Annotated in this window: 44 protein-coding genes; 2 read left to right on the forward strand and 42 right to left on the reverse strand. The window is 41.9% G+C overall.

Annotated elements, in window-relative coordinates; genetic code table 11:
* Positions 1 to 178: 178 nt before the first annotated feature.
* From ACGTNI_RS16805 to ACGTNI_RS16900, 20 genes are all read right to left on the reverse strand, one after another.
* Complete coding sequence (locus tag ACGTNI_RS16805; RefSeq protein WP_394463838.1) at positions 179 to 1,237, reverse strand: NUDIX hydrolase; 1,059 nt, start codon at positions 1,235 to 1,237, stop codon at positions 179 to 181.
* Positions 1,238 to 1,319: 82 nt separating this feature from the next.
* A complete protein-coding gene (locus tag ACGTNI_RS16810) occupies positions 1,320 to 3,833 on the reverse strand; it encodes a YheC/YheD family protein (RefSeq protein ID WP_394463839.1) in 2,514 nt (837 codons plus the stop codon).
* A 193-nt stretch (positions 3,834 to 4,026) separates the two neighbouring features.
* Positions 4,027 to 4,860, reverse strand: a complete 834-nt coding sequence (hag, locus tag ACGTNI_RS16815) for a flagellin Hag (RefSeq protein ID WP_394463840.1) — start codon at positions 4,858 to 4,860, stop codon at positions 4,027 to 4,029.
* A gap of 78 nt (positions 4,861 to 4,938) precedes the next feature.
* A complete protein-coding gene (locus ACGTNI_RS16820) occupies positions 4,939 to 5,109 on the reverse strand; it encodes a carbon storage regulator (protein ID WP_394463841.1) in 171 nt (56 codons plus the stop codon).
* 147 nt (positions 5,110 to 5,256) lie between these two features.
* On the reverse strand, positions 5,257 to 6,330 hold the full coding sequence (mtnA, locus tag ACGTNI_RS16825) for an S-methyl-5-thioribose-1-phosphate isomerase (protein WP_394463842.1): 1,074 nt from the start codon (positions 6,328 to 6,330) through the stop codon (positions 5,257 to 5,259).
* Between the two features lie 56 nt (positions 6,331 to 6,386).
* A complete protein-coding gene (locus ACGTNI_RS16830; RefSeq protein ID WP_394463843.1) occupies positions 6,387 to 6,953 on the reverse strand; it encodes a class II aldolase/adducin family protein in 567 nt (188 codons plus the stop codon).
* A gap of 35 nt (positions 6,954 to 6,988) precedes the next feature.
* Positions 6,989 to 7,750 carry an MTAP family purine nucleoside phosphorylase gene (locus ACGTNI_RS16835; protein ID WP_394463844.1) on the reverse strand — a complete coding sequence of 254 codons (762 nt, stop codon included), beginning with the start codon at positions 7,748 to 7,750 and terminating at the stop codon, positions 6,989 to 6,991.
* Positions 7,751 to 7,774: 24 nt separating this feature from the next.
* Positions 7,775 to 8,536 (reverse strand): MTAP family purine nucleoside phosphorylase, encoded by a 762-nt coding sequence (locus tag ACGTNI_RS16840; protein ID WP_394463845.1) that lies wholly within the window; start codon positions 8,534 to 8,536, stop codon positions 7,775 to 7,777.
* Positions 8,537 to 8,574: 38 nt separating this feature from the next.
* Positions 8,575 to 10,311: a dihydroxy-acid dehydratase gene (locus ACGTNI_RS16845; protein ID WP_394463846.1), complete on the reverse strand. Its 1,737-nt coding sequence runs from the start codon at positions 10,309 to 10,311 to the stop codon at positions 8,575 to 8,577.
* Between the two features lie 24 nt (positions 10,312 to 10,335).
* Complete coding sequence (locus ACGTNI_RS16850; RefSeq protein ID WP_394463847.1) at positions 10,336 to 11,571, reverse strand: nickel pincer cofactor-dependent isomerase, group 22; 1,236 nt, start codon at positions 11,569 to 11,571, stop codon at positions 10,336 to 10,338.
* 14 nt (positions 11,572 to 11,585) lie between these two features.
* Positions 11,586 to 13,037, reverse strand: coding sequence for an NAD-dependent succinate-semialdehyde dehydrogenase (locus tag ACGTNI_RS16855; protein ID WP_394463848.1), 1,452 nt, complete (start codon positions 13,035 to 13,037; stop codon positions 11,586 to 11,588).
* Between the two features lie 11 nt (positions 13,038 to 13,048).
* Positions 13,049 to 13,900, reverse strand: a complete 852-nt coding sequence (locus ACGTNI_RS16860) for a nucleoside phosphorylase (RefSeq protein WP_394463849.1) — start codon at positions 13,898 to 13,900, stop codon at positions 13,049 to 13,051.
* On the reverse strand, positions 13,897 to 14,688 hold the full coding sequence (locus tag ACGTNI_RS16865) for a 2-phosphosulfolactate phosphatase (protein ID WP_394463850.1): 792 nt from the start codon (positions 14,686 to 14,688) through the stop codon (positions 13,897 to 13,899). The genes ACGTNI_RS16860 and ACGTNI_RS16865 overlap by 4 nt, the downstream gene beginning before the upstream one ends.
* A gap of 17 nt (positions 14,689 to 14,705) precedes the next feature.
* A complete protein-coding gene (locus ACGTNI_RS16870; RefSeq protein WP_394463851.1) occupies positions 14,706 to 15,476 on the reverse strand; it encodes an energy-coupling factor transporter transmembrane component T family protein in 771 nt (256 codons plus the stop codon).
* Entirely contained in the window at positions 15,473 to 17,209 is a 1,737-nt protein-coding gene (locus tag ACGTNI_RS16875) for an ABC transporter ATP-binding protein (RefSeq protein ID WP_394463852.1), read from the reverse strand. The genes ACGTNI_RS16870 and ACGTNI_RS16875 overlap by 4 nt, the downstream gene beginning before the upstream one ends.
* A complete protein-coding gene (locus tag ACGTNI_RS16880) occupies positions 17,187 to 17,825 on the reverse strand; it encodes an ECF transporter S component (protein ID WP_394463853.1) in 639 nt (212 codons plus the stop codon). The genes ACGTNI_RS16875 and ACGTNI_RS16880 overlap by 23 nt, the downstream gene beginning before the upstream one ends.
* Positions 17,826 to 17,894: 69 nt before the next feature.
* The gene (locus ACGTNI_RS16885) at positions 17,895 to 18,620 is read right to left on the reverse strand and encodes a GntR family transcriptional regulator (protein ID WP_394463854.1); all 726 of its coding nucleotides are present in this window, start codon (positions 18,618 to 18,620) and stop codon (positions 17,895 to 17,897) included.
* Between the two features lie 364 nt (positions 18,621 to 18,984).
* On the reverse strand, positions 18,985 to 20,754 hold the full coding sequence (locus tag ACGTNI_RS16890; protein ID WP_394463855.1) for a glycoside hydrolase family 3 protein: 1,770 nt from the start codon (positions 20,752 to 20,754) through the stop codon (positions 18,985 to 18,987).
* A gap of 2 nt (positions 20,755 to 20,756) precedes the next feature.
* A complete protein-coding gene (locus ACGTNI_RS16895) occupies positions 20,757 to 21,653 on the reverse strand; it encodes an endonuclease/exonuclease/phosphatase family protein (protein ID WP_394463856.1) in 897 nt (298 codons plus the stop codon).
* 21 nt (positions 21,654 to 21,674) lie between these two features.
* Positions 21,675 to 22,592, reverse strand: a complete 918-nt coding sequence (locus tag ACGTNI_RS16900) for an endonuclease/exonuclease/phosphatase family protein (protein WP_394463857.1) — start codon at positions 22,590 to 22,592, stop codon at positions 21,675 to 21,677.
* Positions 22,593 to 22,764: 172 nt separating this feature from the next.
* Between ACGTNI_RS16900 and ACGTNI_RS16905 the strand changes: the two genes are divergently transcribed.
* Positions 22,765 to 23,217, forward strand: a complete 453-nt coding sequence (locus tag ACGTNI_RS16905; RefSeq protein WP_394463858.1) for a GNAT family N-acetyltransferase — start codon at positions 22,765 to 22,767, stop codon at positions 23,215 to 23,217.
* Positions 23,218 to 23,283: 66 nt separating this feature from the next.
* On the opposite strand, the gene ACGTNI_RS16910 is transcribed toward ACGTNI_RS16905, so the two are convergent.
* From ACGTNI_RS16910 to ACGTNI_RS17015, 22 genes are all read right to left on the reverse strand, one after another.
* Positions 23,284 to 24,267 (reverse strand): ROK family protein, encoded by a 984-nt coding sequence (locus tag ACGTNI_RS16910; RefSeq protein WP_394463859.1) that lies wholly within the window; start codon positions 24,265 to 24,267, stop codon positions 23,284 to 23,286.
* 21 nt (positions 24,268 to 24,288) lie between these two features.
* Positions 24,289 to 25,113 carry a sugar phosphate isomerase/epimerase family protein gene (locus tag ACGTNI_RS16915; RefSeq protein WP_394463860.1) on the reverse strand — a complete coding sequence of 275 codons (825 nt, stop codon included), beginning with the start codon at positions 25,111 to 25,113 and terminating at the stop codon, positions 24,289 to 24,291.
* Positions 25,110 to 26,081 (reverse strand): Gfo/Idh/MocA family protein, encoded by a 972-nt coding sequence (locus ACGTNI_RS16920; protein ID WP_394463862.1) that lies wholly within the window; start codon positions 26,079 to 26,081, stop codon positions 25,110 to 25,112. The genes ACGTNI_RS16915 and ACGTNI_RS16920 overlap by 4 nt, the downstream gene beginning before the upstream one ends.
* A 12-nt stretch (positions 26,082 to 26,093) precedes the next feature.
* Entirely contained in the window at positions 26,094 to 27,068 is a 975-nt protein-coding gene (locus ACGTNI_RS16925; RefSeq protein WP_394463863.1) for a Gfo/Idh/MocA family protein, read from the reverse strand.
* The gene (locus ACGTNI_RS16930; protein ID WP_394463864.1) at positions 27,065 to 28,084 is read right to left on the reverse strand and encodes a Gfo/Idh/MocA family protein; all 1,020 of its coding nucleotides are present in this window, start codon (positions 28,082 to 28,084) and stop codon (positions 27,065 to 27,067) included. Before ACGTNI_RS16930 ends, ACGTNI_RS16925 begins: the two co-directional genes overlap by 4 nt.
* Positions 28,085 to 28,100: 16 nt before the next feature.
* The gene (locus ACGTNI_RS16935; protein ID WP_394463865.1) at positions 28,101 to 28,931 is read right to left on the reverse strand and encodes a carbohydrate ABC transporter permease; all 831 of its coding nucleotides are present in this window, start codon (positions 28,929 to 28,931) and stop codon (positions 28,101 to 28,103) included.
* Positions 28,932 to 28,954: 23 nt separating this feature from the next.
* Positions 28,955 to 29,842, reverse strand: a complete 888-nt coding sequence (locus tag ACGTNI_RS16940; protein ID WP_394463866.1) for a carbohydrate ABC transporter permease — start codon at positions 29,840 to 29,842, stop codon at positions 28,955 to 28,957.
* 107 nt (positions 29,843 to 29,949) lie between these two features.
* On the reverse strand, positions 29,950 to 31,197 hold the full coding sequence (locus ACGTNI_RS16945) for an ABC transporter substrate-binding protein (RefSeq protein ID WP_394463867.1): 1,248 nt from the start codon (positions 31,195 to 31,197) through the stop codon (positions 29,950 to 29,952).
* A 52-nt stretch (positions 31,198 to 31,249) separates the two neighbouring features.
* Positions 31,250 to 32,449, reverse strand: coding sequence for an ROK family transcriptional regulator (locus tag ACGTNI_RS16950; protein WP_394463868.1), 1,200 nt, complete (start codon positions 32,447 to 32,449; stop codon positions 31,250 to 31,252).
* A gap of 250 nt (positions 32,450 to 32,699) precedes the next feature.
* Complete coding sequence (locus tag ACGTNI_RS16955) at positions 32,700 to 33,557, reverse strand: alpha/beta fold hydrolase (protein ID WP_394463869.1); 858 nt, start codon at positions 33,555 to 33,557, stop codon at positions 32,700 to 32,702.
* A 173-nt stretch (positions 33,558 to 33,730) separates the two neighbouring features.
* Complete coding sequence (locus ACGTNI_RS16960) at positions 33,731 to 35,191, reverse strand: CoA-acylating methylmalonate-semialdehyde dehydrogenase (protein ID WP_394463870.1); 1,461 nt, start codon at positions 35,189 to 35,191, stop codon at positions 33,731 to 33,733.
* 24 nt (positions 35,192 to 35,215) lie between these two features.
* A complete protein-coding gene (locus ACGTNI_RS16965) occupies positions 35,216 to 36,577 on the reverse strand; it encodes a GntP family permease (RefSeq protein ID WP_394463871.1) in 1,362 nt (453 codons plus the stop codon).
* 21 nt (positions 36,578 to 36,598) lie between these two features.
* On the reverse strand, positions 36,599 to 37,795 hold the full coding sequence (locus tag ACGTNI_RS16970) for an iron-containing alcohol dehydrogenase (protein WP_394463873.1): 1,197 nt from the start codon (positions 37,793 to 37,795) through the stop codon (positions 36,599 to 36,601).
* Between the two features lie 134 nt (positions 37,796 to 37,929).
* Positions 37,930 to 39,738 (reverse strand): sigma 54-interacting transcriptional regulator, encoded by a 1,809-nt coding sequence (locus ACGTNI_RS16975; protein ID WP_394463874.1) that lies wholly within the window; start codon positions 39,736 to 39,738, stop codon positions 37,930 to 37,932.
* A 293-nt stretch (positions 39,739 to 40,031) separates the two neighbouring features.
* Positions 40,032 to 41,978: a fructose-specific PTS transporter subunit EIIC gene (locus tag ACGTNI_RS16980; RefSeq protein ID WP_394463875.1), complete on the reverse strand. Its 1,947-nt coding sequence runs from the start codon at positions 41,976 to 41,978 to the stop codon at positions 40,032 to 40,034.
* 96 nt (positions 41,979 to 42,074) lie between these two features.
* Positions 42,075 to 43,997: a BglG family transcription antiterminator gene (locus ACGTNI_RS16985; protein ID WP_394463876.1), complete on the reverse strand. Its 1,923-nt coding sequence runs from the start codon at positions 43,995 to 43,997 to the stop codon at positions 42,075 to 42,077.
* 269 nt (positions 43,998 to 44,266) lie between these two features.
* Positions 44,267 to 44,674 carry a hypothetical protein gene (locus ACGTNI_RS16990; RefSeq protein ID WP_394463877.1) on the reverse strand — a complete coding sequence of 136 codons (408 nt, stop codon included), beginning with the start codon at positions 44,672 to 44,674 and terminating at the stop codon, positions 44,267 to 44,269.
* Between the two features lie 162 nt (positions 44,675 to 44,836).
* Positions 44,837 to 45,208 (reverse strand): dihydroxyacetone kinase phosphoryl donor subunit DhaM, encoded by a 372-nt coding sequence (gene dhaM / locus ACGTNI_RS16995; RefSeq protein ID WP_394463878.1) that lies wholly within the window; start codon positions 45,206 to 45,208, stop codon positions 44,837 to 44,839.
* 3 nt (positions 45,209 to 45,211) lie between these two features.
* Positions 45,212 to 45,832 (reverse strand): dihydroxyacetone kinase subunit DhaL, encoded by a 621-nt coding sequence (gene dhaL / locus ACGTNI_RS17000; RefSeq protein WP_394463879.1) that lies wholly within the window; start codon positions 45,830 to 45,832, stop codon positions 45,212 to 45,214.
* A gap of 18 nt (positions 45,833 to 45,850) precedes the next feature.
* Complete coding sequence (gene dhaK, locus ACGTNI_RS17005) at positions 45,851 to 46,831, reverse strand: dihydroxyacetone kinase subunit DhaK (RefSeq protein ID WP_394463880.1); 981 nt, start codon at positions 46,829 to 46,831, stop codon at positions 45,851 to 45,853.
* A gap of 63 nt (positions 46,832 to 46,894) precedes the next feature.
* Positions 46,895 to 48,388 carry a glycerol kinase GlpK gene (glpK, locus tag ACGTNI_RS17010; protein WP_394463881.1) on the reverse strand — a complete coding sequence of 498 codons (1,494 nt, stop codon included), beginning with the start codon at positions 48,386 to 48,388 and terminating at the stop codon, positions 46,895 to 46,897.
* 18 nt (positions 48,389 to 48,406) lie between these two features.
* Positions 48,407 to 49,246, reverse strand: coding sequence for an MIP/aquaporin family protein (locus ACGTNI_RS17015; RefSeq protein ID WP_394463882.1), 840 nt, complete (start codon positions 49,244 to 49,246; stop codon positions 48,407 to 48,409).
* A 486-nt stretch (positions 49,247 to 49,732) separates the two neighbouring features.
* Between ACGTNI_RS17015 and ACGTNI_RS17020 the strand changes: the two genes are divergently transcribed.
* Positions 49,733 to 49,953, forward strand: a 221-nt coding sequence (locus ACGTNI_RS17020) for a helix-turn-helix domain-containing protein (protein ID WP_394463883.1), incomplete at its 3' end; no start/stop codon positions are given.

The following is a 49,953-nucleotide window of genomic DNA, read 5'->3' on the forward strand; positions in this document are numbered from 1 at the left end:
GAAAAGGTAAAAACAATAAAATTACAAAAAAAGGGAACGGGGTCTGTTTGTTATCCTCTTCCCTTTTTTGAATTTGAATACCAAAAACAACAGGTAATTTTTACCTTTTATGTCATTATTAAACTATAGCGCAAGGCCAGTGGGACAGGCCCCAAAATTAAAAACTCTACTACAAAATTCATTTAAATGCCTTACTTATTCTCTTATCAACATTTCTGTTAGGAAATTCATAAATTAATGCCCAGTATAAAGCTATTTTCGCAGTTGACCACATTTTCTCGTTCTTAATTACATTAACTATAGAATCAATTGTAAAAGGTTTAAAGATCAACGATGTGATTTCCCATTTTCCTGAAATACCTCTAGTTCTACGCTTAATAATTTCTTCAGAGCTCTCGTTAATATGTATCACACCTAAAATAATCCACTGATAATATTCTTTATCTAATCCAAACCCGAGATATTTTATATTAGATGATTTAATAGTAAGTCCTAATTCTTCTTTTGCTCCTCTAATGGCGGTATTAAATAAATCAGGGCCTTGGCTATAATTATCTTTATCTTGAAAAGGATGCACACCTTCAATAATACTAATGTCCATTTCACCAGGTCGTACCCCACTATCTGGGGAACGTTTAGTTAGTATTACTTGTTTGTCTTTGGTAATAACTACAAGCCCCACCCCAAAAGCATTTGAAAGATATGGAATAGGCTCATTATCTTGATGTGATAATATATATTTTTCTCGTACTGTCTTACCATCTGGAAGTACTGTATCAAGTTGTGAATTTAGTGCTTTAAATGTGTAATAATCGGAGGGTAAAAAAGTAAACATAACCTTCATATCTTCATTTAATTTACTTCTGGTTATTTGAAACCTTTCTAACCCTAACACCGGTCCATTCCAACTAAACTTTTCACCGCGTTTTTCTTTTTCATCTTCCTTGCGGGCAAAATTTTCTTTTAATTTTTTCAAGTCTGGAGGAAGTTTTATCATAGAATTGTTTAATCTAGTTTCTAAATTCTGCTGAGAATATGTCATCTCTCCATCTCCATCATAAACAAGGAATTTGGTTATAAGATTACCTAATGAAAAATAATAAGGATCAATAATCTCTTTACGTTTAACGAATAAGAGTTTAAAACGACGGGTTATTTTTTTCCAAACCTTCTTCAGCGGGTCTTCTAATATCACACCCATCAACAATCCTACTATTCCCCCGATTAATACACTCATTAAATATTGTTCCCTCCTTTTGATAAATTAAAATAAACTCTGGTATTACTAGAATCTAACTCAAAAGTCATGTTAATAGATTTCAAGATTTTAATTTGTCCATCTTCACATTATTTTCAGCTAAATAAACAGCATATGGAATAGCGTGTTTTGCTATTTCAAACTCGCAATTTATGAATCCTGGTTTATTAACATTTACTTCAATCAAGCTCAAATTCAATTCTTGATCAATTGCTAAATCTAAACCAATTTCGCTAAGATGATGATCATAAAAATTTTCAAATTCACACGCAATTTTATGGGATAACTCTTTTATATTATTTCCTAAATCATTAGAGTTATTTCTCCCAAAGTTTCTAGATAAAAACCCTGATATTTCTCCAATATATCCCCCCTTTCGCATTGCTAATATAACTGCATGATAAACTCCCACTCTAGGATAAATATCAACAAAAGACCATTTTCCGCTACCATCTTTCATCATGTGAACTCTTATATCAAAAGGTTGATTATCAATTGTACGGGATTCAATATATTTTTGAGTTAAAAATTCTTCTCTATTTATTATCCCTCCAAGATAATTCATGAGTTTGCTCTCATTTAAATGAAACTCTTTCTCTCCAATGGCTACAAAGTATTCATCTGTCTTAACCTTTTCTACAAAGTGTACACCGTTTGCGAATGAGCCTATTCGAGGCTTTAAAATCACTTTATTATAACGTTCTAAAAAAATAAAAATATCCCTCATTCGAGTAACTTTTTGGTATGGAATTATTGCTTTTTTAAGTCCACTTATAGAACTTAAATTATCATATACTTCTAATTTACTTATCGAATTGCCATAGAAATTATTGGTGAAAGGTATTCCTTCTAAGTCTTCATAAATTCTTTTATACCCATTTATACCTCTTAACCTTAATCTGTCATAAATTACATCTGGGTAATTAACTACCTTTGAATTCCATTTTTTATTTTCGTAGAAGTGTCCTCTTATTAACATTTCATTAAAATCAATATCTTTCGGAGTAAAATAAAAGAAGTTTACGTCCTCAAAATTTGCAACATAAGAACAAGCAATTGTTAGGTTATTGACTTCCTTTTCATCCACTAACATACCAATACTACAACTTTCTCTTAGATTTGCTACAGGTACCCTCGTTTGTCGCGCATTAAATTGCCCTTTAATAAAATCTACTTTATCAAATTCATTTGTAAGGAATAAGCCATTTCTTGCAATATAAACAGCATAAGCTATAGTATTAACAGCTCGTTCATTTTCATGGTACGTTGACTGGGGCCCGTTATTAACTTCATAAAGCCAAAATCGCCCATTACTATCAATAGCTAAATCCAACCCTAACTCACTAAGTGCGAATCCATGTATTTTATCCAGACCCATTGTAAGATCTAGCGCTAGCTTTTGGATATCCTTCTCATATTGCCTGCCTATCCCCCCAAATTCCCTTGCAAATAATGATCCCAGTTCTTCCGTTCTACCCCCTCTGCTAATATTACTAAGTATACTTTTTTTATTACCTATGCGAGCGTATATTTTTGTTAATTTCCACTTACCTTCTCCATCTTTTTGCACATGGGCACGAATATCAAAAGGTTCCTTATCCTTAGTACGAGAGTGTATGTATTGTTGTACCATATAACTATGCTTTTTCTTCAATATTACTTCATATAACCATGAAATGAAATTTTCGTAACTCATAACACTCTTCTTTTTATGCTCAGTAACAGTATAATTGGACTCCTTTTTTTCTACAAAAAATATATTCTGGCCTCGTTTTCCTAAAATAGGTTTAAAAACAGCATGTTTATAGTGATTTAAAAAGTTATGTATAACTGATTCCTCTGTGGCAATTTTAAATGGAACTAATAAATTTACATGTATTCTTGAATCAATTAACTTTTTATACAGGTGGAATTTGTCCCCCACTCCAAATCCAGTAAATGGAACTTCTTTTCTTAATTTCCTTTCAATTTGAGACTGGTAGGCGAGTGGTTTAACGGCGATATTACTTATTACATCAGGGAAAGAGTTTGTTGTTCGGTGCCACTTCCCTAGTTTAAAAACAGAAGCGTTTACTGATTTTTTTTCGAAATCCACATCAGACGAAGAAAAAAACAGCAAATTAACACCTTGTTTCTCTCCCGCTTTTACTAATGCTTTTATTCTTTCTTCTGAATAAACTTCTATAGGATTGCTTTCACAATAATAAATCCCAACTGTCACTTTCTGTCTATGATCAAAATTAGTACTCTCTTTTATTTTCTTTTTTAACGTCATGAAGTGTGGTTTAAGTGAGAATTGTAACACCTCAGAAATTTTAGGAAAGTTTCCTTTTTCCATTAAGCGTGCGATTTTAGTTAATGATTGTTCTATTTTTTCTTTTTCCTTTTTGATTTCTATTAAAGTACTAATTGTTTTATCTATCGTCTCAAACCCCTCAACGATAGAACTAAACATAAAGATACTTTGATTTATTTTTCTTTCTCTAACTAATAAAGAGAAATGATCAATAGCTTCTATAATGGTATTAGTTAATTTGAATCCTTGTGAAAGCTGCTTTTCTTGAGTTGTATGCACTTAAAAGACACCCCTTATCCAGATCCCTTTATTAAATTTAACTGATATTAATACTTAAATAATTATATTGGACTCTAAAGCATGCTAAATATAAACGATTGTTCTCATTTATAATTCCCTACAAAAATTTAATATTTTAAAGAATAAAAGAGGTATCCAAAAGTTGAATACCTCTTTTATTCTTTATTGTATATTAACGTAGTAATTGGAGTACCCCTTGTGGCTGTTGATTAGCTTGAGCAAGCATTGCTTGTGATGCTTGAGAAAGAATAGAGTTTTTGGTTTGTTCCATCATTTCTTTGGCCATGTCGACATCTCGGATGCGAGATTCTGCGGCTGTCAGGTTCTCAGCTTGGTTATCAAGATTTTTAATTGTATGATCTAAACGGTTTTGATTTGCTCCAAGATTAGAACGAGCTGAAGAAACTTCTTTAATAGCACTATCAATAGCTTTTAAATTATCATCTACCTTTGTACTGTCACTGAAGTCTAAAGCCTCACTATCTACTCCTAAACCTTCGGCATCAAAAGCTTCACTCCCAGAAGTCGCAATAGTTATGCTATGATTTTGACTTTCATTTGCTCCTATTTGCAATTGAGCATCGAAATCTCCATCTAGTAACTTCTTCCCGTTAAATTCTGTACGATCCGCTATTCCATCTAATTCAGATTGTAATTCAGTAATCTCATCGTTAATTGCATCCATATCATCGCTCTCAAGAGTTCCCTCATTCCCTGCTTGAACTGCAAGCTCTCGCATTCTTTGAAGAATAGAATGAGTTTCACTTAAAGCACCTTCAGCTGTCTGGATTAGTGATATTCCATCTTGCGCATTTTTAGATGATTGCTCTAACCCACGAATTTGACCACGCATTTTCTCAGAAATTGAAAGCCCTGCTGCATCATCTCCAGCACGATTAATACGCAGACCAGAAGACAACTTTTCCATTGAACTTTGCTGAGCATTGTTCGCTTGACCTAATTGACGTTGCGTGTTTAATGCTGAAATGTTGTGATTAATTCTCATTTCTTATTACCTCCATGTGATTAAAATATTACGAGACACGTCCATTTGCCTCGATCTATAATAACTCTTAGTGAGTTACTACCTAATTTCTCCACGGATAATTTTGTACTCCTTAGGTGCATTAACCCGAAGGCGCAGGTAATTATCCAGCTTTGCATCTGTTTTGACTATTTCAATCTCGATTTCTTTACCGTCTTCGTCGACGATATAAAGTTTTTCGCCTGGTTTTCTTCCTAACGTCAGCGCCATGGCTAATCATCCTCCCTGATGATTCACTCCTTATATCGGACTTGCTTCCTAGTTTGTTAACATATCAATAGAGATTTTTTCTTCATTAAAAAAGCAAGCTTCTTTCCATGGGCTACCCGGAAAGAAGCTTGCCTATAACTGTTTGAATTAAACCAGTGAGTCTTCCTCAGCCATCACTTTTCTCAGATTAGTAGCATAAGGAGCTTGGATGACCCCTCGTTCAGTGATGATACCTTCAATCAATTCATGGGGAGTAATATCAAAAGATGGATATAATGCCTGGGTATCTTCAGGAGCTATTCTAAACTCCTGAATAGAAGTAACTTCCGATGGATTACGATACTCTATCTCTACTTCCGATCCATTCGAAATAGTGTCATCCATTGTATGGCTGGATGTTGCTGTATAAAAAGGAACATCATTGGCTTTAGCTGCCAGAGCATGCATATAAGTTCCAACTTTATTGACTAGGTCACCATTCCTAACAACACGATCTGATCCGACGATCACTTTATCTATCAACCCTTGCTTCATGCAGTGGCCAGACATGTTATCAGATAAGAGGGTGTGAGGAATGCCAAATTCCTTTAATTCATATGCGGTAATTCTAGCACCTTGCAGGTAAGGTCGTGTCTCGGATACATAAACGTGAATATTTTTCCCTTGTTCATGTGCTTTTCTAATCACTGATAAAGCGCGTCCTCCATATCCCGATCCTGCTAAAGCTCCCGAATGACAATGAGTTAAAATGGAATCTCCATCTCCAATCAATTCCGCACCATACTCTCCCAGTCGGTGTTCAAACGATAACTGTCGCTTTAGAATTTCGATCGTTTTCATTTCTACCTCTTGGATAAGGTCTATTCCATGCCCATTCATCTGCTCTAAGATCTCATCGATGGTATGCACAAGATTAACTGCAGTAGGACGCGTTTGTTTCAGTAATTCTCCAGCTCTCGTTACAAACTTCTTATCACCACCTGAATGGATGGCAGCTAAATACAGTCCCCAAGCCCCACACGTACCTAAAGCTCCCGATCCTCTAATCACCATATCTTTGATAGCACTAGCCAGTTCCTCCACATTTTGAATGGCTATCGCTACTTTGGTATTAGGAAGTTTCTTTTGATTGACAACGTAAAGTTTCTCTTCTTGGAGCCAAATAGGCAAGAGAAGATTTTGTTCCTGAAATTCATTTACTAACTCGTGTAACTTTTCCATCCTTTCCTCTCCTTCTCAGGGGCTGGTAGTTAAAGACTTCGTTGATTTCAATTGATTCAAAATGAAACCTGCTTGGCAGTATCCTCCACGAGAGTAGCGATATTATAGGCCGCTTCTAAACTTTCCCCTACTGTACAAATCCCATGTTCAGCCATCAGACAGCTGTTAATATCCAAATAATTACGAAAGACTCCAGTGACATTGTCAGCTAATTCCTGTGATCCAGAAGCAGCAACTCCAGCCACCGGCACTTGCCCTAATATCTTACGCGCAGTAACCGTCGGTAAAGGAAGCTCTTCGCCGAGACTGGCATAAGCGATAGAATAATTTGGGTGACAATGTACAACTGCCTGTATATCCGGTCTAATATGATAAATACCTAAATGAAACCGATATTCTTTGGAAGGTTTACCGTTCCCTTCAAGCAGGTTTCCATCCATCGATAATAGAATCATATCTTCTGGGGTTACTTCCCCCAGGCTAATTCCGGAGCGTTTGATCAAGATAGCATTCCTATCGGGCACACGAACACTAATATTTCCTCCTGTCGCCTGGGTTAGTCCGCGATCGTATACTTTATGAGAAATATAAGAAAGTTCCTTTTTCAGCAGCCTCTCACTCATTGGAAAACACCCCCTCCTAAATTGACGTAAGCTTGTTATTTAGCAACAACGGCACGTTCGTAAGCATCCCTGCAAGAACAACTTTTTCTATCATGGGCATGAGTAATTGCCTCAAGCATTAATTCTTTGACTACCTCACTTTTACTTTGACTGACTTCCTTGTGTGCTTTTAAGGAAGGCTTTTTCTCGGTCACTCCTGGTGCCATATTTGTCGCAAGTGTCACTACTGCATAACAAATCCCCAATTCTCTTGCCAGGGAAGCTTCCGTTGCATTAGTCATACCAACAACGTCCATGCCCCACTTTGCAAACAGCTCCACTTCGGCTTTTGTTTCATAGCGTGGTCCATCAACACACATCAGCTTGGTTCCTTCTCGTAGAGGTTCTTGAATGGATTCGGCCGCCTTGATGTAAGTGTCTTGTAATTCTGGGCAAAATGGTTCGGTAATGTCTACAGAATACTTCCCATACGTTTTTATACGGGTCGTAAAGTCAAAAAACTGATCTAATAGCGACAGACTTCCTTCATGAATTTCCGGATTAATGGCACCAACTGCAGAGAAAGCTAATACTCGCTCTATACCTAATTCTTTCAAAGCCAGCATGTTCGCACGGTAATTGACAAAAGGCGCCAAAGTATCATGATGTTTGCCATGTCGCGGCAGGAAAAATACCTCTTTTTCTTCATATGTCGTTTGGAATAAAGTAACATTTCCAAATTCCGTATGGACGTTTTGTTCTTTCATATCATTAAATAAATGATAAAAACCTGTCCCGCCAATAATTCCGATTTTCATCTTATCTTCCTCCCTTTGGATTCCCTACGCCTCTACGAAAGACTTATAAGAGTTATCACAGCGACATGCTTTTCGTTCATCAATTTTGGTTAAAGTCTGCAAGATTAAGCGTTTCATTTTTTCCTTATTCTGCTCAGCTACTTTTTTGTGGGTGGCCAGATCCGGAGGAGTCTCCGCCGTACCTGTAGCCAAATCTGTAGATAGCGTCACTACTGAAAAACACAATCCCAATTCTCTCGCCAGTACAGCTTCCGTTGTGTTGGTCATACCAACCACATCCATTCCCCACTGGGCAAATAGCTGCAACTCACTCCTGGTCTCATATATCGGTCCATCAACCCCGACGAGCTTAACGTCTTTATGCATTGGCAAATCAAGGTCATTGGCAGCCTCTAAAAAGCTGTCTTGCAGATCAGGACAAAATGGTTCTGTCATATCAGCTGAAAACTCTCCGTACGTTTTATCCCTCCTTCTTGTCATGTCCACAAACTGGTCTAATAAAGATACCCCGCCTACGGGTATAGCTGGATTAAGAGACCCGACTGCAGATACTGCAATCACACGTTCTACTTTGATTTGTTGGAGGGCTTTCATGTTCGCTTTGTAACTCACGTGAGGTGCTAACACTCCGTGTTTAGTACCGTGCCTTGGCAAAAAGAATACTTCTTGTCCTTCATAACCTCCCCGAAATAAAACGACATCACCGAACTCCGTCTTTACTGTTTGTTCTTCCAACGTATCAAAAAGATCATAAAAACCAGTACCTCCAATTAAGCCGACTTTCATGTGCTTTTTTCCTCCCCTCCTGTATTCTTTTTGTAAATTTACCTATTCGACTGTTTTGCAGCCAAAGTTGGCTCTTTTTGATCCAGTTCATCACTTTCTGGTAACAAGAAATCAAAATCACAGCCTTCATTTGCCTGCAGTACATGTTGGCGATAAAGGCTTGGGTATCCACGTTTGTAATCCGTGAATACAGGTGGAGTCCACTCCTTTTGTCTTTGTATTAACTCTTCCTCTGAAACGAGTAATTCCAGCTTCCGCTCAGAAACATCGAGCTCAATCCAGTCTCCATTTTTTATTAAACCAATAGGACCACCCACAGCAGCTTCAGGAGCTACGTGCAATAAGACGGTCCCGAATGCTGTTCCACTCATTCTACAATCGGATAATCTCACCATATCGCGCACACCTTGCTTCAGTAACTTGTCAGGTATAGGTATCATACCTGCTTCCGGCATACCAGGCGCTCCCACAGGACCGGCGTTTTGCAGTACAAGTACACTGTCGGCACTTACCTCCAAGTCAGGATCGTTCAACCGTTCTTCCATATCCCTCAAAGAAGTGAATACCACCGCTTTCCCTTTATGTTTCAATAAATGTTCAGATGCTGCTTTAGGTTTTATAATAGCTCCGTCTGGTGCCAAGTTACCTTTAACGACGGCTATTCCGCCCTCCTTATGTAGGGGCGATGATAAGGGGCGGATGACATCCCGATATTCTTCCTCTATTTGGATATCAAATAAATTTTCTTTCATTGACTTACCTGTAACTGTCAAATTATTCAGGTGTAATAATGAAGAAAGTTCCTTTAATACCGCTGGCATGCCACCTGCATAATAAAGGTCTTGCATTTGGTATTTTCCAGCTGGTCTAAGATTTGCCAAAAAAGGAGTGGTACGACTATGTTCCTCAAAATCTTGCATACCAATAGTTATCCCTAGCCTTCTGGCTATAGCTATCAAATGAATGACAGCATTTGTCGAACCCCCTATTGCCATTAAAGTTTTAATTGCATTTTCAAATGCTTCCCTGTTCATAATGTCAGAGGGGCGGATATTTTTTTCTACAAGGCTGACGATTGCTTTTCCAGTCTCCTGGGCTTGATGCAAGCGTGCATTCTCTGTTGCTGGAGTAGCTGCTCCGCCGGGAAGCATCATACCGAGAGCTTCCGAACAGGCTGCAATCGTACTTGCCGATCCCATCACCATACAATGGCCTGCTGTAGGTGCCAAACGTTCATTGATTTGATCGATTTCTTCTTCATCAACAGTACCTGCCTTGTATTCCTGCCAGTAAAAACGACAGTCGGAACAGGCCCCAAGTGTCTTCCCTTTATACTCACCATTATTCATCGGTCCTCCTGTAAAAAGGATCGCCGGCTTGTCCGCACTGGCTGCCCCCATCAATTGCGCAGGCGCCATCTTGTCACAGCCCCCGATAAGAACCACTCCGTCAATAGGTTGCGCATTAATCATTTCCTCCGTATCAATGGCTACTAAATTTCGATATAGCATGGTGGTTGGGCTTGTAAACATCTCTCCAACAGAAATTGTTGGGAATTCAAGCGGTGTGCCTCCTGCCATAATGACTCCCCGCTTGATCGCTTCAATAATCGGCTTGATATGACTATGACAACGGTTAATTTCACTATAAGTATTACAAATTCCAATAACCGGCTTTTCAAAATCTTCTAAACTATGACCTAAATGACGCTTAAAAGCTCGTTGGATAAAATCACTAAATCCTGCGTCACCATATGATGTTTGGGATTTGTTCATCCGTGATCACCTTCCTGTATTAAGTTAGAGATTTATTTCCCCTTTATCGCTAAACGTAAGGGCTTTAGGTGGAGAAATTATCTCTACTTGGCCTGTTGCCTCTTGTAAGAGGTTTTCAGTAAGATAGAGTTCTTCAAGATTTAAAGTATTCTCTATAAGTGCTATGCGTATTTGTGATGAATCATCGACAGCTAAACTTTCAATAGCTGTATATATGACATCTTTTTCTGTTTCCATTACCATCGGTATCATTGCCCGTTGCACGTAAGTACTAGTGAGACAATTTAAATATGTTTTTTTCTTATCTATTTTCAGGTACAGTCGTTCTGTAGTGAAATCTGCCAAACCGATTCCTGTAGCATTACCATGAGAAGCTTCATGTAAATCCAATACTGCAACCCTACGATAAGAAGGAGTTTCCGGTTCAGGAACACCAAATATCTTTGTACGGCCTAAAACGTTCGTATCCATCCCTGTGCCGCTATAATTTTTACCCATTACTTTGACTACTAATAGATCCAATTCTTCCATTGGTACTTGAGGGAAATATTCTTTAGCTTTAAGCAGCATCTCCCTTTCCCTAAGCATAATGTCCTCTGGCTTAAGTACTTCAAGCAAAGCAGTATCATCGAAACTATTTTCCACTATAGCGATGCCAGCAAGTACTTTACCAGTGTTCAGGAAACTTGTTCCGACTTCCTGTACGGTTTGTGACATGTTAGGGGGGCCTTGCCTATGTAACTGGTTAGCTCCTTTAGATTTCCCGAGACCCACTGTTATCATTTTCAATAAGCCACTTTCATTCATCCCTCGGAAAGCGGTGTGTAATTTCACCCGGTTAATCACAATAATCCCATCTGAATGCCAAGCGTATTCGTCACAGTAAAGTTTAAACCCATTTCGGGTTTCCCCTACTTCAATGGCTTTAGAAGAAGTGCGGATTGGACAGCCAATCGTTTTCTCATTAAAACCCAGGCTATGAAGGACGTCCAATTGACCTTCTTCTGTACCTCCTCCATGACTGCCCATGGCCCCAATGATGAATGGTTTTGCCCCAAGTTCTTTTAAGTATTCTACTAACGTCTTTACAATTAATACACGGTTAGTAATTCCCCTGCTTCCTACGGTGATAGCAATGGAAGCAGAGGGTTTTATTTCAGGTAAGCGTTGCTTTAATTCTTGTGTCAAGTGCGACTTAATATCTTCGATTTTTTCATTCTTAAAGCGTTGCTTGACTTTGACCATTCTAGGTAGTTCCATGTTCAAACTCCTTATTATTTCTTGTCAGCTACAGCAACGGATACATATTTCATTTCCAAGAATTCTCTTATACCTTCATGTCCGCCTTCCTTGCCTAAACCTGACTGCTTGATTCCCCCAAATGGTGCTTCAGCCGTGCCAGGAAAGACGTCGTTAATGCCAATAATGCCATATTCCAGTTTTTCCATAACCGTAATCGCTTTGTCCAGGTCTTTCGTAAATAGGAAAGCCGCCAATCCGTAATCTGTATTATTAGCAGCTGCAACAGCTTCCTCTTCATGATTAAACACTTGGACAGGTACTACTGGACCAAATGTTTCTTGAGACATAATTTTCATCTCATCTGTAACATTTGCCAGAATAGTAGGTTCATAGAAATAGCCACCAGGACCTTCCCACTGTTTTCCTCCTGTTTTCACTTCGGCCCCTTTAGAGGTAGCATCCTGTACTTGATCTTTGACTTTTGCCAGTCCTTCTTCATTGATTAAAGGCCCGACATCAACAGTTTCTTCTGATCCTGCACCAATTTGAAGCGCTTTCACCTTTTGTTCTAACTTGTTTACAAACTGTTCTTTCACATTGGAATGTACATAAATTCGGTTCGTGCAGATACAAGTTTGTCCACAGTTTCTGTATTTACTCGCAATCGCCTGGTCCACGGCTAAATCCAGATCGGCATCTTCAAACACAAGTAATGGAGCGTGACCTCCTAATTCTAAAGACAATTTTTTAACGGTCTTTGCTGCTCCTTCCATCAATAGCTTCCCTACTCTTGTAGACCCGGTAAAAGTAACTAGACGAACGGTAGAACTTTCCATAATCTCATTACCAATTTTCTCCGGGTCACCTGCTACGAGGTTTAACACTCCCTTAGGAAGACCAACTTCTTCAAAAATTTTAACAATTTCAATGGCACTAAGCGGTGTTTGTTCCGCGGGTTTTAATACCACCGTACACCCTGCTGCAAGTGCTGGGGCTACCTTTCTTGTAACCATTGCTGCAGGGAAATTCCAAGGAGTAATGGCCGCAACTACACCCACAGGTTTTGGCACCACCCAGAGACGTTTATTCTTTTTAGAAGCTGGTATCATTTCACCATAAACCCGATTTGCTTCTTCTGCGTACCAAAGCAGGAAGCTGGCAGCAAACTCTATTTCACCACGAGCCTCATTCAATGGCTTACCCTGCTCCTCCGTCAATAGAGAAGCAAGTTTTTCCTTACGCTCCAGCATAAGATTGTAAGCTTTATATAAATAAGTGGAACGTTCTCTTGCTGTTTTTTCCGCCCATTCCGTGAATGCCTGATCCGCTGCTTGAATAGCTTTCTTTGTTTCTATGTCACTTCCTGAAGGAATTTCCGTAATTTTTTCTCTAGTGGCCGGGTTCAAAACTTCGATCCACGAATCACTTTCTGAACCCACCCAATCTCCGTTGATAAACATTCCTTTTGTCGTATCGACAATCATGCTATCCACTCCTATTGATTGATTTCTTCTTTACTTGCAATTGATGGGAACCAATAATCTTTTTTCCTATCTTTTTTAAGCTGATCCCATTCAGCTAATATTTGCACTGCCAGATTAGCTACCCTAATACTTTTCTCGACACCACCATAGGTAAATTCATCTCTAATTCTATTAGCAACTACTGTACAAACCGAACCAGCCCGCAGACCATACAAACCTGCAAGTGTGAAGATTGTAGCTGCTTCCATTTCAAAATTCATAACACCTGCTTTATTCAAATCTTCTACCTTATCTTTGAAAAAAGATTGCTCATACCCTCTTAACCCTGTTCTCCCTTGTCCGCAATACCAGGATGCTGTGGAACAGGAAACTCCTACATGGTAGGTGTAGCCTAAGCGTTCGGCGGCTTCTACTAGTGCTGCTGTGGCTTCATAATGAGCACTCGCCGGATAACGATCATCAACATAATACTGACTGGTCCCGTCATGTCTTACAGCTCCTGATGAAATGATAATATCTCCAGGGGAAATATGCTCCTGAATAGCAGCTGTCGTACCTACTCGAAGAAATGTATCTCCACCTAAAGCTGCAAGTTCTTCGAACGCGCTAGCTGTTGAGCCACCACCTGCTCCGGTAGAACAAGCTGAAATTCCTACATCGCCTACTTTTCCACTGAACGTACGATGCTCACGATAGTTAGCAATCTTTACAGGCTCATTCCATTCTTCTGCAATCATATCTACACGGTCAGGATCTCCAGGGAGCAATACGTACTTTTCAATGTCTCCTTCTTTACAACGGATATGATATTGTAGTCCTTCATCCATTACAGGTTTTGATGCATTCGATTTCCAATTTGTCATTTTACAATCACCTCATTAATATTTTTAACTACCAGATTCCCTTCTACTGTAAAGCTAAGTAAAGGGGCTAGTGTGGAAGAATTTTGTGCAGCACACAGATTGATATCTTCCTGACACTTAATATTACGCATTGTTTCTCCACTCCCTGAGTCTTCGAATGCTGCGATTGTGTTGGGATAAGTGGTTAATAAGTGCTTGCTGATTTTAGCTGAGTCTTTCAGATTTGGTACAAGATTGATAGATTCTGCTGCTTTCTTTCCATATTCTAGCAAAACTCCGGCAGTATAAGTATCATCTAATGCAGCTATTTGACCATTTTCTCTTCCTGCACACACGATGGTGACACTGCTATCTAGTTCCGCGGCCATTTTCACGGCCTTGTCCATTACAGCTTCAGCATTTCTCAAGGAACCTACCAGGACTTGCTGGATGCCTGAATTCCAAAGTTTGATTCCTGCCAACGTACCATTGGTAGTCTTAAGTAATACTCTTTTACCTTTCACATCTGTCTCATTTATTGAAATTAAGGAGGGGCTGAAGTGAGCGTGCTTAGAGACATTTCCATAACTATCTTCTGCACAAACCAATGTTTGATCGGCTTCCGATTTACTCAGGGACTCCCTTGCTCTGGTTTCATCATCCGTCAGCATAATTTCTGAACAGCCCTTATCTAACATAGTGACCATCGCTGTTGTTGCTCTCAATACATCAACAAGCACACATATCTGTGAAGTGTTTGCTTTAATGTCTTTAGGCATAAACGCTACTTCAAACTTCAATTCACCCATCGCATTAACTCCCCCTTTCAAATTATTTTTTCAACAATTAGATAAACCGTTGTTAAACACCATACCACTCCGAACATGACTCCTTTAGACGTATATGAGACTCTCCGGATATAAGTTCGGTCACGGTATGCTCCATATCCTTTTGCTTCCATAGTATTAGCGGTGACACGGACTCTTCTCACCGCGCCCATCAATAGAGGAAGGGTAAACCTTTTCATATTTTCAGCCTTGTTTTTCAAGCCTTTCTGTTTCCCGACCCCACGGATGGTCTGGGCTGCCTCTATGACTCTAGCTTCTTGCTCTAATGTGGGAACAAAACGAAGGGCAACAAATATGGAATACGCATAGCGATAGGGTACTCTAAGTTTTTGTGTTAAAGAGTTGACGATATCTCTTGGGTCGCTGGTCGCAACGAAAATGAGGGAAGTTGTAAATATGGTGAGTATTCTTAAGGTGATAGCTAACGCAAAATCCACTGATTCGGAGTATATATTTATCGGGCCAATAGTAAAAAGAACAGTCTCCCCTGGTACCAGTAGAACCTGGAGAATGAAAAAGCCGATACTGAACAACAACATGATCCATATTCCACGTATGACAAAGCGGATACTCAACCTGGCAAGAATCAAAGCTGTACTGAACACGATAGTGAACAGAACTAACTGGGGAATTGCTGTTTCATATAAAAACACGAGAATAGAGATACAAACCATCCAAATAAGCTTTGTGACCGGGTCGAGAGAATGCATGAATGATTTTTTTTCATGGAATTGAAAGGCTAAGCTCATAAGACTTGTTTCATCCTCCCTTCGGTTTGCAGAAACTGATCAATAGTGATAACAGCTTCTTCATGAGAATTAACAGAAAGCTGTTTAGCTAATTGAGAGATAGGGGGCTCAATCAGGGAAGCTTTTCTAAGAACGTCCTCGTTCATAAACAACTTCTTAACATCCCCCTCATAGATCAGTTCACCTTGGTGCATGACAAGCGCTGAATCCGCCCACTTACAAACCAACCGGATATCATGAGTAATCATGATTACGGTTTTCCCCTGTTTTTGCAAATCCTTACACAACTCCAGAAGTCGAGTAGCACTTGCATAGTCTTGGCCTGTTGTAGGCTCATCCAAAATCACTACATCTTGACCAAGTATGAGAGAAGCAACAACACTTAATCGACGCTTTTCGCCTCCACTTAGCATAAATGGGTGTTTATCCTTCTGATCAATTAGATTGATTTGCTTTAAAGCCTGTATTCCTTGTTCGACTATTTCGTTAGGTAATTCTTCATCATTCCCGACCCCATGCTTTACTCGCAGGCTGTAGATAGTCTCTTCAAAGACATTATCTGAAACAAATTGATGCTCAGGGTTTTGAAATACATAAGCAATATCATCCGTCATAGATAGCAGCTCTCGCTGGTATGTATCCTCCCCCTTAAGAAAAACCTTTCCCTTCGGCGGCTTGATAATTCCCATTAAATGCTTGACAAGCGTGGTTTTTCCGGACCCATTCGTCCCTAAAATGGTAACGAAATCGCCCTTTTTGATAGAAAAACTTACATCCTTTAATGCATGTGTACCGTTAGGATAATAATAGCTTAAGTCTTTTACTGATATAGCATCTGGTTGTCTTTCGGTTAAATTATTGACGGAGAATGGTGGTTTTTTTATCTCCCACTTGCCTTGTAGTTCCTTTACGGCCTCTGCTACTGAAATGGGGAAGCGGTTTAATTTCATTCCGTTGTTTTTTAATTCAACCGCTAGCTCTGATATTTCAGGGACCCACACTCCCATTTCTGCCAGGACATCAATGGAGGTTTCTAAAATTTCCTGGGGGGTTCCTTGTTTCACAATTTTCCCTTCATCCATGACTAGCACCCGATCAACAAGATGCATGATATCGTCAATTTTGTTTTCTACAACCACAATCGTATGACCATATTCCTTATGGAGCACCTGCATGAGATCAAATATATCCTTGGTTGCCTGAGGATCTAAATTCGCTGTGGCATTATCTAAAACCAATGTGCTTGGTTCCATAGACAATACAGAAGCAATCCCAACTTTTTGTTTCTGTCCTCCAGATAATTCAAAAACCTTTCTGTTCTCAAATCCTTGCATGCCTACTTTTTCAAGACAATCGGCGATACGTTTACGAATTTCATCGGGCTCAACCTTCAAATTTTCAGGGGCGAATGCCACTTCATCTTCAACATAAATGTTGCAAAGCTGAGCATCTGGGTCTTGAAAAACAAGCCCCATGCTTGTAGATAAATCTTTTAAATCAAGTTGAAGCACATCCTTGTCTTCGACTATGATTTCTCCTCCAATACGACCTTCCATGACATTCGGAATAATGCCATTGAATGTTTGACATAAAGTGCTCTTTCCACAACCACTCGGCCCAACTATCAGCACGAATTCACCCTCATATATTTCTAAGGATAAATCTTCTAAAACCGGTTCTGTTTCATCTTCATAAATATAAGTTACATTTTTAAGCTGAATGGTCGGCTTCATCCTTATTCACCTCTTTCTGCCGCTGTTTATGAATATTGAAGCCTTTTAATATGTTTGTACGGACTAACACATCACCTATTATCTTGCTTAACCAGCCAGACAGGACAACACCACTTAGACAACGGACTGCAAATGCAATCAGAAGAATGGTGATTCCCCATTTGTAATAACCGAACCAAAATGCTGCAATAATAAACCATAAAGGGACAGCAAGAAAACCGGCTACTGCTGTACTCAACCAATCCCAACGCTTATAACGGAATAACGCGTAACCTAGTTCAACTCCTAATCCATCAGTGGTTGCCGCTACTATTGCAACTAGCCCATTAGGGTTTCCAGAGATGATCTGAACAACTCCAGCTAATGTCAAGGTGAAAAATGCGACTCCCGGCTTTCGAATTATATAAGCAGCTAACACCCCTGAAATACTGTAAAGACCTAAAGTGATGGAAGTCAGGATTGGTCCGCCTATAGCTGTAAGCAGTTGATTCAGCATAGCTATATAGGTTAGCGCGACCCCATTAACGATAGCTAAAATGGCAATAAGTACAATGTCCACTGTTGTAAGCCCTTTCATTTTTCTGCTGTTAGAAACTGCTTTTACTACTGTGCTCATTCATTTTCCTCCTTTTTTTAAAGTTTATTAAACGCAGGAACACTAAGGTAGTAATAGAACAGAAAACTTTCACCCCCTTTTCCTGATAACATTGAATTCAAACTTATCGCTTAAATAAAAACTGTCCGAGTATAGGACAGGAACCCCATTATTTGAATAGTGCGTCTGTTTAAGTAGTAATAATGCACTTTGTTCTTTAAGCTGCAATTTTGATGCTATCTTGTCATCACTGATCACTGCTTTTATAGAACAAACAGAGAATGAAATTTCCATTCCAAACTTGTCGAGAAACTTCAATAAAGATTCATAATACTGCTCCTCGTATTCGTGTTCCATACCATTTACATATGGGATATAGTCTTCTACATATACAACCGGTGTTGTATCAGCAGTACGGACCCTTTCAATATAGAAGACTTCTCCCCCTTTTTCCTCTAATGAAAGCTGTTTACCAACTCTATGTGGAGCAGTTTGCACTTCAGAAAAAACATTCATCGTTCCTGGAATATATCCTTGTGCTTTAATGATGTTGGTAGAACTCTCTAATGTAGTAATATTAGTCTTCAGACTATTTTTTGATCCAATCACAAAAGTTCCTACACCTTGTTTACTGAACAAGAAACCTTCCTGCTCTAATGTTCTAATTGCCTCCCGAATGGTATTTCTGCTTACTCCCAGTTTTTCTGAAAGTTTTTGTTCAGATGGTATTTTTTCCATGGGCTCCAAATTGTCATTAATCAAATCGAAAATCATATCTCTTGCTTGCAGATATAGACTTCTGTTGGCTAACTTCATCATCAACCGCTCCTTTTTCTATCTTGTAGGACGTACCATGATGGTCGTCCTACAAGTTATGTTTGTAATTTTCGCACAATTCTATCAATTGTGTCAATAGTTTTTAGAAAATTACTTAATAAATACATGAGTAACTAAAGATTGCATTAACTTTTAAAGTGATTCAGTTAATATTTGGAATAGGCAGCATGGGAAATAGCGCTTAGTTTAAGCTCATTTTAGTCAACAATTTTTGTGTGAAGGCCGAGGTTTTTTAATATAGCATTGACTATCTGAGCAAATTCCCAATAAGTACGTTAAGTTTATCTGTATTTTTAATAATAAAAAATGCTGTTCCCTTTTAGGAACAGCATTTCACCTCAAATTAATAAGATAGTCCGTAACCGTATTCGTAGAGTTTTGGAATAGTAACTGGAAGTTTACCTGTGGGGTTGACTTCACCGGTCAACACTTTCGCAAGCGCCTCAACTGAGATATCGCGGAATCCGTATGTTAACACGTTCGCATCAACTTCAGGGAAAGCCATGATGTCATATGGGTTTCGCATCGAAGCAACAACAACTTCTTTCTCTGCTGCTTTCAACTCACCCACCAATTGTTGCTGAGTTGAGTTAGTATTAGCGGTATAAGCCGTAACAATTACTGTGTCCGCATCAGCAGCCTGCTCGACTGCATTAGCTATTTGGCTGGCAGTAGGACTTGTCCCAGTGGCATAGGAACCAGCAATTATGCCCCGCTCACCTAACAGATCAGCAAGCAAACCAGGGTTTCCTATGGATGGCCCTGTCACGAACACTTCACTTTCTGAATCAAGTGGTAGTACGGCATCATTCTTCACAAGTGTAATGCTCTCCTCTGTCATTTGCTCAGCAAGCTCTAAGTTCTCTTCTAATCCGATATTTTCAATTGCCTCCGGAGATACTTCTGCTTCATGGAAAAGTCCTCGCTTGAACTTTGTCTCCAAAATTCGAAAAACTGATTCATCTACGCGTTTTTCAGAAATTTCTCCGCTCTTGACCGCTTCTATCATCGCGTCATAGGCGAGCGGAACATTCGGTGGGTTCAGCAAAATGTCTGCCCCTGCTTTGAATGCTTCAACTGGAACGCGATCGGCTGGTACGACATTCGCTCCTGACATACCAAGACTATCCGTAATGATGACGCCATCAAATCCTATTTCTCCTCTAAGCAAATCAGTCAATATTGGCTTCGATAAGGTAGCAGGTAATCCTGAATCATCTAAAGCTGGAACAACAATATGCGCAGGCATGATGGCGTCAATTCCGGCATCAATCGCAGCTTTAAATGGCTTTAGGTCTACTTCATGTAAAGTCTCTAAATCATGATTGATGATCGGCAGTCCATAGTGAGAGTCAACATTGGTATCGCCGTGACCTGGGAAATGTTTGGCTGTCGCCATTACGTTCTCGTTTTGGTAACCTTCGACTTGGGCAGCTCCCATGTCAGCAACCAGATCAGGATTTTCCGAATAAGAACGGACACCGATGACCGGGTTCTCCGGATTCACATTAACATCGAGTACAGGAGCAAGGTCCATATTGATCCCCAGGCTTATCAGTTCCATGCCCATGATTTCTGACGATTGACGGGCATAATCCGTCGACCTCGTTGCACCGAGAGCCATGTTTCCAGGAAAAACGGTAGCCGGTTCCGTCACCCGAGCGACAACACCGCCTTCCTGGTCCGTTGCAATCATCAGTGGGATTGGCATCCGCTGATCCATTGCGATTTCCTGTAACCCATTCGATAAGGCATTGACTTGCTCAAAATCAATTGGTGTGCCGATATTGGCGGTCCAGTTAAAATAGATAACACCACCGATATGGTATTGCTCAATCATTTCTTTGAAGTTTTTCACGCCGCGGTTTTGCTTTAAATTCGTATCTTCATAGTTTGGGTCCGTCGGCGTTTCACCATATACATGGACCATGAACAGCTGACCGATTTTTTCTTCCATCGTCATATGCTGTATTTTACTTTGAATCCAGCCTTTTCTCGCTTCCTCATCATCCCAGCCCGGCTTTGTTGAGTCATCCCAAGATGCGTGGGCGTAACTTGGAAGCATCATAGCAAATGCTAACAGGACCATAAAAATTTTATGAAGTTTTCTCACGATTAATCATTCCCTTCGATAATATGGCCGTTCTCTCCGCGATTCAGAGCCAAGTCTGCTACCACCGGCAAATGATCAGAGGCTAACGTATCGATAACTTCTGCATCCTGTACTTCAATCGATTCGGAAGCAAAAATGTAATCAATACGTTTACTAGGTGCCAACGCTGAAAACGTGTAACCAAGTTCATCACTTACTGCGCTCCACGCATCGGTGAAGCGGTCAAACAGTGGCGACAGTTCCGGTGCTTCCGGCGTAGCGTTCATATCGCCAAGCAATACCTTTTCGCCAGCCTGTTCATCAAAAATATTCAGCATGTCATCGACTTGCATGATTCTTACTGTCGGGTCTCCTCGGTAGTCCAGGTGGGTGGAATAAAAAGGAACAAGGGCACCTTTTACATTGATGATGGCTTCTGCAAATCCTGGGGCCAGGGCAGGTTCTGGGGTGGTATTTTGTGTGGAAAGTCTGGTGATGTCGTGGTTGGTGGCTTTTATAATCGGATACTTGCTTAATATGGCTACGCCGAATTGTCTGCGCGGCTCGCCTTCAACAAGCGGATCCATATCGTAGATCGGTGCGAAAAATGAATGCATGTCCAACCGGTCAGCTAAATCAGCAAGGATGTCATCATTATTGCTCCTCGCTCCCCAATGGACATCGACTTCCTGAAGGGCAATGACTTCAGCACCGGAATCCTTGATTACTTGGGCAATCCTTTCGGTGTCATAGACTCCATCCGAGCCTGCGCCGGCTGCAATATTGTAGCTCATGACTCGTACATCCACTTTTTCGCCTGATCCTTCTTCAGCTGATGCAAAGGTATCCGGGAAAACCGTCATTCCGATCATTAATACTGATGCGAGTGCAACGAAAACCATTTTAGATAGCAACTTCAAAACACCTTCTCCCTCCATTATTTAATTGCCGTTATCATATGGCACTTCTCTATCAAGCATGAAACGAGCCATAATCGGCATGTGATCGGATGCACTAGTTTCTATTAAACCAGCATTCTCCACCTTCAAATCTTTATCGGAAAAAATGTAATCGATACGCTTCGTCGGCTCCGTCTCTTCTCCTGTTATAGGGTCAACATAGCGGGTTGGGTAGGTATAGGTGTCATCCATACCTAATTCTGCAAATACATCAGCGAAAACGTCTGTTATTTGCTGGATTTCTTCATCCCATGGGTTTGCATTGAAATCACCGACGATTACACTTTTCTTATCACTTTTTGCTATGATAGATTTGATTTCTTCTATATTTAACAACCTCTCTTCCTTTTTAAGTCCTAAGTGGGTATTGAAAAAATGCAGCTGACTTCCCTTCACATTGATGACTGTTTCTAGTAAACCGCGCTGCTCATTATGCCCACCAGGTTCAATGATTTGGGTAAGCAAATGATTCTCCGAGTCGAGGATCGGATACTTACTCAAAACGGCTGTGCCATATTGACGACGTGGATTTCCTTCTTCCGCAGGATCCAGATCCAAATTAGCGCCATAGACATAATGCATGTCCAGATATTCAGCAAGCCACTTAGCCTGGTCCTCCAGATTGCTTCGCTCCGACCAATGCCGATCCACTTCCTGTAACCCGATAATGTCAGCTCCTGAATCTTTGATTACATCCCCTACTCGCTGCAAATCCAGGACATCATCCATCCCTTCGCCGTGGGCAATATTATAAGACATGATATCCACTTGGATTTGTTCTCCCTTACCAGAGTTATTCTCATCCGCTACAACCCCTGCAGGGTTATAGAACCATACGGAAACCGTAACGAATACCAGCAACAGAAAAGCCGGGACTTTAAATCTACTTATAGATAACATTCTTCCTCTCCTTTCTATATTTTTCTAATATTCTAACAATAAAAAGTATAGAGGTTTATACAACTATATACCTCAATCTATCCTTCAAAACTACTAAAACCATTCTTTTAACAAACGAGGTATATTCTGGTTAAATAGAGAATATAGAATAACCGAAGAGGGAAGGGTTTTGATGGATAGAATTACGGAGGCAAGTGTTGCCGATGCACCTGAAATATTAGCCATACAAAAAGCTGCGTATCTAAGCGAAGCAGAGCTCTATAACGACTACGATATCCAGCCGCTTAAACAAACAGTAACGGAAGTAGAAGAAGATTTTGGAGACAATCTCATTTTAAAGTATACGCTTGATGGAACAATCGTCGGTTCCGTAAGAGCTCATGAAATAGATGGAACCTGCCATATAGAGAAATTGATGGTAGATCCTGAGTTTCAAAATAGAGGGATTGCTAAAAAATTGATGAAGGAGATTGAAAGCCGCTTCTCTGACTGCCGTTTCGAACTGTTTACTGGAGGTAAAAGTACAAAGAACATTTCCTTTTATGAGAAATTAGGGTACAAGGGCTTTAAGACCGAGAAGCTAGAGAGAGAAGAGACTGTTTTTATTTTTATGGAAAAAAGCTAATCATACGTAAAGCAGCCCTCTCAAATGGGAGGGCTGCTTTACGTGAAAGGTTCTACTATTTTCTCTTTATTTTTCAGAAACAGCTAATGCCTCGCCGCTTGATTCAAAGTAAAATCCAACTGCTCCCAATACCCCGGCATTCACTCCAAGTATCGATTTTACTATTTTCACATTTTGCGTCATGCTCGGTAGTCCGCGCTGGTCTACTGTCTTTTTGATTTCTGGCAGCATGATCTCTGATAAATTCATGACCCCGCCTCCAAATACGATGACTTCCGTATTCAGCAGGTGAACCAGGCTGGTTACACCGACACCGATGGACACGGCTGCTTCTTTCAATATTTCAAAGGAAAATGAGTCACCTGCTTGAGCAGCTTTTCCCAACTTTTCAGCAGAAACTTTCTCCGGCGAAGTAAAAAAATCACTTTTTGCCCCCATTTTAAGTCTATGTTGAGCGGTTTTCGCTATAGCACTACCTGATGCCAGATTTTCCAGGCATCCGATATTGCCGCACCCGCACGCTTCCCCATTTGCATCGATCGAAATGTGCCCGAACTCTCCTGCACTTCCTCCTTCACCGGTAATCAGGCGCCCGTCACTTATAATGCCCGCTCCAATCCCTGTACTTACTGTGATATAAACGAGATTCTCTGAACCTTTTCCGGCTCCCCATATACTTTCGGCAATAGCAGCTGCATTAGCATCATTGACAATATGGACAGGCAGGGAGAATTCCTTTTCCAGCAGGCTTCCTACCGGCATGTTTTTCCACCCTAGATTGTTGGCAAACACCACTTCTTTGTTAAGCGCATCTATTACCCCGGCGGTCGCGATGCCGATTCCCAGGATTCTGCTTTCATCCAAGTTACTTTCATCTATAAGACGATAGATCGAGGACACCACTTGGTCATAAACTGCCTCTGGTCCCTCAGGTGCTAATGTTTCCAGTTCACCCTCAGTTAAAATACTTCCTTTTTCATCAATAAAAGCTGTAAGGATTTTCGTGCCGCCTAAATCGATTCCAATTGCTACATCTCTGCTAACTGCCATCATTTTCTCTCCTTATTTTAACTAATCGAATGGAAAAAAATGATCCATAATCTCTGAAGTTGCTTTCAATAGTACTTCGGGATGATGGGGATGAGGTGGTATTTCCGGAGCAATATATCCGCTATAACCATTTGTCTTAAGGGTCTCAGCCACGTTCATCCAATCAATATCTCCAGCTAATAATGGAACAAAACCATCGATATTTCCGACGGTTCCTTTAAAATCCTTAATATGGACACTCGCTAATTGATCAGAAAGCAGGTGAATCCACTGTTCTGGATACCCGGAATGAACCAGGTTCCCGATATCGAGATAAACTCCGACCAAAGGTGAGTCGATAGCTTCTATAAATCCCCTCATTTCCATTGGACTTAACAAAAACTTATTCCATACATTTTCTATACCAATGGTAACCTTCTTTTCCTCTGCTGATTCAGTTAATCTCTTTATCGCTTCTATTGCCCGCTTATAGGCTGTGTCATAAGATACATCTTCTGTCACTAACCCAGGTACCACAAGGACTGTTTCTGCTAGACACTGACTGGCAATCTCCAGCATCTTTTCAACGATATCTATCCCTTCTTGCCTCGTGTCTCTGTTTTCAGATGTCAACGGGAATTTCCAGAGCATAGCTGTAGAGATACTAAATATTTCAATCCCGTATTTGCTTGCTGTTTCTATTACCCGCCTTACTTCTTCTTCAGTAGTATCAAGCGTAAATATGGAGCCTTCTTTTTCTTCGACATTCAACTCCATGCCACGAAAACCCAGTTCTTTTGCGGTTCTGAATAGCTTATCAGCGTCCCACTCTTCTGGAAAACACCAGGCATTTATTCCTTTTTTCATTCATTCAGCCCCTTTTCCCGTGCTATCTCCCTTGCTTCGATAGCTGTCTCCAGTGTTTGGATCACTTCCTTATCAGTGATGAGTGGCTGCTCTGTTCCACGAAAACAATTAATGATATGCCTGAGCTCACGATAGAAAGGATCATTACACAAAGTTTCTTTGGACAGCATTCTTGATTTCCCTGAAGTATTCTTAAAGACAAAAGGAATTTCATTTCTATTATCATAATGTAAAAAGCCATTGGTTCCGTCTATTTCCACCCGCTGATGCAACCCGCCTTGATCGACACTTGTCCAGACCCCATTCACGGTTATCATTGGACCACCGTCCACTTTTAGATTAATTATGATGCCTTTTAACTTCTCTTCAGAAATAAGCTGACTGGAAATGATTTCAGGCTTTCCGAAATTCCAGACAATAAAATCCAAATCATGAATGACAAAATCGAGAAAAAGGCCGCCGCTTTTTCTTTCATCTTTATACCAGTCTTGACCGACTAGTATCGGGTAATGAACCGACCTTGATAACCGCACTAATTTAGGATCAACAATCTCTTTGTTAGCCAGGAGTTGATGAATTTCCTGGTAAGCAGTCATGAAACGGCAAACCTGGGCTATATAAAGTGCGACATAATTTTTTTGGCAAATCTCAAACATTCTCTCAGCATCTTCTACCGTTAAAGCAATCGGTTTTTCGCAAATGATGTTCTTTCCTGCTTCCGCTGCTTTTATAACCGTTTCTAAATGTAGAAAATTAGGGAGACAGATATCAACAGCTTCAATATCCGGATCGTGTAAAACCTCATCAATATCAGACGAGGCTTTACAATCAACGTTTTCCGCCATTATTTTTGCCCGCTCCACATCGACATCCACGATGGTCTTGATCCTGACGTCTTTCATCTTTTGATAAGCTGCTACGTGCATAGTTGCTATGTTGCCAGCTCCAATGATTGCTATGTTAAACATATCAACACAACCTTACCCATTAGTTACCGTCTGCTTTTGCTCTCCGGATAGATAGGCAGAGAGTGCCACTTCTAATGCTTTCAGGCCATCAGTTCCAGTGATAGAGGGTTTTCTGCCTGCTTTAATGGATTCTGTAAAATCGCGAATCAAGCTTTCGTCCATATCATCGCCCCAAAAATCCCAATTGACGCCTTCCTTATCACTATAGACATTGACTTTTTGATCGAAGGCATCGACGGTCAACGTACCTTCTGTACCAATGACTTCAAGCGTCACATCGCCCCATGTGGGGTAAGCATCGTTTCTGGACCAGCTGCAATCAAGCGTTGCAAACACCCCGTTTTCCAACGTCATCGTCAGGATGCCGCTATCATCAATCTTGCCACCTGAAACGAGATTGTCATATTCGGCGTACACATCTGTCACTTCCGTGTCCATAAACCAGCGAAGCAAGTCGACAACATGGACGGTATGATCCATGACCGCTCCCCCGCCAGACATTTCCTTATCGATAAACCATCCACCGGGGTTCGTCCCACGATTCGTTCCTTTCACAGCCAATATCCTGCCTAGTTTACCAGTTTCAATCAGCTCTTTCGCTCGTTTGACAGGCGTATTGTACCGGACAGGAAAAGCGATTTGGAAGAAAACATCGTTCTTCTTACAGCTTTCAACCATCTCCTCAGCATCCTCTACCGTAGTGGCAATCGGCTTTTCGCATAGTATATTCTTTTTGGCTTCTGCTGCTGCAACGACATGCTCCTTATGCTTTACATTCTCAGATGTCACGATGACTGAATCGATATCCGATGCCAGAAGATCGTCATAACTTTCATAAAAAGTAGTTTGATTAGCCTCTGCTGCCTTCCTTCCGCGCACCGCGTCTTCATCAAAGACCCCAGCAAGCTCTATATCACTATGTTTATTGATTGCATTAGCGTAACTGTAGGCATGACCATGTGCAAAGCTGATGATTCCGATTTTCATCGTGCATCCACCTCCATCAATTCCTTCATCGTTACCGGCTTCCCTGTATCACAGGACTGCTGGGCAGCCTTTGCAATTTGAATCGCCTGATAACCATCTTCTGCTGTGACTAGCGGTTCGCTTCCATCACTGATACAAGCGATGAAATGCTTCAATTCTTCACGATAAGGGTTCGAAGCGAGAGGGCTTTCAGGGACTTCCACACCTGCACTTCCTGCTTCTTTTTCTCTGGAAACATGCTTCAAAGGGCTGTTTTTGGCACTGTTATAATCGATAATGCCTTCTGTTCCGGCCACTTCAATTCCGGAAGAAAAGCCTTGATGTGCCCAAGTTCCTTCCAGGTGTGCCAGAACCCCGCTTTTAAAACGTAACGTGACAAGTGCATAGTCGATGCTCAGCTCATCAGCATCTTTTCTTGCAATTTTTTTAGCAAACACCCGCTCTACTTCTCCAAAACAAGAACGCAGATAGTCAAAGTCGTGCAAGAGCAAGTCCAAAATCAGACCGCCGCTTTTTTCAAAGTCTCCATACCAGTTTTGCCAGGCTTTCGGAAATGTGCCGCCCCTGGTTGTACGCACCACTGCAGGTTTTCCTATCTTTCCTGCTTCTATAGTAGCTTTTATACTGTTGTACTCCTGGAAAAAGCGGACAACGTGACCGACAAACAACCTTACTTCATGTTTTTTGCAGTAATCGATCATTTCCCGCGCTTCCTCTGAACTTCTGGCCAGCGGTTTTTCACAGATGACATTCTTCGCTTGGTCAGCAGCTTTCATGGCATACTCTTTATGCAAATAGGTTGGCAGACAAATATCAATAACATCAACATCTTCAAGCTGTTCCAGCGCTTCCTCGTAAGAATAGAATGGGCTTGTACCGACTTTTGCAGCCAATTGATCAGCATGTTCCTTCCTGATATCCACAATTCCTGCGATTTCAACGTTATCCAGGCTGCTATAAGCCTCTGCATGTACGGTTCCCATCGTTCCGGCACCAAGTAATAATACCCTTATCATTCCTTACCTCTCCTCTCTATTCTTTAATGGCTCCCGACATGAAGCCTTTAATGAAATACTTCTGGACGAAACTGAACATTACCGCAATCGGGAATGTCGAAATTACACTGGCCGCCATCATCTGATGCCAGTAGACAATGTTTTGTCCAGCAAAATCAGTCAAAGCAAGACTGATCGGTCTTAAGTGGGAATCAGAGATGAAAATCAACGGAATCAACAAATCATTCCAGGCCATAATGAAGGCGTAGATTCCAGCCATTGCAATTCCGGAAGCTGACAGGGGCATGACGATTTTGATGATCCCTTTCATTCGCGAACAGCCATCCATCGCCGCTGCCTGCTCCAATGTTTCTGGAACACTTTTCAAGTACCCATGAAGCAGCCAAACTGCCATTGGCAGCGTTAAAGCACAGTTCGTGATAATTACCCCAAATAAGGAGTTTAATAAGTTATAATTCTGTGCTAATTGATACAATCCAACGATTAACACAATTGGGGAAAACATTTGTGTAACGAGCACAATAAAAAGCATGCTGTTCCTGCCGAAAAAGGAAAAACGGGAAATGCCATAAGCAGCTGGAAAAGCCAGCAAAATAGTGATTATGGCAGTAGAAGAAGCAATAATTAAACTATTGAAAAAGGGAGCACTGAACTGATAGTCCCCTCCCCACACATTAAGATAATTGCTCCATTGAGGAATCTCCGGAAACCATTCCGGCGGCCAGTTAAAAATACCCTCATAGGTCTGTAAAGAGGTGGTCAACATGATCCAAATCGGAAATAACATGATAATGAATATTCCCCATAACCCAATGTGGGTAGGGAGGTTTCTCCATTTTTTACTCAATTGGCTTCACCTCTCCTTTCCATTTAAAGTTCTTCCTGTCTCATCAAAAGTCGCTTGTAAAGAACCGTACAGATAGTCAGAATAATGAAGATGACCACAGCAATTGCAGCACCCATTCCTAAATCAAAAGCACCGAATGATAATTTATAGGCCTGTACGATCAATGTCTGGGTAGCATCAACCGGACCACCGTGAGTCATTGGCCAGATGACACCGAATGAGTTGAATGTCCAAATCCCTGACATCGTAGTAGCAACCAGAATAATCGGCTTCATCATCGGCAGCGTGACGTGTATGAACTTTTGCAGTTTACTGGCACCATCCATACTGGCCGATTCATGGAGTTCCACTGGAATCGACTGGAGTCCAGCGAGGAACATCATCGCTAAAAACGGGATCCCCAGCCACATATCCGTGATGGCCGTAGCGATGAACGCGGACATTTTATGACCTAGGAAAACATAAGGCTCCTGAAGGATGTTAACCTGCATCAGGATATAGTTCAGCATCCCGAACTGCCCGTCGAATATCCAGCGCCAGGTTACAGCAGCTACTACCATTGGCGTAACCCAGGGAATCATCAGCAGAATCAAATAAAAGCGTTTAAAAGCAATATCTCTGGCAAGCAATAACGCTATTCCTAAAGCGATAGCTGTCTTACCCCCAACCGATAAAGCCGTCCACGCCCCCGTCCTGCCCACGGTTTCCCAAAATGCCATGGAAGTGAACAAGTTGGCGTAATTCTCTAACCCAATAAATTGAACACCAAGATCAGGTCGGGTCATTATATTACTGGTCAATGATATATACAATATTCTTCCGATTGGATAAGCAACCATGATAAGCATGAACAAGATTAATGGAAGTAAATAAAAGAAAGGTGATTTTTCCGGCGATAAGTTGAATCGCATGCTTCTTTTCTTTACGCCCGCACTTGCTTTGGTATAAGAAGTAATCTTGAACACTCCTTTCCTGGCGTAAATCGAGGAGGCAGGTACTCTACCTCCTCATTCACCAATTATTTAGGTTCGAGCTCTTGTTCTTTGATTTCTTTTGCTGCATCATCCAGCACTTTTTGTGGGTCTTCCCCATCTAAAGCCCGTTGGACAGCAGTGGTGATTACATCCTGGAACGGCTCCCACACGGCAGGCATCGGCTGAGGCTCTCCATGTTCAATCATGTCAACAAAAGTCGAGAAGTAAGGATCCTCTTTAAAGAAGGGATCTTTCGCTTCCTCTGTTAACAGCGGTAGGGAACCATTACTTTTATCAAACTCTTTCTGTTCTTCAAGAGAAGTAAGAAACTCAATAAATTTCCATGATTCTTCCGGATGTTCCGTCTTAGCCGATACATAAATGGAATCGGACACCAGGATATTGGCCATCTTTTTGCCTTTAGGTAATGGCGCGGATGCGTATGGGGTATCTTCATTGTCAGGATCAACGCCCATCAACGCTTTTCCCCATGGTCCAATTACATACATAGCAATCTTTCCTTCTTTGAAAAGCACAGGTAAAAGTTCACGGTTATACTCCACCGGATTAGGAACTACTTTATGTTCTGTATAAAAATCAGTATAGTATTTCAAAGCTTCTACGGCTTCTGGTGAATTAATCATTACATTTCCTTCTTCATCGAAGACTTGTCCACCATTCTGCAAGAGATAATTGAAATATTGAGTAGTCGTGGACACATGGGCTGCTCCTGAAATTGCAAAACCATACATGCCTTCATTTTCTTCCTGCACCGTTTTTGCAGTCTCAACGAGCTCTTCCCATGTAGTCGGCGGCTCTTCAATTAAATCGGTACGATAAATCAAGGAACGTGCAGAAAAGGCACGAGGGATTGCATAAATTTCATCTTTATACTGAGAAGATTGTTGCAGTGCTTCCGGATATTCTTTGATTTTCTCAGAAGCCATATCTGTTAAAGGAAGCAAGGCATCCATATCCGCAAATGCTGTCATCCAGCGGCTTCCGCCAGCAAAAACATCTGGTGAAGATCCACCATTAAATCCTGTAACAAGTTTCTGGTAGGCATTGTCCCAGCCTACAGCTTCGAGTTTCACTTTGATATCCGGGTTCTCTTCTTCGAACCTGTCAATGATATCTTGCACTCTTTCCCTAGTGTCAGGATCATCGGCACCTGGTTTTAAATAAGTGATTTCAACAGGACCATCTCCCCCAGACTCCCCTTCTGTCTGACCGGAACATGCTGCCAATATCAGCGCGATACTAAGCAATAACATCGTCAGTGATTTTTTCACCTTTTGCCATCTCCTTTATAATTTAATCATTAACTCCTTGGAATGTATGCGCTTACAATGGGACTTCAAAAATCTCTTCTAAAGCGACAGAAGCTGCACCTTTCAACTGGAAATCACCCCCTAAAGTGGTCGCTTGTATTTCTAAACCATCGGTGAAGATGTCAAAAGCAAGCGTGTTCACTTTTTCTCGAAGTCTATTGATAAAATAAGAATCATTAGTGATAGGACCCCAGCCAATTAAAATCACTTCTGGGTTGAATAAATTGACCAAGGTTACCAGTCCATTTGCCATATACTCGATAGTTTCTTCAATAACACTCAAAGCAAGTTCATCCTTATATTGAAGCGCTTTCAAAAAATCGCCTTGTGAAACTTCCTCAAGTTTTTGATAACTATCCATCATTCTGGTGGGTGTACCTTTCTCTAGATGCTCCTTAATACTTTCTTGAATGGCAGGCCAGTTCACATAATTCTCTAAACAGCCTCTGTTTCCGCATTCGCAAAGAATGCCATTATTATTAATCGTAATGTGACCAAACTCCCCAGCTCCCCCGTGTGACCCACGGAAGATCTGATCCTCTATCACAATTCCAGAACCTATCCCATCACCCATCTGGATATAAATCAAATTTCTTTTCGCACCATAATGGCCGTATTTGTTTTCTGCAAGCGCTATGGCATTGGCATCATTATCAATCCATGCCCTTAATCCAAACCGCTCTTCCACCATTTCTTTTAACGGAATATTTTCCAAATGCATTTTAGCATTGTTACGGATGATTCCTTTTTTAGCGTCTATGATTCCTGGAGTGATAATCGATACACCAAGGCACAAGGACAAATCTTCACATGCATCAAGATGATTACCGATTCTGTCCAGCGTATAACCGATGACATCAGGGTGTGACTGAAAATCATCAGTATAAATCTCTTTATCTTTCACATCTGCTTCCATGTTCAATTTTCCAATAATAATAGAAGAATTAGTAATAGACACGCCAAGGACAAATTTACTATCGGGAGCAAATTGAAGATACACCGGCTTTCTTCCACCACTCGATTCTCCTACCCCCCCTACTGTTACCATCCCCTCTTCAAGCAGTTCATTTACTGCGGAGGTTACCGTCGTAGGACTTAACTTGTTCTGTTTCGCTATTTCACTTCTCGATATAGGACCATGCTCACGAATAGTTTTCAGAATGATATATTGATTGATTTCCTGCATCAACTTCAATCCGCCAGTTTTTTTCATTGTCCCCTCCTGTCCTCCCTTTTTTGCTTTAATACATTCGAACTTACTTTTTCCAGTGACTTTATTAAGTTACAGTTTAACTATAACATGACTTATTTGAAAAATAAATTAAATATTTAGAATTTTTAAATAGTAAATATTAGCAAACTGTTTGCTCCCCAGGATAATCAGATATAGAGTTTTTTAGAAATGATGAAGACTTCGTGACTACAAACAAAAAGCCCCCATTAATGTGAGGGCTTTTCCTATCTTAATAAGAACTTCTTACGGCCCGCTCCGGATCGGCCGGTCCCTCATGATCAAGGGCATCAAACATAAACTTGTAGGATAATGGCTCATAGACAATAGTTTGGTGATCCGCGAGGTTTAACGGGTAGTAATCCTGGATGGTTATGTTCGAGACTTGTGTAGCAGGGCCGTCAAGAAATGCGGAGCTATAGGGGGTGACCACCTGATCGGTTTTTGTCGTAATCACGGTATACGACACATTGCCCGGAGTCTCATCTCCCTGGTTCAGGTTTTCCAGAAATTCCGAGCCAACTAATTGCTGCTGGCAAGCTGTGCAGGAAGTGATATCAGATACATCAGAATTCAGTCGCGTGAAGCCCAAAATGCCATCAGTTCCGTGGTTGGAGGGAACAAAAGCTATCAGATTATCAACATTTTCCGCGCCTCTTAAGTTTTTAATATAATAACGAGGCATCATACCGCCCTGACTATGCCCAATGATATCCACCCGCTCAGCGCCGGTCAAATTTAATACATTATCTACAAACTCTTTCAACTCTTGAGCAGAATCTTCAATCGGGCCTGTAGAAGCTCCTGCATGAGTCAATCCATAATTCAAGGCATAGACGCAATTCCCTTTGCTTGCAAGCACGGGAGAAAGCTCTGCCCAGTTTTGCGCACTCCTTTCGAAAGTACCTGGTACAAGGATAATCGGTTTGGGCTTGTCTTCAGAAGGCTCGCATGTGGGATCATTCGCTCTAGGTGGAGGCGTACCCTGTTCTAGTAAAAAATCTGAGTCACTTTGAGCATTTACTAGATTTGGCAAGGATAACAAGACAGTAAAGACAAATGCGAAAACATAGATAATAGGTTTAAACATTCATATTCTCCTTTCCTTTCACTCATCGTATAAAAACGCTTACAAAAGGTCAAAAAAACAACACGAAAAGAGCCTACTCTTGTCTTCACATAGCTTATATTACAACGAAAAAAAACACCTACACCCCAGGGCCTCCAATTTCTGGAGGACCTGGGGTGTTGTGTTAAATCCATTTATACCCAGCGGGTGGTCAGGACTTTTTTGCGTGTATAGAACTCGAGACCATCTTTTCCGTTAGCATGAAGATCTCCATAGAAAGAATCTTTCCAGCCAGAGAATGGGAAGAAGGCCATAGGAGCTGGTACACCGATGTTGACACCTAGCATACCTGCATCAATGGTTTCGCGGAATTGACGTACACTTCCTCCGTCTCTCGTAAAGATACAAGCTCCATTAGCAAAACGTGATTGATTAGTCAGGGCAACTGCTTCATTAAGATCTTTCACACGTGCAATAGACAGAACCGGAGCAAATATTTCATCTTGCCAGATTTTCATCTCTGTCGTTACGCCGTCAAAAATAGTAGGTCCTACAAAATAGCCTTCTCTTTTGGCATCTTCATCATTACGACCATCGCGAACAAGTTTTGCTCCTTCTTTCTCACCAGTTTCAATATAATTCAATGTACGTTCCTTATGGTTTTCCCGGATAACTGGTCCGAGGAACACTCCTTCATCCATGCCGTTTCCGATGGTGATTTCATTAGCTTTGTCCGTTAGCAGTTCAATGAATTCATCGGCAACAGAATCTTCGACAGCTACAACTGAAGCTGCCATGCAGCGTTCACCGGCAGATCCAAATGCCGCGTTCAGGATTTGAGTAGTAGCATTATCGATATTGGCATCTTTCAGGACGATGGAGTGGTTTTTAGCTCCTGCAAGGGCCTGCACGCGCTTCAAGTTCTCCGTACCACGCTTGTACACATATTCAGCAACAGGCTGGGAACCGACAAAAGAAATAGCTGCGATGTCTTTATGATCCAGCAACCCATTTACAACATCATGAGCTCCATGTACGATGTTGAATACACCTTTTGGCAGTCCTGCTTCTTCTAAGAGTTCTGCCAGGCGATTAGCAAGCAATGGGGTACGTTCAGAAGGCTTCAATACGAACGTATTACCAGTAACAATTGCCATTGGGAACATCCAGGCAGGTACCATCATTGGGAAGTTGAATGGTGTGATTCCACCGATTACTCCGATTGGATAGCGGTATACTCCTGATTCAAGGCCTGCTGCAATGGAAGGAAGCTGTTCTCCCATCATTAAAGAAGGAGCGCCTGAAGCGAATTCAACGTTTTCAATGCCTCGCTGAACTTCTCCATATGCTTCTTTAAAGCTTTTACCATTTTCAATTGTTACGATTTTCGCCAGCTCATCCCAATTATCAACAAGCAATTGCTGATATTTAAACAGGATACGTGCCCGTTTAGGAACAGGTACTTCCTTCCATTCTTGAAAAGCTTCGTCAGCGATTTTCACTGCATCCTCCACGTCTTTTACAGAAGAAATGGGAACATGGGCAATGACCTCTCCTGTTGCTGGATTATATACAGGTTCTGTTTGATCAGATTGAGCGTCTACCCATTCTCCGCCAATATAGTTTTGAAGTGTTTTTACTTGTGTTTGAGTCATAACAAAATTCCTCCTAAATTGTTTTTAAAAAATAGAATACAAGAATACGGCAAAGAACATGACAATCAATGGAACAACCACACTTAACATAAAGATAGGTTTATAGGCTCTTTTATGAGTTTCTCCACAAATCGCCCGTACAGTAGTTACTACATAACCGTTATGAGGTAATGAATCAATACCACCTGACGCCAGTGCAGATACTCGGTGCATGGCACCCGGATCCAACCCCTGACTCATATAGATGGGAGCAAGAATAGGCAAAGCGATTCCTAATCCGCCAGAGGCTGAGCCAGTTATCCCACAAACCACAGTTACCCCAACAGCGAGTCCGAGTAATGGCGGTCCAGGCAAGTTGACCAGCCCATCTACTACACTATCAAAAGCTGATACCTGGGCAGCGACACTTCCAAAACCGACAACAGCACAAGTATTAGCTAGTGCCACCAATGCATTTTGGGTTCCGATTGCAAGTGATCCCCAAAACTCGGTCAAAAAGCTATACATCGATACACACGCCAGGGCAATCCCGGTAGTCAAGGCGATTAACAAGGCTGTAGTAGGATTCATGAATTGTCCGAGTACATTTAAAAGCACGATGACTAATACAAGTGGTAAAACAGCAATGATCACATTCGGTAACGCATTAATTTTTTCTGGTTCTGATTGATAGTTACTTTCCAGTTCTCCCGCCTCAACGGCAGAAGCCGTTTCACTCATTGCTGCTGAAGATGCAGAAGGAAGCATGAAAGATTCCCCATTAGCTGAAGCTTTTCTTACCATCCTTCCAAGCCACAAACCTCCAGCTACCATGACAAGCAATGCACTTAAAACACCGATAAAGCCACCAGCAGTTGGAGTCGTTTCAAAAAACTCGGTTGGAATGATATTTTGAATTTCCGGCGACCCTGGTGCGGTCATCGTAAATGAAATCGAACCAAATACTAACGCAGCAGGAATGAATCGGTGCGGCAGGTTAGCTGCACGGAATAAAGAAACGGCAATCGGGTAGACGGCAAAACCTACAACAAACAAACTGACACCGCCATAAGTCATAATCGCCGCTGCTGCCACCACAGCGAAAACTGCACGTTTAGCACCGAAAGTATTTTTAATCCATTGAGCAATACTTTCAGCAGACTTTGTTTCCTGCATGATTTTTCCGAAGATAGCTCCCAGTAAAAAAACTAAAAACCAGGATGCAAAATAACCGGTAAATCCGTTCATGTAATCTTCTTTAAGTGCGGTTTCTAAATTTAATCCGCCGGTAACAGCTACCAAAATCGAACTGATTAATGCGGCAATGATGATATTGACGCCTTTCATAGTCAGGTAGATCAATAAACCAAGTGATGCAATTAGCCCAAGTAAACCGATTACGTCCATGTCTCCCACCTCTAAATCCGTTTAACCTACGTTGCTTTCTGCTGAGAAATTATACTCATAGCAAACGTTATAAAGTTCTTCGATTTCTGATTGGGATGGTACTCTTGGGTTATTGGCTGGGCTTCCACTAGCTAATGCATCAGAAGCCATCTTGTTGATAGCGGTTTCAAATTGTTCCTTATCAATACCCCATCCACTTAGATTAGGAATATTTAAATCCAGGCATAATTTTTTCACGGAGTTAACGGCTAAATCTGCAGCTTCCTCGTCCGACAGGTTTTCTGATTCCGGAGAGAAAATCCTTCCCAAATCAGCCAGACGTTTGACAGCATATTCTCTGCTGAACTCCAGTACAGCCGGCAGCAGCATCGCGTTTGAATACCCATGAGGAACATGGAACAAAGCGCCAATCGGGCGTGACATGCCGTGCACTAAACAAACAGATGAGTTGGAAAAAGCAATGCCTGCCTGCAAAGAACCTAACGCCATACATTCTCTTGCCTCCAGGTTTTCTCCGTTTTGATAAGCAGCTTTAATGTTTTCTACAATTAACTTCATTGCAGAAAGTGCCATAGAATCAGTCATCGGATGGGACCGTTTAGAAATATAAGCCTCAACCGCATGACTAAGAGCATCGACCCCAGTCGCTGCTGTCACGTGCTGTGGCGAAGAGAGCGTCAATAACGGATCCACAATAGCGGCATCCGGCATAAACGCCGGCTGCTTTATCATCATTTTCACATCATTGCTCGTGTTGGTAATGATAGTAACATCGGTCGCTTCCGACCCGGTACCTGCCGTTGTCGGGACGGCAATATGAGGAACCGGCTTTTTATCCGCTATTTTATTTCCGCCCATATAATCCCCGATATAGTCTCCGTTAGTTGCTAATATAGCAATTGCTTTAGCAGTATCAATACAGCTTCCGCCACCAATTGAAATGACTACATCACATTTTTCATTTTCAAACAATTCAAGCGCCTCTTGAACATAAGTATCTGTCGGCTCTGATTCAATCCCTAAATAGACAGCGCTTTCAATTCCTGCCTGAGTTAAGTAATCACGTCCTTCGCTAATGTAACCTAGCTTTTCCATGATTTTATCACTAACTATAAGTGCCTTTTTTCCTCTTTCAGCTGCTTCTTTCCCCAGTGTTTCAAACGAATTGCGCCCATAATTAATAGTACTTGGCATTCGAAAGACAGCATAATTCTCCATTTAACTCACACCCTTTTTTTAGTCTTCATCTTAACTAATGCAAAAAGCGTGCCAAGTTTAAAAATGCCGCTATACTGACAATTCCGAATTTTAAATGTAGCTAACCAACTACATTTTGTCGTATTTCACCTACACTACAGTTTGTTGATTTGATATTTTTTCATCTTTTGGTACAACGTAGTTCGGTGAATTCCTAAAAGTTTTGCTGCCTTTGATTTATTTCCACCTGTATTTCTCAATGCATCGCGAATTAGATCTCTTTCTTTTTCATCCCCGATTGTTTTTGCTTGATGGATTGAGGTGATGGAATCATCAGATGAGTCTTTTGTTTTTTCCCTGCCTATAATATTCGCCGGCAAATGATGTACACCTATTGTACTGTCATCCACCAGAACGACTAATTTTTCAAGAGTATTGATCAGCTCCCTTATATTCCCTGGCCAAGGGTATTTCATAAACAAAGCCATCGCTTCGGAAGTCATCACTTTGTTTGGCTGTTGGTACTTCTTACATAAGCTATTAATATAGTAGGATACTAACTTAGGAATATCTTCTATGCGTTCGCGTAAAGGAGGGATCGGGATTTCAATGATATTCAGTCGATAATAGAGATCTTCACGGAAGTCTCCCGCTTCCACCATTTTCTCGAGGTTACGGTTAGTTGCAGCTATGATTCTAGCGTTAATCTCATATTCATGGGCACCTCCAACACGATCCACCCGTTTCTCTTGCAGGACCCGTAATAGCTTTGCCTGCATCATTAATGGCATCTCACCGATTTCATCTAAAAATATCGTCCCATTCTCAGCTAATTCAAATTTCCCCGGTTTTCCGCCTTTCCTGGCTCCAGTAAATGCACCTTCCTCATAACCAAATAATTCGGATTCAAATAAGTGCTCAGGTATGGCGCCACAATTCACACTAATAAACGGTCCAAATGAAAAAGCACTTAAATGATGAATCCCTCTGGCGTACATTTCCTTTCCTGTTCCGCTTTCTCCGGTAATTAATACAGTCGCATCGGTTTTAGCCACTTTTCTGGAAAGCCTCTTCCTATTAGATGTACTTTCACTATCACCAATGATTTGATCGAGCGTCATTGTGGAGTGCTCTTGATTATTAGCTGGAATGGACTGAGGAGATCGTGGCGGCAGTTGGATTTGCCGGTTATTTTCCTGCAGACGTTCGTAGATACGGTAAACTTCTGTCACTCCCTCGAAGATTAAAATTCCAATGGCACCTACAACTTTATCGTTTTTCCAGATAGGGATTCGATGGACAATCATCGCCTGGCCCTGGATATACTGGATAACCCCCCGCTCAGGCATCCCTGTCTTTAATGTATCTGGCAATTTGGTATTATCGATTACTTCTTCTACATGGCGTCCAATAGCATCTTCAGGAGAAATTCCGGTAAAACGGCTATAAGCATCATTAAATTCCCGTACAATCCCATGTTCATCTACTACCGCTACCCCTTCGTAGGCACTCTCTAAAATTTCATTTAAAATTTCTGCAGAATGTTCCCTTTGATTCATATCTTTCATATTAGTGTGAAGACACTCCAAAATATGATTATTTGTTAATAAACCAATCAAACGCTGATCATCATCAACAACTGCAAAATTCGTATGATTAAGGGAGATTACATCCATTAATGAGTCATCAATATGAACAATAGAATGATGGTCTTTAGTTACATAGTTTGAGACGGAGGCTTTTGACTGGCGACCAAGTAATGCGGCCATAATCATTCTTGATGTTACTATTCCCGTCGGTTTTAATTCCTGGTCAACAACAGGGAGAAATTGCAGCTCATCTTCCATAAGGAGCTTTGCAGCTTTTCGAATGGAAGTATTTTCAAAAATGAATTGAGGCGGAACCATCCATTGGTTTATACTTAGCAAATTTTCTTTCTCATAATCTTTTTTATCGTTTTGCATGAAATCATGAACCACTTTCTTCACCACCGAGTTTTGTTGTAATTTATTAACTTATATATTAACAAATTATAAGTTATTAAGTTTTCCAACTTCTCAAAGTTCATTATCAACCTTGATTCTCGCATAACTACATCTTTACATTAAATTAATATGGCTATGACCGTACTTACAGGTTTAAATCTATGACCTTGCTCCCCTATTTCCAGTTACCTCCCAGTTGGAAAATGAGCAAGAAATTTTTCTCCTATACATCAGACAAAAAGCGAGCAGACGCTAATCTGCTCGCTTCCTTTTTACCGTATCGTTTCTAACAACTGATAAGCCTCTTCACTAGTCTTCACATGCAATAAATCTTCGCGGAATTTCTCATCCATCAAACGACGTGACAACATCTGCAAAATCTTCAGATGATCATCACCCTGACGTTCTTTTGGTACAGCAATCATGAAAATCAGCTTCGCGTCTGTTCCGTCCATGCTGTTCCAGTCGACACCGTCACGTTTGATGCCGAATACGACAGCGGGCTTTTTGACAGCGGACGATTTTCCGTGTGGGATGGCGATGTTCATCCCAAGTCCTGTGCTGCTTTCCTGTTCGCGATTTATAATTGCCTGCTTGAATTCCGTTTTGGAATCAAGGACGCCTTCTGTATCCAATGTCTGAATCAATTCATCAATCACATCATCTCGTGAAGAGCCTTCCAGATCGATGTTGATCAATTCTGGCGTAGTTATATCCGTAAGCTTGTTGATTTCTTTTGGCTGTTCCTCCTGCTCTGGTTCTTTCACAGCTGGCTCTTCCGCTGGCTGCTCGGCAACTGCAGCCTCTCCAGTAGGCACTCCTGCTACTGCCACATCTTTTTTCAAGAAGTTGACGAGGAAAGCGGTAACGACAACACCCACCGCGATTGCGACAAAGAACATCAACACGTTATCTACTGCACCGAGCACGGCCACAATCGGACCTCCATGAGCGACACGGTCGCCGACATTACTCATCATTGCAATAACAGAACCCGTCATCGACCCGACGATGATGCTTGGTATAACACGCAGCGGGTCTTGTGCTGCAAAAGGAATCGCGCCTTCTGTGATTCCAAATAACCCCATCGTGAACGATGCTTTCCCTGTTTCACGCTCTGCCTGCTGGTATTTCTTTTTGTTTATGAATGTTGCAAGTCCCATCCCAATTGGCGGGATAGCGATAGCGGCAGCGATCGGTCCCATGATCTCATAGTTGCCTTCCCCGATCATGGCAGCCCCGAATAAGAAGGCAACCTTGTTAAACGGACCGCCCATATCGACAGCGATCATGGCACCAAGAATCATCGCCAGCACAATCGAACTTGTTCCCTGCATGCCTTCCAGCCATGCGGTAAGTCCTTCGAATATACTTGCAACTGGAGCACCAATAACAAAAATGAACAACAACCCGACTGTCAATGACCCTAATATTGGAATAAAAATGATTGGCATGACTGGCTGGACAGCCTGTGGTACTTTGATCTTTTTAATAGCCAATACTACATACCCAGCAAGGAAACCAGCGATGATACCGCCGATGAATCCCGCTCCTGCTTCACTTCCGTAAAAGCTTCCGTCAGCGGCAATATAACCACCGATAATACCTGGCGCCAAGCCTGGCCGGTCCGCGATACTATAGGCAATGAATCCAGCCAGGATCGGTACCATGAAGGTAAATGACGCGCCGCCTAAGGCTTCAATCTGTTTCCAAAAAGAACCTTCCGGAATGACGAGACCACCAGGTGTCTGCTCGCCTCCTAGCGCTAATGCGAGCGCTATCAAAAGACCACCGACAACGATGAACGGAATCATATAAGAAACACCATTCATCAAGTGACGATAAACCGGGTTTTCTTTTTCTTTCTTTTGATTCTTAGCCTCTGCAACAGAAGCCATGCCGGCCTTGTAAACGGATACATTTCCGTCCTGAATTCGCTTGATCAATTCTTTCGGCTGGCGGATACCTTCCTGGACACCAACGACGATGAGCTGTTTACCAATGAAACGCTCCTTGGATACTTCTTTGTCACTGGCAATGATGATGCCATCCGCTTCCTCAACATCTTTATCGGTCAACGCATTTTCTACACCAATGGAACCTTGTGTCTCAACCTTGATGTCAACGCCCATTTCTTCGCCTGCTTTTTGCAAGTTTTCAGCAGCCATATACGTATGAGCGATACCGACCGGACACGCGGTTACAGCTAGTATTTTCATGTCGTTTCCCCCTCACTTATTTGTTGTATCTTTAGAATACGACATTTTTCGTCATAAAAAATAATTCATTTTTACCGGAGCTGTGGTAAAAATGAATTATTTAGAAAAAGACTCTAGAATATCCATCACTTCTCTTGTGTTCCTCACTTTTATCAACTGCTGAAGAATTTCCGGATTTTCACTTAGACTCGAAATTGCCTGGATAAGCGGTTTGGTCATATGCTGGTCATCTTTTGCAATTGCTAAAAGAAATACGATTGACACGCGCTCTGTACCCCATTCTAATGGTTCCTCCAACACCGCCATGGCAACGGTTGACCGGTGGACTTCTTCCGAATGAGCATGGGGAATCGCTATGCCGCCTCCAATCGAAGTTGCTGAAGATCGCTCTCTTGCTATGGCACTATGGGGAAAGAGTGAAGTGACTCTTCCTTTTTCCATTAAGCAACTAGCCAGTAATTCGACAACCTTAAAACGATGCTCTGATTGGACATCCAGGTAGATGAAAGCCTCATCCAATAGCCGGACTAAGCCATCCAGCCCGTATTCGGAATGTTTTTCCTTTTCCATCGCTTGTAAAAAATCATCCAAGCGCTTTTTGTCCCGGGCTTCAAGTAGCGGAGAAATTACCAAATTTGGCACTTCTACGCCAGGCAATGATCTGGTAGAAATTACGAGGTCTACAGGCTGCTGCTTCAGTATTTCTTTTATTTGCCATTGCCCCACGCTTCCAATAATGTCAAAGCCAGTATAAGATTGTTCGAGTTTGGCCTGAAGCAAATGCGACATACCTACACCAAGGTCGCAGACAATCAGGACCTTTTTTGTTGTATTTCTTTTTTGCTGCAGGCGCTCAACCGCTGCTTGAAAATGGAGCACTAAATAAGCTGCTTCTTCCTCAGGAAAGGAAAGCTCATTCGTTTCTTCTATTTCTTCCAGGGCAAGCATTACCATGCTAAACATATACGGATACTTTTTCTTTATATCGCTTAACAACGGATTTTGAATCGTAAAGCCATATTGCACCCGGCTGATCGTCGGTTCCATATGCGTATGCAGCCCGTCGATCAAAGTTTGGTCCGTGGTAAAATCCACGAAGGTAAGCCTCTCCAGTTTAGCGATCAACTGACTCACGATTTCCGTTACCCCGGAGCCCTTTTCTTTTTTAGGATAGTGAACTCCTTTACTACTTACGAGGTGAAGGGCGAAATAAGTCTGCTCATTTTCCGGGAACTTCATCTTTAGTTCACGCTCGAGTCGTTTGATAAACCAAGTCGCAATTCCATATTCCTCTGTTTCCTGGACGGAGGCTTTTTCGGTATCTTTCAGTTCGATGGGAGCATGCTGGGCCGTCCGTTTAATCATGACAAGCGCGTGAATCAACAGGCTTTCATAGTCTCCCTCGCTCGTTAATACAGAAAAGTGATGCTGCATATCTTTCAGGAAGTCCCTGACTATTTTCACTTCATAAGCAGGGAACAAGTTAAGAATATCTTTGTTTTTACCTGAACGTGCTGACGTAAGTTCAGGAAGACGGGCTAACGCATTTCGTTTCTGCAGCTCCCCGCCCTTAATGATATGCCCCAGTCGCTGCTTTGAAATTAATTCAAGATCAAACCGCTCCAGCCAGCGGGCAATAACTGCCAAGTCTTCTTTGATAACATTTTTATTCACAAAATAAGTATCTGACAGCTGCGACAACGTAACGGAGCGATCGTTGACTAATAAATGATAAGTTATTTCAAGCAGGCGATCTTCTTCCGACTTCTCTTCAGACTGATATAGGCGATCAAACAGTTGTGACTTCTCATCCTGGCTGATGGAAAGGCGGACACCTAGTCCGGGCTTACGGAGCAACGAAGCAGCTGGATAGTCATTTAAAAATGACTCCACCCCTTTCAAGTCATTACGCACCGTTTTCTCTGAGCAACCTAATGTACTAGCCAACTCGTTTATCTGTTTATATTCGTCTGAATGAAGAGCCAAAATGCGGACGAGCTCTTTTTGTCTGTCGTTCATGTCAACCACCTGCTGTCTTCTTTGAAATCACCTTCATTCTACCCGATAGGTGCTGTATCGACAAACTACTATATATACTTAACCTAGTTACCGACAGAATCTATCACTGATACAGATTAGATCAAACGTTTAATTAACAAGCATCATTGTCTCTCATAAAGACATTATTTCTCATTTAATTTTAATATTGTCTCTCTTATTTTCGAATTTGCCTCTCATCCAGCCAAAGTATACCCTGTTCACAAAACCTCAACATATGCTCCCTTAAGTCATAAACTTTCCTTTACAGGATTTAGCGAATACTTCGGCCATAAGACTTCCCTCGAACGAAGCCAGAACCTGCTGGAACAACATTCCGACAATAACCGGAACGACAACAGGAGAAGAAAAATAAGTAATCGTAATAACCGCTCCCCCTCTGTTAACAGGGCAATGACCGGCATGATGATATGTAAAATAATTAGACACACAACCAGAGAAAACGGATGGCGAAGGGCACTTTTCAAATCTTTAAAATTGGATTTCAAACTCTCTGAGAATGTCGTGAATGCAAATATCCACGAAACAAGGAATACGTAATTATCCAGCCATTCAGCGAAAAGAACACCGATTACTACGGCAGTAGGTGTCATATATTGCATGATTTTTTGTAGATAGATATTGAAAGTAGCCAGCATGACTATGTTATTGCTAGTTTATGCTGATCCCGTTCATGTGAGTGGCAGAGCTAATCATGCGAGTTTACGCTTTTAAATGTGCGTCTGAATCTTATCAATGATTATTTATAAATTATAAAAAAGAGCCTCGGGAAATTTCTTTCCCAAGGCGCCAAAGTCCACTTAATACTCTTTTTCCAACGCATTCACGATCTCCTCTAAAGATTGCCCCATACTGGCTTCCACCGCAGCCAGATAGGCTCCTTCCAGCACAGGCTCTTCTGCCAAATGAACATTATCCAACTCCAGCATTTCGATCGCTATCTCGGCATTCATTTTCGCGCTGCCAAGATCATAGAAAACGACCGTTCCCTGGGCGCTGTGTACATTTTCTATCGCTCCCTGGATTTTTTCGAGGCTTGTACCGATTTCACCATCTTCCGTCCCGCCGGCCGCTTCCACAGTAACCTTTCCGACTGCCTGCTGGAGGATGTCTTTGACTCCTTCGGCAACTTTTTCGCTGTGAGAGATAATTACGATTCCTACATTAGCCATCATCTACGCCTCCTCTCTCAGGCTTTCGGCTAGCGCTTCAAATATATAATAGGAAGAAACTGAGCCGGGGTCTAGATGGCCTTTCGAGCGTTCTTTCAAGTAAGCGGCACGGCCTTTTGTCGCTACGATATCTTTTGTTGCTTCCATCGACGACTTGGCGTTATCACGGATGACGCTGGCAGCGAAGTCATCTGCATCTTTCATCCGCTCTGCCACAGGCGACCAGACGTCAATCATCGTCTTTTCTCCTTCTTCCGCTTTGCCGCGTTGTTTAATACCGGCTACTGCATCTTCCAACGCTGTGACAAACGTATCATATGTCACAGCCTCTTCACCTTTCACTGCCATCGACATTTTCAGAAATGCTGTTCCGAATAATGGACCGGACGCGCCTCCAACTTTTGACATCAATGTCATCGCTACATCCTTCAGAACGTCTGAAACTTGCGCATAATCATTGCCATCAATCTTCTTGACGACCTCATCGAAACCGCGGGCCATGTTGATGCCATGATCGCCGTCTCCGATTGCCTGATCTAATTCAGACAAATAGTCTTTATTATTCTGTATTTTTTCATTACTTTTCATAATCCACTTGAGAGCTTGTTCGACTGTATATGTCATATGCTTCCCCTCCTAGTATCAAGATCGAAATGCTGGCGCATCAGACGGGCTGTCCAACAGCTTTTTCAATCCATCGTCCAAATTCAATAAAGTCACGGAGCATCCTGCCATTTCTAAGGATGTCATGTATTCGCCAACGAATGTTTTATAGGTCTTTACCCCTTTTTCCTGCAAAAATTCCTGAACCTTGCGATTGACCAGATGCAGTTCCATTTCCGGAGTCGCTCCCATTCCGTTTACCATCACGGCAACTTCTTCTGCTTCAGGCAAATCTTCCAGAATGTGATTGGTTAACTCAACAGCGATCTCATCAGCTGTCCCGAGAGGCTTGCGTTCTGTTCCTGGCTCACCGTGGATGCCGATGCCTACTTCCATTTCGTCGTCGCCTAGTTCAAAACTAGGATTCCCGGATGCCGGCATGATGCATGGGCTCAACGCTACCCCCATCGAACGAACATTAGTAATCACTTTTTCAGCGGTAGTTTTCACTTCCTCCAAGGAAGCACCTGCCTCCGCTTTCGCGCCGGCAATTTTATGAACAAAGATCGTCCCGGCAACGCCACGGCGTCCATCTATATCATCAATGGCAACATCATCATTGACGACGACCTGTGCCACATCAATGCCCTCTGCTTCCGCAAGTTCTGCTGCCATATCGAAGTTCATGACATCTCCTGTATAGTTTTTGATGACCAGTAACACCCCGGAGCCCCCATCGACTGCCTTAATCGCTTCCAATACCTGATCTGGTGTCGGTGAGGTGAAAATTTCGCCTGCCACAGCAGCATCGAGCATTCCCTTTCCTATGTAACCGGCATGGGCAGGCTCGTGGCCGCTCCCTCCACCGCTTACGATACCGACTTTATTTTGAATAGGAGAATCTTTTCTTGTGACGACTGTAGTATCAGGTATCCGTTTGACTTCGTCAGGCTTAGCTGCAACAAAACCATCCAGCATTTCCGTTACGATTTGGTTCGGATCATTCATTATTTTTTTCATCTACTAGCCCCTCCTATTTAATCAGGCACCTCTTGTTACCAAAAGGTGCCTGTCATTAGTGATTTACTTAAATTCGCGTGTAGCTGCTACCGCTTTTTTCCAACCATTATAAAGTTCTTCCTGCTTAATCTCTTCCATTTCTCCTTCAAACGTACGATCGTTCTTCCACTGCTGCTTGATTTCATTTTTATCTTTCCAGTAGCCGACAGCAATACCGGCAAGGTACGCGGAACCAAGCGCTGTGGTTTCCTGGACGACCGGGCGCTCGACTGGTACACCGAGAATGTCACTCTGGAACTGCATCAGGAAGTTGTTTTTGACAGCACCACCGTCGACGCGCAACTTCTTAAGATCAAGTTCAGAGTCTGCAATCATCGCATCCAGTACGTCTTTTGTCTGGTAGGCCAATGACTCCAGGGTGGCACGGACGAAATGCTCTTTCGAGGTTCCACGAGTGAGTCCGAATACTGCTCCGCGGGCATCGCTGTCCCAATATGGTGTTCCTAGTCCGACGAAGGCCGGCACAAGGTAAACGCCATCCGTAGAATCAACAGATGTAGCCAGGTTTTCAGTCTCCGGTGCGCTGTTGATCAGCTTCAAACCGTCACGCAGCCACTGAATTGCAGAACCAGCTACGAAGATACTTCCTTCCAGCGCATATTCGACTTTTCCATCGAGCCCCCAGGCCAGTGTCGTCAACAGACCATGCTCGGACTTCACACCTTTTTCACCGGTATTCATCAGCATGAAGCAGCCAGTTCCATACGTATTTTTGGCCATACCTTTTTCAAAACAAGCCTGACCGAACAAGGCCGCCTGCTGGTCCCCAGCGATACCGGCAATCGGAACTTCGTGACCAAAGAAGTGATAATCGACAGTGTTTCCATAAACTTCGGAAGACTGCTTCACTTCTGGCAGCATGCTTTTTGGCACACCAAGGATATCAAGCAGTTCATCGTCCCACTTCAGGTCATAAATATTGAACATTAGCGTACGAGATGCGTTGGAATAGTCGGTGATATGAACCTTGCCGCCAGTCAGTTTGTAGACGAGCCATGAATCGATCGTTCCGAACAGCAGGTCGCCATTATCCGCTTTTTCCCGTGCGCCTTCAACGTTATCCAGAATCCATTTTACTTTAGTCCCGGAAAAGTAAGGATCGAGGAGCAATCCTGTTTTGTCACGGAACAGGTCGTTATGACCTTGTTCACGAAGGTCTTTACAGATTCCTTCTGTCTGACGGGACTGCCAGACAATCGCTTTATAGACCGGCTTGCCCGTGTTTTTGTCCCACACAACAGTCGTTTCTCGCTGGTTGGTGATCCCGATCCCTGCAACCTGACTCGGTTCAATATCAGTTTTTCTTAACACATCAGCAATACAAGCAAGAACTGATGTCCAGATTTCATTAGCATCATGCTCGACCCAGCCCGGCTTCGGGAAAAATTGCTCAAACTCTTTTTGCCCGGTACCTACGATTGTTCCAGCTTCATCAAATAAAATCGCCCGTGAACTTGTCGTCCCCTGATCGATTGATAGAATATACTTTTTTTCCATATAACATCTCTCCTTTTATTAATTTACCTCTCCTATTTTCTTTTCGACACGATCGGCTGCAGTCCTCTCTTCTTTCAACTCAGACATCGCAGCTGAAACGAGAATGACAGCCATGACTGCACTTAGAACCCAAAATAATGTAGAGAATTCCCCTAAAAACATTGCCCGGTAGAATACCGCGCCATAAATACCACCAATGGCTGGACCGATGACCGGCACCCAGGCATAGCTCCAATCCGATCCGCCTTTACCCGGGATCGGCAAGAAAGCGTGAGCAATTCGCGGTCCCAAATCACGCGCCGGGTTAATCGCATACCCTGTTGTTCCACCCAGTGACATCCCAATCGCGACAATCAGCGCACCAACAATCATCGGATTCAACCCATCTGTGAAGTCGTTGGCACCAATGAACATCAGACCCATCAACAGAACGAATGTCCCGATGATTTCACTGACCAGGTTGGAAAAAGGACTGCGGACCGCCGGGTCTGTAGAAAACACCGCCAGTTTGGCCCCCTCATCCTCTGTTTCCCTCCAGTGAGGAAGGTAATTCAAAAACACGATAATGCCGCCAATAAAGGCACCAATCATTTGAGCGGTAATATACATCGGAACTTTTTCCCACGGAAACTCACCTACCGCAGCAAATCCGAGCGTAACCGCCGGATTGATATGCGCTCCTGAAAATTGTCCCACAGCATAGACCGCCATCGCAACGGCAAGACCCCAGGCAATCGTAATGACCACCCAGCCTGAGCCTTCCGCCTTCGAATTTTTCAAGACAACACCAGCGACCACTCCGCCGCCAAAAATAATCAGAATCATGGTACCTATAACTTCAGCTAAAAACTCATGCATGTGGTTTACACTCCTTTTTTGTTGGATTTACAAGATAACGGGAATACAAAAAGACCCACACTCAGCACATACTTTTTCCAAGGAAAAGTACTTGCTTAGCGTGAGTCTCCGTCTCTCCGTCACTTCGTTAACTTGTTATCTATTAAACTAAACGATTATGTAAGCGGTGTCAATCATTTTCACGAAAAAGTTTCAGACTTGTAATCTATAATTAATAAAAAAGTGGTTTAATGAAATGAAAACTGCAATACTAAAATTGCAGGATTTCATTGTCTCATATGATGCCATCCATTCTCATATAGCATTCAATTTGTCTCTCTTATTTTCGATATTGTCACTCTTTTTTCCAAAAGTTGGAACTAGTATAGAAAGTGGACACAGGTAGTGAGCCATGTTTTAATCGACCCAAAGCTTAGATAAAGGACGTGTTCACTTGACTAAAAAATGAAGAGTTACAGTTCGGAATTTAAAGAGTATGTAGCTAAAATGATTGTCCTAGACGGGCATAAAATGACTGATATTTGCCACAAGCTCAATTTACCTTACGGTACCGTTAAGCGGTGGGTAGGGAGCTATCGTAACAAGCAGAAGAACGCAGAAAAAGAGGAACAAAACCAGCTATTAACGGCTTCTGAGTACAAAGAGATGTATGAAAAAGAACGGCAAGAGAAGCTTGAAGCTCAGGAGGAAGCCGAAATATTAAAAAA

It is taken from the genome of Thalassobacillus sp. B23F22_16 (genome assembly GCF_043496955.1).
GTDB classification, from domain to species: Bacteria; Bacillota; Bacilli; order Bacillales; family Halobacillaceae; genus Thalassobacillus; species Thalassobacillus devorans_A.

Excerpts from the sequence above, each read along its gene's own strand:
- ACGTNI_RS16805 (WP_394463838.1), bottom strand. The coding sequence starts at position 1,237 with ATGAGTGTATTAATCGGGGGAATAGTAGGATTGTTGATGGGTGTGATA.
- hag (WP_394463840.1), bottom strand. The coding sequence starts at position 4,860 with ATGAGAATTAATCACAACATTTCAGCATTAAACACGCAACGTCAATTA.
- ACGTNI_RS16820 (WP_394463841.1), bottom strand. The coding sequence starts at position 5,109 with ATGGCGCTGACGTTAGGAAGAAAACCAGGCGAAAAACTTTATATCGTC.
- mtnA (WP_394463842.1), bottom strand. The coding sequence starts at position 6,330 with ATGGAAAAGTTACACGAGTTAGTAAATGAATTTCAGGAACAAAATCTT.
- ACGTNI_RS16830 (WP_394463843.1), bottom strand. The coding sequence starts at position 6,953 with ATGAGTGAGAGGCTGCTGAAAAAGGAACTTTCTTATATTTCTCATAAA.
- ACGTNI_RS16835 (WP_394463844.1), bottom strand. The coding sequence starts at position 7,750 with ATGAAAATCGGAATTATTGGCGGGACAGGTTTTTATCATTTATTTAAT.
- ACGTNI_RS16840 (WP_394463845.1), bottom strand. The coding sequence starts at position 8,536 with ATGAAAGTCGGCTTAATTGGAGGTACTGGTTTTTATGATCTTTTTGAT.
- ACGTNI_RS16845 (WP_394463846.1), bottom strand. The coding sequence starts at position 10,311 with ATGAACAAATCCCAAACATCATATGGTGACGCAGGATTTAGTGATTTT.
- ACGTNI_RS16850 (WP_394463847.1), bottom strand. The coding sequence starts at position 11,571 with ATGGAACTACCTAGAATGGTCAAAGTCAAGCAACGCTTTAAGAATGAA.
- ACGTNI_RS16855 (WP_394463848.1), bottom strand. The coding sequence starts at position 13,037 with ATGATTGTCGATACGACAAAAGGAATGTTTATCAACGGAGATTGGGTG.
- ACGTNI_RS16860 (WP_394463849.1), bottom strand. The coding sequence starts at position 13,900 with ATGACAAATTGGAAATCGAATGCATCAAAACCTGTAATGGATGAAGGA.
- ACGTNI_RS16865 (WP_394463850.1), bottom strand. The coding sequence starts at position 14,688 with ATGGGTGAATTGAAGTTTGAAGTAGCGTTTATGCCTAAAGACATTAAA.
- ACGTNI_RS16870 (WP_394463851.1), bottom strand. The coding sequence starts at position 15,476 with ATGAGCTTAGCCTTTCAATTCCATGAAAAAAAATCATTCATGCATTCT.
- ACGTNI_RS16875 (WP_394463852.1), bottom strand. The coding sequence starts at position 17,209 with ATGAAGCCGACCATTCAGCTTAAAAATGTAACTTATATTTATGAAGAT.
- ACGTNI_RS16880 (WP_394463853.1), bottom strand. The coding sequence starts at position 17,825 with ATGAGCACAGTAGTAAAAGCAGTTTCTAACAGCAGAAAAATGAAAGGG.
- ACGTNI_RS16885 (WP_394463854.1), bottom strand. The coding sequence starts at position 18,620 with ATGAAGTTAGCCAACAGAAGTCTATATCTGCAAGCAAGAGATATGATT.
- ACGTNI_RS16900 (WP_394463857.1), bottom strand. The coding sequence starts at position 22,592 with ATGTTATCTATAAGTAGATTTAAAGTCCCGGCTTTTCTGTTGCTGGTA.
- ACGTNI_RS16905 (WP_394463858.1), top strand. The coding sequence starts at position 22,765 with ATGGATAGAATTACGGAGGCAAGTGTTGCCGATGCACCTGAAATATTA.
- ACGTNI_RS16910 (WP_394463859.1), bottom strand. The coding sequence starts at position 24,267 with ATGGCAGTTAGCAGAGATGTAGCAATTGGAATCGATTTAGGCGGCACG.
- ACGTNI_RS16915 (WP_394463860.1), bottom strand. The coding sequence starts at position 25,113 with ATGAAAAAAGGAATAAATGCCTGGTGTTTTCCAGAAGAGTGGGACGCT.
- ACGTNI_RS16920 (WP_394463862.1), bottom strand. The coding sequence starts at position 26,081 with ATGTTTAACATAGCAATCATTGGAGCTGGCAACATAGCAACTATGCAC.
- ACGTNI_RS16925 (WP_394463863.1), bottom strand. The coding sequence starts at position 27,068 with ATGAAAATCGGAATCATCAGCTTTGCACATGGTCATGCCTACAGTTAC.
- ACGTNI_RS16930 (WP_394463864.1), bottom strand. The coding sequence starts at position 28,084 with ATGATAAGGGTATTATTACTTGGTGCCGGAACGATGGGAACCGTACAT.
- ACGTNI_RS16940 (WP_394463866.1), bottom strand. The coding sequence starts at position 29,842 with ATGCGATTCAACTTATCGCCGGAAAAATCACCTTTCTTTTATTTACTT.
- ACGTNI_RS16950 (WP_394463868.1), bottom strand. The coding sequence starts at position 32,449 with ATGAAAAAAACTGGCGGATTGAAGTTGATGCAGGAAATCAATCAATAT.
- ACGTNI_RS16955 (WP_394463869.1), bottom strand. The coding sequence starts at position 33,557 with ATGTTTAAACCTATTATCTATGTTTTCGCATTTGTCTTTACTGTCTTG.
- ACGTNI_RS16960 (WP_394463870.1), bottom strand. The coding sequence starts at position 35,191 with ATGACTCAAACACAAGTAAAAACACTTCAAAACTATATTGGCGGAGAA.
- ACGTNI_RS16965 (WP_394463871.1), bottom strand. The coding sequence starts at position 36,577 with ATGGACGTAATCGGTTTACTTGGGCTAATTGCATCACTTGGTTTATTG.
- ACGTNI_RS16970 (WP_394463873.1), bottom strand. The coding sequence starts at position 37,795 with ATGGAGAATTATGCTGTCTTTCGAATGCCAAGTACTATTAATTATGGG.
- ACGTNI_RS16975 (WP_394463874.1), bottom strand. The coding sequence starts at position 39,738 with ATGCAAAACGATAAAAAAGATTATGAGAAAGAAAATTTGCTAAGTATA.
- ACGTNI_RS16980 (WP_394463875.1), bottom strand. The coding sequence starts at position 41,978 with ATGAAAATACTAGCTGTAACCGCGTGTCCGGTCGGTATCGCTCATACG.
- ACGTNI_RS16985 (WP_394463876.1), bottom strand. The coding sequence starts at position 43,997 with ATGAACGACAGACAAAAAGAGCTCGTCCGCATTTTGGCTCTTCATTCA.
- ACGTNI_RS16990 (WP_394463877.1), bottom strand. The coding sequence starts at position 44,674 with ATGCTGGCTACTTTCAATATCTATCTACAAAAAATCATGCAATATATG.
- dhaM (WP_394463878.1), bottom strand. The coding sequence starts at position 45,208 with ATGGCTAATGTAGGAATCGTAATTATCTCTCACAGCGAAAAAGTTGCC.
- dhaL (WP_394463879.1), bottom strand. The coding sequence starts at position 45,832 with ATGACATATACAGTCGAACAAGCTCTCAAGTGGATTATGAAAAGTAAT.
- dhaK (WP_394463880.1), bottom strand. The coding sequence starts at position 46,831 with ATGAAAAAAATAATGAATGATCCGAACCAAATCGTAACGGAAATGCTG.
- glpK (WP_394463881.1), bottom strand. The coding sequence starts at position 48,388 with ATGGAAAAAAAGTATATTCTATCAATCGATCAGGGGACGACAAGTTCA.
- ACGTNI_RS17015 (WP_394463882.1), bottom strand. The coding sequence starts at position 49,246 with ATGCATGAGTTTTTAGCTGAAGTTATAGGTACCATGATTCTGATTATT.